Source organism: Pseudochelatococcus sp. B33 (assembly GCF_053570585.1).
Genome location: NZ_JBSEFH010000014.1, coordinates 1 through 56,918, shown reverse-complemented (window position 1 = coordinate 56,918; position 56,918 = coordinate 1). Strand labels below are relative to the sequence as shown.

Below are 56,918 nucleotides of genomic sequence, written 5' to 3'. Positions count from 1 at the left end.
GCCGCACCGAGCTTGCGGAAGGAGAAGGTCATGGTCGTGCCTTTCTGGCAGGGAGGACGGGAAATCGGTTCGGATGAATTCGGTTCAGACCGGGGTATTGCTCCACCGGCACAGCCGCCGCTGCAGGAGAACGATGCTGTAGTTGGCCAGAAGCCCCAGAGCCGCGAGCAGGAAGATGGCCGAGAACATCAGCGGGATCTGGAAGTTGAACTGGGCGTTCATCACCTGGAAGCCAAGGCCCTGGTTGGCGCCGATCATTTCGGAGGCGATCAGCATCAGCAGCGCCATCGTGGCCGACAGACGCAGGCCCACGAAGATGGACGGCAGCGCCCCGGGCAGCACGACCCGGCGGAACACCTGCAGGCGTGAGGCGCCGTAAACCCGCGCCATCTCGACGAGCTTGGGATCCACCTCCTTCACGCCGCCGATGGTGGACAGCAGCAGCGGGAAGATCGTGGCCCAGAAGATGACGAACACCTTGGACAGTTCCCCCAAGCCCAGCAGCAGGATGAACACCGGGTAGAGCGCCAGCGCCGAGGTCTGGCGGAAGAGCTGGAGAATGGGGTCCAGTGCCCGCTCCACCGCCCGGATCTGCCCCATGAACAGGCCGAGCGGAATGGCCACCGCCACGGCGGCGCCAAAGGCAAGCCCGGAGCGTTGCAGAGAGATGCCCAGATCCGCCAGCAACGAGCCCCGCGTCACGCCCTGCCAGAAGGAGGCGGCGATATCGTCCAGGGGCGGGAACACGGAGGGGTTAACCCAGCTCCGCGTGCTGGCCACCTGCCATAGCAGCAGGAAGCCCAGGAGCAGACCGTAGCGGGACAGGAAATGCCCGGCCCGCTCCAGGAAGGGCTGCAGCGGCTTCTGGCCGCCGGCCTCCTCGCGATCGAGGGCGGCGACGGTGCCGTTCACATCCTGAAGGCTCATCTCGTTCTCCTTCCGCTGCCGGCGCTCATTCCGCCGCCTGGACGACGGGGCGGCTCCAGCGGTTCTCCGGTTTGGGCAGGCCGAGATTCTCGCGCAGCGTCCGTCCCTCGTAGGCGGTGCGGAACAGGTTGCGCCGCTGCAGTTCCGGCACCACCAGATCGATGAAATCCTCGAGCGCGGTGGGCAGGTACGGCGGCAGGATGTTGAAGCCGTCGGCGGCCTCGTTCTCGAACCATTCCTGCAGCTCGTCGGCGGTCTGAAGGGCCGAGCCCACGAAGGTGTAATGGCCGCGCGCCGTCGCAATCCATGAATACAGTTCGCGGATGGTGAAGTTGTTGTCGTCGGCGATCCGGCGGATGAGCACCTGCCGGCTCTTGTTGCCCTCGGTTTCGGGAGCGGGTGGCAGGGGGCCGTCCAGCGGATAGTCGGACAAGTCCAGCGTGCCGCCGCTGAAGGTGTTCAGCAGCGCCACCCCGTCCTCCGGAACGATCAGATCGGTGAGGGCGCGGTATTTTTCGCGCGCCTCTTCCTCGGTCCGCCCGACGAAGGGGGCAAAGCCGGGCATGATGAGCACGTGGTCCGGATTGCGGCCGGCGGCCTTGGCGCGGCGCTTGATGTCGCAATAGAATTCCTGCGCGGATTCGAGCGTCTGGTGGGCGGTGAAGATCACCTCCGCCGTTTCCGCCGCGAGCTGGCGGCCCGCCTCGGACGAGCCCGCCTGCACGATCACCGGCTGTCCCTGGGGCGAGCGGGAGACGTTCAGCGGCCCCTGCACCCGGAAATGCCGGCCGTGATGGTTGATGGCGTGGACCTTGTCCCTGTCGAGGAAGCGGCCGGACGCCTTGTCGCGGATGAAGGCGCCGTCTTCCCAGCTATCCCACAGGGCCGTCACCACCTCCACGTATTCGCGCGCCCGCTCGTAGCGATCCGCATGGGAAGGCTGGCGGTCGAGGTTGAAGTTGCGGGCGGTGTCGTCACCCACCGTGGTCACCACATTCCAGCCGGCGCGGCCGCCGGAGATCAGGTCCAGCGAGGCGAACTTGCGGGCGGTGGTGTAGGGCTCCTCATAGGTCGTGGTGGCGGTGGCAATGAAGCCGAGATGGGTGGTGAGCGGCGCAAGCGCGGAAAACAGCGTCAGCGGCTCGAAGCCGGCTGCCTTGGCGTTGCCGCCTTCCTTGCCGCCGATCGCGACGGAAAGACCGTCGGCCAGGAAGTAGGCATCGAACAGGCCGCGCTCCGCAGTCTGGGCAAGCTGGCGGTGGAAGTCGAAGTTCACCGCCCCATCGGCCGGCTGGTCCGGATGGCGCCAGGAAGCGATATGCTGGCCGCCGCCGGGGAGGAAGGCTCCAAGTCTGATTTTGCGCGACATGTCAGGTCCTTATAACACCGCGTGCACTGGATCCCCGGACGGGGAAGCCGGGATCTACGGAGCGGGCCGGCACAGCCGGCGCTCCCGAGCTTCGGACGAGTGTTACAAAGCTGCTTCTCTTATGTCAATTAAATCTATGGACTAAATCTTAAATCGAGAAACGGCATTCCGAAAAATGATGTTAAATGATTGATATAAAAATAGTTATAGGCGATTTTGGCTGTACGGACGCCGGCGTGGCTGGTGCGCCTCTCGACGCGGGATCGCGAGGCCCGCAGCAAATGAGGCGTCAGCGCCGATATCGGCTAAGGACCAGGGCCGCGTTGACGCCTCCGAAGCCGAAAGCATTGGAGAGCACGTGCTCGACCGGAGCCCGCCGGGGCCCTCCCGCAATTAGGTCGAAGCCTTCCGCCTCCGGCATGGGGCTTTCGAGGTTGAGGCCGGGAGGCAGCGTCTGGTCCCGGAGCGCGAGGATCGAGAAAACCGCTTCGATGGCTCCAGCGGCGCCCAGCATGTGTCCTGTTGCGGACTTGGTGGAGCTGACCGGAACATTCCCGCCCCGAGGGCCGAAAACCTGTGTCAGCGCGGCGAGTTCAGCAGCATCGCCCACGGGCGTCGAGGTCGCATGGGCATTGACGTAACCGATTGCTTCCGGGGCCAGACCCGCCATGGCCAGGGCCATTCTCATCGCTCTGGCCGCCTCGCGCCCGTCGGGCCACCCGGCGGTGACATGATGCGCATCCGTCGTCGTGCCATAGCCCGCAATGACGGCCAGCGGTGTCGCCCCCCGCTTCTCGGCATGGCTCAGCCGTTCGATCACGAGCATGGCGGCACCCTCGGACAGGACGAAGCCGTCATGCGCCGTGTCGAAGGGACGGGAGGCTCGTGCCGGCGTGTCGTTGAAGCCGAAGGACAGGGCGCGAGCCGCCGTAAACCCGCCGATGGCGACCGGATCGACACAGGCTTCGGTCCCGCCGCAAAGCGCGATGTCCGCTTCGCCGGAGCGGATCAGCCGCATCGCGTCGCCGATCGCCTGGGCCGAGGCCGCGCAGGCGGTCACCGGCGCGCCGGAAGGGCCGTGGAACCCGTAGCGGATGGAGACCTGCCCGGTCGCGAGATTGGGAAGAAACGAGGGGACGACGAAGGGCGAGAGACGGCGGACGCCCGCGGTGCGGATGGTCTCGGCGGCGGCGGTGATCGCCGGGACGCCGCCGACGCCGGTTCCGATCACGGTTGCGGTGCGGCTTCCGTCTGCCGGGTTGCCCGGCCGCCAGCCGGCCTGCGCCAGTGCCTCGTCGCTCGCGGCCGTCGCGTAGTGGATGAAAAGGTCGCTCTTGCGCAGCTCTTGCGGCGACATGGCAGCTTCGGGATCGAAACCGGACGGATCATCGCGGCGGGAGGGCACGAGGCCCGCGATACGGCATTTCCAGCCTTCGGTCTCAAAGCGGGTGTTCCGTCCAATGCCGCTCTTGCCTGCCAGAAGGCGCTTCCAGCTTGCTTCGACGCCTGCTGCAAGCGGGGTGACCGCGCCCATGCCTGTCACGACGATCGGGTCCTGCATGCAAACCTCCAAATGTGAAGCCTTCAAGTGTAAAGCACCCAAGTGCATCTGCACTGTGCATATACACATTACAGGCGGCATACAAGCCCGGCGAGGCGGAGTTCACCCGTTGGCCAGGTGCCTGACGACGCGGAGATAGCTCTCCGTATCGTCCTCGGCGAGACCGGTAAGAAGCCCGGCTTGCGCTTTCTGCCACTCCTGCAGCAGGCGATCGAGCAACTGGTCTCCCGCCTCGGTGAGCTGGCAGAGCCTGACGTTGCCGCTCGAGCTCTCTCGGCGCACGAGACCTTTTCCCTCGAGCAGGTCGAGGCTTCTGGTCAGGCTGGTCCGGTCAAGCGAGACTCTCGCCGCGAGGTTGGCCACCGATTCCTTTGGATGGAAGCGGATCGCGGCGAGCAATGCGAATTGTTGAACAGTTACACCATAGGGTTTCAGCTTGGTGTCATAGCGCCGCAGGAGTGTCCGTGCGGCAGCCACCGTGTTCAGCACAAGGCATCGGGAAAGGGCGTCGGGCATGTTCATGGGCCGACCATGCGAGCGCTCTTCGCCGGGGTCAAGCGGAAGAGCGGGCGATCGGCCCCGGCTTCGAACGCGCGGTTCCCGCTGGCGCCCGACGTCGGCGAGTTGACCGGCGACCAGTTCGCCGAGATCCCGGCGCCGTCCGTCACGTGTTCGGCAGTGTGTCGGATCGCACAAGCCTGCCGCAGGGTTCCATGGCCGCGCGACTGGGGACGCCGGTGACGCGCGCAAGGCGCGCAATGGTGACCGCTGCGAGGCGCAGCGCTGGATATAATATGATAAGTAAGGATCAACCCACGCAGCGTGCGCAATCGCGGCACGGAGGCGACAATGGCTGAAGCAATATCCCGGCAGGCGCGAACCTATAGCGACTTCAAACGCCTTCTCGACTACGCGGCTTATGACGCGCTTCCCGACGATTGGCTGATCGGCGTGACCGACGTGGTCGATTCGACCGCTGCCATCAAACGGGGCGCGTATCAGGATGTCAATTTCGCGGGCGTATCGGTGGTTGCCGCCCTCGGCAATCTGCTCGGCAGCTACGACTTTCCGTTCACCTTCGCCGGCGATGGAGCGGCATTCGCCGTGCCGTGCCGGGCGCGCGCCGTGGCGACGTGCGCGCTGGAACAGGTCGTCGCATCGGCCAGCGCGGACCTCGACCTGGTCCTTCGCGGCGGACTGGTCCCGGTGCACGATATTCGCGCCAACGGGCACGATGTCAGAATCGCAAGATACGCTGTTTCGGACCATGCGGCCTATTCCATGTTCGCGGGTGGCGGGCTGAAATGGGCGGAGGCGGAACTGAAACGAGGGCGCTACGCGATCGTCCCGCCCCCCGATGCGTCGAAGCCGGACCTGACCGGGTTGTCATGCGAGTGGATGCCGATTCCCAATCGTCATGGCATTATTCTTTCCCTGCTGGTGGAGCCGCTGGAAGAGACGGTCAGCGCGATATTCACCGCCCTGGCGCGGCAGGTGCTCGCGGTGTTCGACGAGGACCTGCGGAGCGGCCATCCGCTGCCGACGACGGCGCCCGCGCCGAAAAGCCGGGACATACAGGTCGAGCCGGAGGAATGGCTTGAAATAGCCTCCCACTCCGACTTCCGGAAGTACGACGACGTTCTGCGGCTGACGCTCGACTGTACGGAAGAGCAGGCGAACATGGCCGAGGACATTCTGCGCGATGCGGCGGCGCGCGGCCATGTCAGATACGGCGCGCATCGCCAGACGCATGCCCTGATGACATGTTTGGTGCCGTCGGGCGATCCGAAGGCGCACCTGCATTTTCTGGACGGCGTGGACGGCGGATACGCGAGGGCAGCCGAGATGCTGAAAGCGGCGACACATCGTTGAACGGGACGAGCCTGCATCGCGCCCGCGGTCACACCGGCGGCCATGGTTCCCATTGACCATCCGCCGCTCTAGACTGACGGCCGATACTTGAGCCAGGGCCATCGAAAGATATCTTCATATGTCCAATCGGTATACGTCCGCCGCGCGGATCGAACAGACGGTCGATCCGCTTCGCAGCATACTTCTGTTCGGCGCGCCGCTTCTTGTGCTCGCGCTCGGGCACATGCTGTCCAACCTGTTGCGGACACTGCCGGCGATCGCCGCCGACGTGATCAGCGCCGATATCTCGGTTTCGCCGGAGACGCTGGCAATCCTGACCGGCGCCTATCACCTCGCGTTTGCCGCCGGACAGATTCCGGTCGGCATTGCGCTCGACCGCTATGGGGTGCGGCCCGTCGCGCTGACGCTCTTCGCCATCATCACTCTGGGCGCGACCCTTGCCGCTCTGGTCGGGGGCGCCGCCGGTTTCCTGATCGCGCAGATCATCCTGGGGCTTGGCTGCTGCGGCATGCTGCTTTGCCCGATGACGCTGGCAGCGAAGATGCTGCCGTCGACGCAGTTCGGACTGTGGTCCGGGTTGATTCAGGGCGTTGGCAACTCCGGCATGATCCTGTCGGCCAGTCCCATGGCCTGGCTCGTCGAGCAGCACGGCTGGCGCGCCGGATTCGGGACGTCTGCCGTGCTCGCCATCGTCATCGCCGTGCTGGTCCTGCTCTTCGTTCCGAACACGTTGTCGGATCGCACCGGCGAGAAACCCACGCTGCGGGCCGAGGTGCGCGAGGTCGTCCGCATCGGGCTGCTGCCCCGTCTGCGTGGGGTCATCATCCTCGCGTTCGTTTCGTTTGCCGCCGTGATCGCGATCCGCGGGCTCTGGGGCGGTCCCTGGCTGATGGAGGTCAAGCATCTCGGCCGCGTTGCCGTGGGCAATACGCTGATGCCGCTGACCCTGGCGCTGGTTGCCGGCCCGATGATCTACGGTATCCTCGATCGCCGCATCGGCCACCGCCGGGCGTTGATCGCCGCCGGCCACTGTATGGCTGGTCTTGCCCTGCTGCTCGTCGCCGCCGGCGGGCCTTCCGGCATTCTGTCCGCTTCCGTCGGGATCCCGGTGTTGCCGGCCGGCTACGACATGGCCGCATTCCTGGCATTTGGCGCCGCCATTGCGGTGCAGCCACTCCTTTTCGCGATGGGACGCGCCGCGGTTTCGCCCGACAATGCCGGCAAGGCGCTCGCGGCCGTCAACCTGTCCTTCTTCGGCGGCGCGGCCATCATTCAGGCTCTGACCAGCCCGATCGCGATGCTCTGGGGCCTGTCGGCCGTCATGATCTTCCTGGCCGCAACCCTGCTGGCCGCCACTGCCGCGTTTCTCGTTCTGACCAGAGGCGCGAAAGGATGAAGCCCTCGCGCCCATCGTCTATCGCGCCCATCGTCTATCGCGCGTTCCGGAGACAGCAGTGAACCATCTTTAGCTGGCCATCTTGGGCTGCTTCGGCTCCATGGTTTCAACGCGCAGCAGACCCGGGAAGAGCCTTACCCATAGCAATGCGACGGCCACCGTCCCCAGCCCGCCGATCACGACGGTGGGAACAGCCCCGAGCATCGCGGCAAACGTCCCGGCGCGGAATGCGCCGATCTCGTTGGAGGCTCCGAGAAACACGCCGTTGACGGCATTGACGCGCCCCCGCAGGCTGTCGGGCGTCCAGACCTGTAGCAGGGTGTGGCGGACATAGACGCTGACCATGTCGGCGCCGCCCGATACGACCAGCGCCGCAAAGGACAGGATCGGGTTCGTGGAAAACCCGAATACGGCGATGGCGGCGCCGAACACGGCGACCGACACCAGCATGATCTTGCCCACACTCCGGCGCAGCGGATGGGCGCTGAGGAGTATCGCGGTCGAGATCGAGCCTATCGCGGCGGCTCCATGCAGGACGCCGAGGCCAACCGGACCGACGTGGAGTATATCGCGGGCATAGACGGGCAGCAGCGCGGTGGCGCCGCCGAGCACCACCGCGAAAAGGTCGAGCGAAATCAGGCCGAGAAGCAGCCGTTCGCGCCCGATATGCACGAACCCGGCCAGCGCCTCCTGCCAGCCGCCCGAGACCGGCGCTCCCTGACGCGGCACCGGCGGAATCTTCAGAACCGAGAGACCCGCCAGCACGAAGAACGCAAACGACATGCTGTAGGCCAGCACGCCCGATATCGCATAAAGCGCACCGCCGATCATCGGCCCGGCGATAACGGCAAGCCGCACCGCGACCGAATTCAGCGCCACCGCCGGCCCCAGTTCGTTCTGCGGCACGAGATTGGGGATCAGGGCAAGCTGCGCGGGTCCGATGAACGCGCGGGTGGCCCCGAATATGACGAGGACGAGAAACATCGGCCAGGTGACGGACATGCCCGACAGCGCGAAGGCACAGAAGATCAGCGCGCACCCTGCCTGCGCAGCCGCGCACAGCAGCATGATCGCGCTGCGGCTATGGCGATCGGCCACCGAGCCTGCCGTCAGCACGAGCGGTATGTAGGGCAGGAACACGGCGAGCCCGGCCAGCCCCAGGTCCAGCGAGTTCCGCGAGATGTCATAGATCTGCCAGCCCACGGCGACGGTCTGTACCTGGATCGCCGCACCGCTGAACATACGCGAGAGCAGGAAATGTCGAAATCCGACGTGGCGGAGGACCGGAAACCTGCTCATCTCGCGTCTGCTTCTGACTGTTCAAGGCTGGATGCGGAACACCAAAAAAGTGGGGCCTCGCGCGCGGTCCCACTTCTCACACCTATGCATGGTCTGGACCAGATTCAGTGGTCCACAAGTTCGGGCTCTTCGTCGGGGTTGAGCCCCCTGTAGAGCGGGCGTTCCATAAACGCGCGCATCTTGCGGTATTCCGGCTCATAGGGCTTCCTGAACCGGTTGACGCGGCTGACCGGCTCGATCCCGGCACGCAGGCGCAGATCCACCATCATCTCGCAGGTCTTGAAGCCGAGCGCGAGCGCATCCAGCAGCGGAACGCCGTTGGCAGCGACCGACGCGTTCGTCGCGTTGGTGTACATGCTGGCTGCCAGCGTGGCGGTCAGGATGATGACCTCGGCGCCGTCCTCCTTCACGCAACGCTCGGCCATGGCATTGACCGTGTCCACCACTGTCTGCGGGGCCGTGATGTTCTCATAGAGCTTGCGGCCGGGAATGTTGAGCGCGCGCACCGACGCGAGCTTGTGACCATAACCGTATTGGCGCGCCACCGTCTCCATTCGGGGGATGGTGTAGTCCGTCGCCGTCACGATGGAGAACTTATGGCCCATGGTGCAGGCGATGTGGCCGGCGGCTTCGAGGGTGCCGCTCACCGGAATGTCGACCAGCTCACGCGCTTCGAGCAGGCCGGGGTCCGAACCGCAGGCGATAAGGACGCCGTCATACCCCTTTTCCTCCGCAGCCATGATGCGCTCGAGGGCGGCGGAAATCGCGTGATGGCGAAAGAACTCGTGATGGACGTGGGTAATGGGATAGTCACCCTCAAGGTTCTCGAAGTCCACCTCGGTATCCGGCCGCGCGATCTTCCGGCAATGCTCCAGTTCCCGCGATTTGCCCGCATAGGGCTTCACGATCAGTATTCTCAAGTCATTCTCCCCTTGTATAATAATATTAGATAGTCAACGAGCAAAGGCGTGACAGTTTTCAGGCGCCACTTGCAGATCAACCGGCGCGCCCTTGCCGAGCACGTCGCCGATCGATCCCTCGACCTTGATTTCCTGGCCCCCGGCTCCTTGGACGGTATAGTCGATAAACGAGCCCAGGAAGGCCGCGGTACGGACCTCCCCGGTAAAGGCGTTGTCTCCATGCAGCTTGCCGGGCGGGGCGATCGTGACCTGATCGGCGCGGAATGTCACGGCGCAGGCGCCGTCCTTTGTCGGACTTTGCTCCGAGCGCCATTTCGCCTTCAGCACCAATCCGCCCGGTCCCTCGATTTCGACCTGCCCGGGTTCGGGTATCGATCGGACATGGCCGGTGACGACGTTCGAGTAGTTGAGGAAGGTCGCCGTGAATTCCGTCCTCGGGTTCAGGAACACCTGCTTGGGCGATCCGGTCTGCTCGATGTCGCCGCGGTTCATGATGATCACGTCATCGGAAAGGGCGAGCGCCTCCTGCTGATCGTGTGTCACGAAAATGGCGGTAAAGCCGAGCTTTGCCTGCAGGAGCTGCAACTCGGTCCGCATCCTTTCACGCAGATTGGCATCGAGGTTCGAGAGCGGTTCGTCGAAGAGCACGATGCTCGGCTCGTGCACAAGGGCGCGCGCCAGGGCGACGCGCTGCTGCTGCCCGCCGCTCAGCGCCGCCGCCGGCCGCTTGGTCAGCTCGCCGAGCCCGACGAGTTCAAGGACGCGCTGCGTCCGCTGCTCGACCTCGGCCCTGGGCATGCCGCGGATGGCCAGAGGGAAGCCGACATTGCCGCCCACCGTCATGTGCGGCCAGATGGCGTAGGACTGGAACACCATGCCGATGTTGCGCTTTTCAGGCTCCACGAACCGGTTCGCCTCGTGATCGTACACAACCTCGTTGCCGATGACGATGCGGCCGCCCGTGGGCACTTCGAGCCCGGCGATGCAGCGCAGCGTCGTGGTCTTGCCGCAGCCGCTCGGACCAAGCAGCGTGACCGTCGTTCCTTTCCTGACCTTGAAGCTCACCTCGCGCACGGCGACCACCGAGCCGTAGGCCTTGGCCAGTCCTTCGACCCGCACCGGATAGTCGACCAGGTTCTGCGCAGCGTCCGTCGAGACGCCGCCTGCGGCCTGCTGATGGTTTGCGCCCCGGGCACGCCTGTCCCGCACGGGATCAAGCGTGGTGTCCTTGATAGACATTTCTGGTTCCTCCGAAATCAGATCCGGCTACGCCGATCTTCCCAAATGTTTGACAGGGTGCGAATGATGGCCACGCAACCGAGCAGGAACACCGTCTGCATGATGCCGAAGGCGCTCGACACCCCGTAGGCCTCGTAGTCCATGAGCCGGATCAGGGCGATGGAGAGCGTTTCCGTGCCATAGGTGAAGAGCATCATGGAGGCGCTCACCTCCCTGATGAATGCGACGAACATCAGCAGCCACGTGGCCACCATGCCCGGCGCGACGAGCGGAAGCATGATCTTGACCATCGCCTGGCGCCAGTTGGCACCGGACATGCGCGCCGACTCGTCGAGCTCCGTCGACACCGCAAGCACCTGGGACTCGAGGTTGCGGAATCCCGTCGGCAGGAAGTTCACGATGTAGGCGATCATGATGATCCATAGGGTGCCGTAAAGCGGTGACTGCAGATAGGCGATGAGGAAGCCCAGGCCCAGCACGATCCCCGGCACGGTGAGCGGAAGAAGCGTGAGCCAGACAACGCCCTCGCGCCCCGGCAGACGCGTCCGTCGCACGACCAGCGCCATGATCAGGCAGATGAACACGGATATCGTCGCCCCCACCGGCGCGATGAACATGCTGTTGAAGAAGCCGCGCTGCGCCGTCTCGTCGACGAAGAGCACGCGGTAGTAGTTCATCCAGGTAAACCGGCTGAAATCGATCGTGCCGGTCCACGCGTCGGCGAACGACACGATCAGCAGTGCAACGAAGGGGCCGAGCACCAGCAGGAGGTAGAGGCCGTTGAGGCCCACGGCGAACCAGCCGAGCATCCCGAGGTTGATGAGCCGCGGCTTGTAGCCCTTGCCCGTGACGGTGGTGAAATGCCGGCCTCTGAGGATCCGCATCTGCAGGATCGTCAGGATGACGACGAAGATGAAGAGCGCCGCGCTGAGGATGGCTGCCGTGCCGTAATCGGTGGGGTAGTCCGAAACATAGCGGTAGATGAGCGTCGAAAGCGTATGCACGCGGCCCGGAGTTCCCAGCAGCAGCGGCACGCCGAAGATGCCGGCGGCGGTCATGAACACCAGCATGCACGAAGAGGTGATGGCAGGGGCGGACAGCGGTATCGTGATGCGGAGCGCGGTCTGCAGAATGGAGGCCCCCGACGTGCGGGCGGCCTCCTCCAGCGAGGCGTCCATGCTCTTGAGGCTGCCGAGCGTGAAGAGATAGATGTAGGGCGTGTAGAAGATGCCCAGAACGAGGGCCACGCCCCAGATGCTGTAGATATTGAACACCGCTCCCCCCGTGATCGGGGCAAGGAGCGTATTGAGCATGCCGCTTCGAGGCGCCGCCACGACCTGCCAGCTCAGGGCGCCGACGACGCTGGAAAGATAGAACGGGATCATGTTCAGCGGCTCGAAGTACCGCTTGAACGGCATGTCCGTTCTTGCGTTGAGCCACGCGAGGCTCACGCCCAGGAACGCGGCCAGGACAACGGCCATGACGCTGATGGCGATGGTATTGTAGATCGCCCTGACGATGAGCGGAGACGTGAACACATTGCGCAGGTTCTCTACGTTCACTCCCGGCCCGTGAAAGAAGGCCTGCACCAAAACCGCGAGCAGCGGAAACACCACCGTGGCAGCCAGGCCGGCATAGATGATCGTCATCACCAGCATGCCCGACGCATGGTTCGGCGCCAGCCGGGAACGCGGTTTCGCGTATGTCATCGACGCTGTGCTCACAAATTCCTCCCTTGCCGTCCCCTCTGGCGGAACAACCGCAAGCAAAGGGCGCGCAAACGTTGGCGCGCCCTCTTGCGTTCCTATTCGCCGAGCCCTGTTCGGACGAACATGTCGCGGAACTTGGCCAGCGTTTCCAGCGAGCCGTCGACATCCCAGTCGAACTCCGCGACGGGTGTCTCTTCCCAACTGGTCAGCAGTTCGCGGTTGATCGATTCAATGCCCGGGCGGCCGTAGAACATCAGTACACCCGCATCCATGCGGATCTGCGCGCCGCGCGCGGAGGCCGCAAAGTCGATGAACAGTTTGGCGGTGTTCGGATTCTTCCCCTTCTTCATGATGACCGGCGCGAAGGGCAGCATGACGATGCCTTCCTTCGGATACATGACCTTGACGTCCACGTTGCGCTCCCAAAGTGTCTGGGCGTCCTTGGCGTGGCTCATGAGGCTGATCGGGTATTCACCCGAGCCGACCCAGTCGCGGCCCTGGGCCGAACCGCCGCGCAGCACCGGCTGCACCACTTTGGCGAGCTCGAAATACCACTCTTCGCCCATCGCCTTGAGCCAGCCGATGCCGGCGGGCGAGTTCGAGGTCGAGCCGGGGATGTTGGGAATGGACGCCAGGCCGCGAATGCGCGGATCGATCAGATCGGCGAGACTCTTGGGCTCGAAGTTCTCGACGCCGTGCTTGGCAAGCCCGGAGGGGCTGTAGATCGGCGTAAAGAAGTGGCCGTCGGAAACCCAATAACCTTCCTTCGACAGTCCTGCCTGCTTCGAGAGCGTGTATTCCGCGTGATATGGCGAATGATATTCGAGCAGTTCGCCGCGATTGAGCAGATCGGTATACCACGCCCACGCGACCGTCCAGATGATGTCCGGAACGTCGCGATTGGCGGACAGGAGCTGCTCCGTCTGCGTGACGATGAGGCCGGAATCCTGATAGGAATACTCTATCACGTGATCCTGCAGGCCGTAGTGTTTCTTGAAGCCCTCGATCAGTGCCTGACCGTGCTGGGGCTCGATGAAAAGGCCCAGCCATGACAGCCGGCCCTCTTTCTTGGCACCGTCGATCAACTGCTGCACCCGCTCGATTTCGGCGGGATCCTTCAGCTCGGCAATCGCCGGCGGCACGTTCTGCGCGAATACGCCTCCGGTCGATACGCCGAATATGCAAGCCGCTGCGAACAGCGACAATCGCCAACTCCTCATGAGTTCCTCCTCCCGTTGTGATTAGCTTCCAATTGCGCCTGTGCCGTTGTTCCACCGGCCTTCTGACGGCTTTGACGTTCGATATCTTGCTGCCGCAGGCACGCAGCCAACGCTGCGTTCATCGGGTCGCCTCTGTCGGGTCCAACCCTTTGCTTGCCCAAATGCCCAAGATTACTTTGTAAGGCGCACCTCCTTATGTCAACTATTTTGTCAACAATAATGGCGTCAATCGTCGTGCCCCTTTCGGAGCCAGACTATCTGGTCTCCACTTTGGCCGGTGCAATGATCTCGACATGCCGTTTTTCAATGAAACCCGACGAGATCTCGCGCCAAGTCTTCATGTGCGGCTGGTTGAAATGGGCGGCGAGCGCATCGTTATCGGCCCAACGCTCGACGAACTGCCAGCGTTCGGGGTCGCTCAGGGAGACGAACAGCTCATAGGATAGACATCCCGGCTCTGCCCGCGTTGCGGCGACGACATCGGCCGCGGGAGCGGCCAGCGCCGCCGCGCCGCCCGGTTTCAGATCAATACTGGCGATTACATACAGCATCCTGACGCTCCTCCTTGACGGACCGCGCAGCCGGTCCCCACAGGCCGATGGGCCAGCGCTCCCGCCAGCCCAGTCCTTCCATCGTCGTGTTCACCGGGCGATATTCGCATCCGATCCACCCCGCATATCCGAGCCGCGCAGTGGTCGCGGCCACGGCGGTCCAGTCGATGACGCCGCTGCCGGGCTCTCCCCGACCTGGCGCGTCCGAGATCTGAAGGTGAGCGACATCGGGAAAGACCGCGTCGAGGGTTTCCCCGACGTCGAGGCCGGACATGTGGCAGTGATAGACGTCGAACAGCAGCCCGACCGATTCCGGGCGTGCGGCGCGCATCCTGCATTCCAGCAGCAGGTCGTGCGCCGCCCGGTAGTCGGACAGGACATAGCCCGGCACGTCCGACCGGTTGATCGCCTCGATGAGGATCCGGATATTGTCCGGCGCAGCCTGATCCGCCGCCCAGGCGAGGCTCTCCGCCAGGCTTTCGAACGCCTTGTCCTGCGCATCGCCGGCAACACGCCCGCAAAGGATATGGATCTTCGGACAACCCGTCATCCGGGCATACCCGATGGCCTCCAGCACGGACCGGCGGTAGTCCTCCCGCCGGTCCGCGAGGCAGGCAAGCCCCGCCTCGCCCCCCTGCCGATCCCCGGACGGGGCGTTCAGGAGAACCAGGGAAACGTCGTGGTCCCGCAGTATCCGCCCGAGTTGCGCAGCCGGCACCTCATAGGGGTACTGCACCTCGACTGCTGAAAACCCCGCCCGGGCCGCCAACCCGACCCGCCCCTCGAGCGCAACCTCCGTGAACATTGTCGAGATGTTGGCGGCAAAAGCGGGACCATTGCTCATACGTGAGAGACCTCTCCCATTTTGGCGACTTCGTTGGCGATCATTTCGCCGATCGGCATGGCCGACGTCGCCGCCGGTGAGGGGGCGCTGCCCACATGGAGCGTCCGCGGCGACTTCAGGAACAGGAAGTCGTGAAGCAGCGTGCCGTCTGCGAGAACCGCCTGCGCCCTTATGCCCGACCGGTAGGGCAGCAGATCCGCCATCTGCAGCTCGGCGCAATATTTCCGGCATTCGCGCAGGTAGATGTGCTTGAAGAGCGAACTGGACATCTCGCCGATCGCGGATTTCCAGTGGTTCCTGGCCACCCGCCAGAAGCCGGGAAAGGTGACGAAGCTCCGGACATCGCCGGCGTTGAAGGAAAACCTGCCATACCCCTCGCGGGCGAACGAAAGAACGGCGTTCGGGCCGATGGTCAGTTCGCCGTCTATGGTGGGGGTCAGATGGATGCCGAGAAACGGCAGCGACGGATCGGGCACCGGATAGATGAGGTGATGCACCAGGTCTGCCTTTTCGGGCCGAACCTTGTAGTATTCGCCACGAAACGGAACGATCCGGAAGTCGACCTCTATCCCCGAAAGCTTGGCCAGCCTGTCGGCTTGCAGGCCGGCGCAGAGCACGAGCTGCTGCGCCACCCATCGGTCGTTTCCGCATCCCACCTCCACCCGGTCGGGCGTCTCGGCTATGGCGTCGACCTCGACGCCGAGAACGATCTCGACGCCGGCGGCGGCCAGAAGCTCTCCGAGCACCGCGCAAACCTGCGTGTAGTCGACAATGCCGCTGCCCGGCACCAGCAGGGCGGCCTTGCCGCGAATAGTGGGTTCGAGCGTGCTCAGTTCGCGACTGCTGATCCTCCTGACCGCGATCTCATTCTTGCCGGCGTTGACCTCGAGCGCATCGAGGCGCTCGACCTCGAGATCGTTGGTCGCGACCATGAGCTTGCCGCGCAGGTCGTAGGCGATGCCATGGGCGTCGCAGAATTCCCGCGTCACCTGCGCGCCGCGGCGGCACAGCGTCGCCTTCAGGCTTCCCGGCTTGTAGTAGATGCCGCTGTGAATGACCCCGCTATTGTGCCCGGACTGATGTTGTCCGAGCGCCTCTTCCTTTTCGAGCAAGACGATGCGGGCGTCGGGATGACGCTTCACCAGCTCGTAGGCCGTCGACAGGCCGACGATCCCCCCTCCGACAACGCAGAAATCATAGCTCATATTGCCTGGAACCTTTTTTGCGCCCAAAGAAGATGAGCTGCAGAGCCGTCCCTCTCGACCGTTTCATCCGACGGCCCGAAAGCACCCTTCTTCTTTCAGGATTTCGTGTGTCGCCAAAATTGTCAACAAATTTGTTGACGAATATATTGGTGTTGTGAAATGTTAGCGCATACTAGGCTGCAGCCAACCCGCAAGCTATCGCCAGCCCGAAGGAGAAGCCATGGCACTCTACTACGCACCATCCGGCGACAAAGCCCGGCCCGAGGAGATGGTGATCGCGGAACTGCAGCGCGACATCATGTTCGGCAGGTTGCGCCCGAGGGAGCGGCTGGTCGAGGCCGATCTCGCCGAGCGCTTCGGCGTCGGCCGCCATGTCATCCGGACAGCTTTCGATCAGCTGGTGCGTGACGGACTCGTGGAGCGCCGCGCCAACCGCGGGGTCATCGTCTACGACCGCAAGACCGAAGAGGTCGAGCAGCTCTACGAGATGCGCGAGATTCTCCAGCGCGCTGCCGCGGAGCGCGTGCCGCTGCCCGCCGCCCCCTCGCTGATCGAGAGGCTGAAGGAGATCAACGCCCAGTGCCGCGCTTATCTCGCCGACGGCGCCCTGACCGACGTGGCGGCCGCGAACGACAAGTTTCACAACACCATGTTCGAGGCCTGCGGGAACAAGTTTCTGGCCCAGAGCATCGAGGAATACTGGCTGAAGACAGCGGCCACCCACTGCTATGCCATCGGCGTTCCCAATCTGGCCCAGCAGTCGCTCGACGAGCATGACGGCATGATCGAAGCGCTCAAGTCGGATGATCGAAAGTTGCTGGTCAAGCTGTGCATCGATCACATGTATCCGGCGCTGAAAGCCTACAAGGCCGCCCACGGCGGCTGGGGCGCCTAAAGCAATTTCAGCAAAATCGGGAACCGGTTTTGCGTCCGGAATTGCGTAAAAACAAAGAGATATAGAGTATTTCCCCGTTTCAGCGAAAAGGAGAAATACTCCAGTCACCAACAGCCTCTGGAGCGCTTTACGATCAAATGGAATCATTTGATCGATAAGAATTCGCTCAAATGAGAGGGGCAAGAATTCACTTTGTCGGGAGGACGAGAATGGCGATCAAGAAAGTCGTCAAGGTTGCGGACGTCAGGCAGATCGATCGGGGAGGGGGCATCACCACCGTGCCGCTGATCACGGTGCACTCGACGCCGGGCGCCAAGATTACGACGGGCATGAGCACCTATCCGCAAGGCCAGGGCGCGCCGTTTCATGTCCATAATTGCGATGAGCAGGTCACGCTGCTCGAGGGCGTGGGCGAGGTGGAGATGGACGGCGTGATCACGCCGCTCGTACCCTACGATTCCACCTACATCACTGCCGGCGTGGTCCACGCCTTCCGCAACACCGGCTCCGAACCGATGCGCATCCTGTGGATCTACAACACGGATCGGGTCACCCGCACCTTTGCGGGCAGCGATGAGGAAGTCGAGCACCTGTCCGCCAGGGACCTGATGGGCTGAGGCCCGATGGCAGAAAAGAAACCCGCCATGCATACCCCCACAATACTGCTGACCGACCCGCTTGTGGCGTCGGTCATGGATCTGGTTCGATCGCAGGCGCGCATCATCGAATGCAGCGTGGGCGACGCGGCGGCGTTCCGATCCGCTGCGGCTGAAGCCGAGGCGATCATCGTGCGCTCGCCGTTGCCCGACGACATCTTCGACCATGCGCCGAACATGCTGGCCGCCGTCCGGCATGGCGCCGGGTTCGACATGATCCCGGTCGAGAACGCGACGCGCAACGGCGTGGCTGTCGCCAACGTGCCGGGCGCCAACAGTTCGGCCGTCGCCGAGCATGCCATCGCCCAGATGATACGCTTCAGCCGCCTGCTGCCCCTGCTCGAAGGCAAGGTCAGGGACCGGGCGTGGAACGAGGGGCGCCGGCTGGCCGCGGGCGCGCGCGAGATCGCCGGGCGGACGGTCGGCATCGTCGGCGTGGGTGCGGTCGGCACGGCGTTGGCGCGCATTTGCAGCCAGGCCTTCGGCATGAGCGTGCTCGGCTACCGGCGCAACCTCGCCGACATGCCCGCCTTCGTCGAAGGCGCTCCGCTCGAGGATCTGTTCGCCCGCAGCGATTTCGTCGTCCTGTGCTGCCCGCTCACCAGCGAAACGCGTGGCCTCGTCGACGCCGGCCTGCTGAACCGGATGCGTCCGGACGCGGTGCTGGTGAATGTCGCGCGCGGCGCCGTCGTCAACGAGGCCGACCTCATCGACGCGCTCACCGCCGGGCGCATAGCCGGAGCCGTGCTGGACGTCCTGGCCGACGAGCCGCCGGCGAATGACAATCCCCTGCTCGATCTGCCGAATGTGATGCTCACGCCTCACTCTTCCGGTGTTTCCGTTCAAAGTGCGGAACGCCTGGGAAGGGGCGCGTTTCATGAAGTCATGCGCATCCTGTCCGGGGAGAAACCCACGAACCTGGTCAACCCCGATTGCTGGCCGCAACTGGAGCGGCGGCGGCGGACGATACTGAACGCATAACCTAAATGTCAGTTGGAAAAGGGAGGAGAAGTGACATGACCGAGAGTCCCGCTGAAGTTGCCAAGCGTTTGGGCGGCGACCGTGGCTATACCTACCCCGAATGGGAGTTCCTTGCGGAGAAGGATCCTGAATTCCTCGATGCCTACAATCGCCTGTCGGGCCTCGGGCTCCTGCATGCGGGCGTTTCCCGTGACGACAAGGCCCTGCCGGCGAAATATCGCGAACTCGTCGCCATCGCGGCGATGATCGGTCAGGCGCGCATGTGGGGCGTCAAGCCGCACATGGAACGTGCCCTGCGCGAGGGCGCGACGGAAAAGGAAATCCTCGAGGCGCTCGAAGCCGCGCTCATCCCGGTCGGCTCGCCGCCGTTCCGTCAGGCCATTAATATCCTGATGCAGGTGACCGGCTGGAAGCCGGTATCGGAACGCACGGGCGAGAACACCGCCGCCGAGTAGCCCCTTCCACCGGGAGCGGCGTGGCAATGACGCAGCTCCCGGTCATCACTCCCAAAGCATATCCATAGTCACTAGCTGGCTCTAACCGCTGTCGAGGCGCACGTTCGACAGGCGCAGCCGGAGTGCGTCGACCGGCACATCGCCCGGTTTTCTCTCAGTCAGGCCGAGGACGTGCCGGCATGTAGGCGGCGAGGAAGACCCTGACGGCGCTCGCCACCGCGGCGTCGATCGTCTCCTGGGCCGGCATCGCCGCGCCGCCGAAGAGCAGCGCCTTGACGATGTTGCCCTGGCACAGGTTGAAGAACTGGAATGCGGCGGTCTCGCAATCGTCGATTTCGAGGCGACCCAACCGGGTCTGGTCGGCGAGCAGGTCGGCAAGACGCCTGCCGCCGGTGCACGGGCCGGTCTCGAAGAAAGCCTGGCCGATGCGCGGAAACTTTTCCGCCGCGCCGATCACCAGACGTATCAGCCGGATATGGTCCGGCTGCACCATCATGGTCATGAACGACGTGCCGATCCGGCGCAGCAGGCCCTCGACGTCGGCGTCCTTGGGATCGAACTCGAACAGCCGTTCCGCCGATTTGCTGCGGTCCGCCTTGACGAGCGCCTGGAAGAGCTCCTCCTTGCTGGCGAAATGAGCGTAGATCGTCGCCTTGGACACGCCGGCGGCGCGGGCGATCTCATCCATGCTGGAGCCGTCGAAGCCCCTGTCGAAAAATACACGTCGCGCGCCGTCGATGATATCGCGGCGTTTCCTCGACTCCGTCTCCGCCCGCCCGTCCGTCGCAGGGGGCTGATCAGCGGTGCTGCCCTCAAGTGTACTCATCGATGCCTCTCCGCCTCCGAATAAGGCGCCATGAAGGCCCTGTCAAAATATTTGACTAAACCGTTCAGTTTGATATTGTCGCCATGATCGTAAAACTGAACGGTTTAGTCAAGCCCACTTTGAAGAGAACGAACAGATGGTCCAGGCAGGCAATGCACACGCGCAGCCGCAAGGGGGCAAGGTGACGTCCCTGCGCGGAAAACCACAGGTCGAGGCCGTTCCGGATTCGGTTTCGGACGCGGTTTCGCCCGAACCCCCGCCTCCAAGGCGCGGTCGGCGGCGGCTTATCGTGTTCGGCGTTCTGGCGGCGCTGCTCGCCGCCGGCGCGTGGTACGGTAACGAGTGGTGGCATGTCGGGCGTTTCCAGGTTTCGACCGACGACGCCTATGTCGGTGCCGATACCTCCGTGCTCGCCGCCAAGGTCGGCGGGTATGTCGTCGGCGTGGATGTCGCCACCAACCAGTGGGTGAAGGCGGGGGAGGTGATCGCGCGCATCGACGACGGCGATTACGGCCTCGCGCTGCGTGCGGCGCAGGACAAGATGGCCACGCAAGAGGCGGCGCTCGGCCGCTTCGATGAGCAGATCAGGGCCGGGCAGGCCGAAGTCGATCGGGCGCAGGCGCAGCTCGTCGCGGCGAAGGCGGAACTGACCCGCGCCAGCGTCGAGTTCGACCGCCAGAGTCAGCTCGCGCGCTCCGACTACACCAGCCGCGCGGCGCTCGACAATGCGCGCGCCGCGCGTGACAAGGCGCAGGCGAATGTGGACGAGGCGACCGCCGCGATCGCGTCGGCGCAGGCCGCCATCGCGGTGCTCGAGGCGCAGCGCAACGAGGCTGCCCGCCTGCTCGATGAGTATCGTACCGCGCGCGACCGGGCGCAGCGCGATCTCGACTTTACCGTGGTGCGCGCGCCGTTCGATGGCGTCGTCGGCAACCGGGCGGTGCAGGTGGGCCAGCTCGTGCAGCCCGGCAACCGCCTCGTGGCGCTGGTGCCGCTCGATGCCGTCTATGTCGACGCGAACTTCAAGGAAACCCAGCTCGGCCGCATCCAGCCGGGCCAGAAGGTGCGCATCGTGGTCGACGCCTATCCGGAGGAGGATTTCGAAGGCACGGTGCAGAGCATTGCCCCCGCTTCCGGCTCCGTGTTCAGCCTGCTGCCGCCCGAGAACGCCACCGGCAATTTCACCAAGATCGTGCAGCGCATTCCCGTGCGCGTCGCGCTCGACCCGGCGGCGACGGAGAAGCACGAACTGCGTCCCGGCATGTCGGTCACCGCGGTGGTCGATACCCGGACCGGCGGTCACTCGTGACGACCGGGGAGGGGGTCGTGTCCGACGCTGCGGCGAATCCGGCCAAAGCAGCAACGGCCCCGACGGACGGAAGGCGGATGCTCGCCTTCCTCTGCATGGTGGTTGGCATGTTCATGGCGATCCTGGACATCCAGATCGTCTCGGCTTCGCTCGCCGAAATCCAGGCGGGGCTTGCCGCCTCCGCGGACGAGATCTCATGGGTGCAGACCTCCTATCTCATCGCCGAGGTGGTGATGATCCCGCTGTCGGGCTTCCTGTCGCGGGCGCTGTCCACCCGCTGGCTGTTCGTCTCCTCGGCCGCGGGCTTCACCTTCATGAGCTTCATGTGCGCGACCGCGACCTCGATCGACCAGATGATCGTCTACCGCGCGCTGCAGGGCTTTCTCGGCGGCGGCATGATCCCGACCGTCTTCGCCTCCGCCTACGCCGTGTTCCCGCGCGAGAGGCAGCATATCGTCGCGCCGATGATCGGCCTCGTCGCCACGCTCGCGCCGACCATCGGGCCGACGGTCGGCGGCTATCTCACCGATCTTTTCTCCTGGCACTGGCTGTTCCTGGTGAACATCGTGCCCGGCATCTTTGTCATCGTCGCCACGGCCACGCTGGTCGATTTCGACGAGCCGGATTTCGCGCTGCTCAACCGCTTCGACTGGTGGGGGCTCCTGTTCATGGCGAGTTTCCTCGGCAGTCTGGAGTTCGTGCTGGAGGAAGGGCCGACCAACGACTGGTTCGCGGACGAGGCGATCGTCCTCTTCACCATCGTCTGCGTGGTGTCGTCCATCGCCTTCTTCACGCGGGCGCTGAGGGTGGCGGAACCGGTCGTCGACCTGCGGGCGTTTCTCAACCGCAACTTCGCCACCGGTTCGGCCTTCAGCTTCGTGATGGGCATCGGGCTCTACGGCCTGACCTATCTCTACCCGCTCTATCTCAGCCGCGTGCGCGGTTATTCGGCGCTCATGATCGGCGAGACCATGTTCGTCACCGGTATCGCCATGTTCCTCTCGGCGCCGATCGTCGGCCGGCTGACGACGAAGGTCGATCCGCGCGTGCTGATCGGGATCGGCTTCGCCGGTTTCGCGCTTGGCACCTGGCAGGTGACGGGCCTCACCAAGGACTGGGATTTCTGGGAACTGCTGGTGCCGCAAGTCCTGCGCGGCACGTCGCTGATGCTGGCGATGGTGCCGATCAACAATCTCTCGCTCGGCACGCTGCCGGTCGCCCAGCTCAAGAACGCCTCCGGCCTGTTCAATCTGACGCGCAACCTCGGCGGGGCGGTCGGGCTTGCGCTCATCAACACGGTGCTGAACAACCGGTGGGATCTGCACCTCGTCCGCCTGCACGAGCATGTGCAATGGGCGAACGCCGCCGCCGTCGAGCGGCTCGACAGCATGACCGCGGCCTTTGCCGCGCTCGGTTCGAACGCCGGCTCCGCGGCCCTGCAGCAGATGGCCGGTCTGGTGCGCCGGGAAGCGCTGGTGATGGCTTTCGCGGATGTGTTCTTCCTGCTCACCATCCTGTTTCTCTCCCTCGTGCTCGCCGCGCCGCTGATGCGCCGGCCGGCGCATCCGCCTTCCGGCGGCGGGGGGCATTGAGGCGGGGCGCTCCCGTCTGCCGTCAACGACGGCGCTTCGCGTGCCGCCGCTTATGGACGGTGAATTTATGGGCGAAGAACCGGTGCTTCATCGCTTCGGCAGCCATGAGATAGGCCAGCGTGATCGCGATCAGGCCGAAGACGATGGGCGCGGGCAGCGGCACGAAGCCGAACCAGTCCGCGCCGGGCAGATAGGGGATCGCGACGGCGAGCATCCCCACCATGAGCGTCAGCCATGACAGCAGGGCGCTCGGGCGGCTTTTCCAGAACGGCTTGCGGGTGCGCACGATCATCACGACGGCAAGCTCGGTGATCAGCGATTCGACGAACCATCCGGTCTGGAAGACCTGCTCGGTCGCCCCGGCGACGAGGATGAGAAAGGCGAAGGTGACGAAGTCGAACACGGAGCTGACGAGGCCGAAGGCCACCATGAAGCGGCGCACGTAGCCGATGTCCCAACGGCGCGGCCTGCGGGTCTGCTCGGGATCGACGTTGTCCGTGGCGATCGCCAGCGACGGCACGTCCGACAGAAAGTTGTTGAGCAGGATTTGCGGCGCCAGCAGCGGCAGGAACGGCAGGCCGAGCGAGGCGAAGGCCATGGATATCATGTTGCCGAAATTGGCGCTCGTCGTGGTGGCGATGTATTTCATCGTGTTGGCGAAGGTGGCGCGGCCGTCGTCCACGCCGCGCAGCACCACGCCGAGGTCGCGCTTGAGCAGGATCATGTCCGCCGCCTCGCGCGCCACGTCCGCCGCGCTGTCGACGGAGATGCCGATGTCCGCCTCGTGCAGCGCGGGCGCGTCGTTGATGCCATCGCCCAGATAGCCGACGACATGGCCGCGCCGGCGCAGGGCGGCGATGATGCGCTCCTTCTGGTTGGGATCGATCTCGGCGAAGACGTCGGTCCGGGCCGCGCGGGCGAGCAGTGCTTCCCTGGTGAGCTTGGCGAGTTCGTCCCCGGTCAGGATATTGTGGCGGGGCAGGCCGATGGTCTTGGCCAGATACGTTGCGACGTAGCGGTTGTCTCCGGAGATCATCTTCACCCGGACGCCGCGCGCCGCGAGCGCCTTCAGCGTCTCGGCCATGCCGGGTTTGGGCGGATCGAGGAAGAGCAGGAAGCCGGCAAAAGTGAGGTCCGCCTCGTCCTCGCGGGTATAGGCATCCCGGCGCGGGAAGCGACGCACGGCAAGGCCCAGCACGCGAAATCCCTGCATGCTCCAGCCGCGCACCCTGTCGTCGATGGCCTTGGCCGCGTCCACGCCGAGCGGTCGGGCCACGGTCCCGTCGAGCACCGACGAGCAGGCGTCGACCACGTTCTGCACCGCGCCCTTGCAGATCAGCAGGTCGTCGCTTTCCCCCTCCCGCCTGACGACGACCGACAGCCGCTTGCGGATGAAGTCATAGGGGATTTCGTCGGCCTTGGCATAGCGCGCGAGGTCGTCTCCGGGATCCCGGCCCGCCGCGATGGCCTCGTCGAGCGGGTTCGCCATGCCGGTCTGCAGCGTCGCGTTGAGGAGTGCCCACAGCCGCACCTGTTCTGATGCCGTGCCTTGCGGATCGGTGCAGGCGTCGAGGCGGATGACGCCTTCCGTCAGCGTGCCGGTCTTGTCGGTGCACAACAGGTCCATGCTGCCCAGGTTCTCGATCGCCTCGAGGCGGCGCACGATGACGCCGCCCGCCGCCATGGTGCGCGCGCCGCGCGCCAGCGTGACGCTGATGATCGCCGGCAGCAGCTCCGGCGTCAGGCCCACCGCCAGGGCGAGCGAGAACAGCAGCGAATCGACCGCCGGCCGCTCAAGCAGCAGATTGGCGAAGAAGACGAGGATCACGATGACCAGCATGACCTCGGTCATGAGGTAGCCGAAGCGGCGGATGCCGCGGGCGAACCCCGTCTCCGGCCTGCTGCGCGCGATCGTGGCCGCGATGGCGGCGAACTCGGTGCGTTCGCCCGTGTGCACGGCAAGCATCGTGGCGGTGCCGCTGCGCACCGACGTGCCTGTGAAGACGACATTGCCGCGCTGGCCGAGCGGAGCGTCCGGGGAAGAGATACCCGGCGCCTTCACCACCGGGAAGGTCTCGCCGGTGAGCGCCGCTTCGCTGACGTTGAAGTCGCGCGCCTCCAGAAGCACGCCGTCTGCCGGGATCAGATTTCCCGCCGACAGCCTGACCACGTCGCCCGGCACGATCTCCTCGACGGCGACGGCTGTTTCCCTGCCGTCGCGCAGCACGGCGGCCTTGCGCGCGATGCGCGCCGTCAGCGCCTCCATGGCCCGCGACGCGCCGTATTCCTGCGTGAAGGACAGCATGCAGCTCGCCAGCACGATGAAGGCGATGATGGCCGCCTCGCTGCCTTCGCCGACGAAGGCCGAGACGACGGCGGCGAAGATGAGGATGAGGACCAGCGGACTGCGGAACTGCCGCGCGAAGGCGACGGCGGCGGAGTAACGGCCCTTGCGGCCGATTGCGTTCGCGCCGGCGGAGCGCAGCCGCGCCGCAGCCTCCGCCGAGGACAGGCCGTCCCGCGCCGGACCGAGCGCCTCCACGAGCTCTCCGGCCGGCTTCGCCCAGTAGGCGTCGCTGCCGGCGGCAGAATCCGGGGCCAGGGTGCGCTCCATGCATTTCTCCAGCTCAGGCGACCCGGCCCGACACGGATAGCGGGAAACGAGATCAGGTTATCGCGTTGCTCGCCGCAGTGCACGCGCCGTGCGGTCCCGGCCGCTCAACCCTTCGCAACGACGCCGTGGTGGACCTGGAACAGATTGTCGGGATCGTAGGCGGCCTTTGCCTTTTGCAGGCGGCGATGGTTGCCGCCCCAGAAGGCTTCTTGCCAGTCCGCCTCGAAGTAGTCGGCCTCGGCGACGTATGATCCTTCTGCCGGCACGCGGGCCTTCAACGCCTCCATGGCGGCGCGGACCCGCCCGGCCTGCCGGCGGGCGAGCCCGACGTCGGGCTCGAAGCCGGGAACGCCGGGATAGGCGGGCCTGCCTTCCGCGCCGCAGATGGCGAGGGCGAAACTGTCGGCCACGGCGGGGTTGGTGGCCGTTTCCCCGCGCACGCGCTCGCGGACAGCCTCGGGCGCGCCCGCAAGGCCCTTGTTGGTGTGAAGCGTGATGTTCCAATGCCGCGACGCCTCGAACAGGCCGGCGGCGAGCGTTCCCCGTGATGCCGGTTCGAGCGAGGCAGCCGGCACCCACGCGGATGCGTAGGCGTGCAGGATCTGCCCGGATTCCTCCCTGTTGCCGGCCCAGTAGATCCGGTCCCCGTCGGCGCCGGGCTGCTCGTCCGTCAGCACGACACCCGGCAGCGTCTTCAGGAAATCCGGATCCCAGAACTGCCGCCCGTCGAGAACGATGACCGTCGGGTCGGCAAGCTCATAGTCGTCCGGACGGTCGCGCAGCCAGGCCCAGAAGGGCGCCCACAGCTTGTCGGCCTGCTCCTGGCTCAGGCCCTGGCAGAGCATCGATATCCTGAGCCCGTTGTTCGGCCGGAAGCCGATCTGCTCGCCCCAATGCGGGTTGTGGAGAGCTTCGGCGTAGAACTGCAGCATCCGCGCGATCAGGATGCGATAGGCCTCGTCCGACCGCGCGGAAACCTCGGCGAACACGGCGCCGATCGTCGCCGGCATGTCATGGGTCCGCAGGGTCACGCGCGTGACGACGCCGAAGGTTCCACCGCCGCCGCCCTTGAGCGCGAAGAAAAGCTCGGGATCCTGCACGGCGTTGACGGTGCGTATGGCGCCGTCCGCGGTCACGACTTCCGCCTCGATGAGACCGACGGCCGCCGTGCCGAAGGCCTTGGAGAGGCTGCCGAAGCCGCCGCTCTGGATCAGGCCGGCGACGCCGACGGTCAGGCAGCCGCCACCCTGGACATAGCGGCCGGCCGCGGCGCAGACCTTTTGATAGACCTCTCCCCATATCGCCCCGGCTCCGACGGACACGGCCGGCACCGGTGCCCCGTCGCTGCCCGCCGGCGTGAACGCGTCGTGCACGTCGATGGCGTTCATCCGGCGGGTCCAGATCAGCAGCGCGTCCGCCGCATTGGAGCCGCCCGTATAGCTGTGGCCGCCACCCTTCACGACGAGGCGGATCCTGTGGTCACGCGCGAACCGGATCGCGGCGGCGATGTCGGCTGCTGAAGCGGCTTCCAGCACCCTGTCGCTCGGCCCGTTGAACCAGGCGTCGACCCATCCCAGCGTCTGGGTGAGGGCCGGGTTGTCGCCGAGAAAATAGGGGTTTCGGGCCGATGCGAAGAAGGCCGCGCAGTCCTCGCCGCCGGTGCCGGCAAGGCAGCGCTGCAACGGCCATTCCACCCTGGCAAGCCGGCCTTCCACCCGGCTTGCCAGCGCCGCCCAGTCCGGCTCGCGGCCGCCTGCCGGCAACGGCAGAAGGCCGGTGGCGAGTCCCGCCCCGGACAAAAGCAGATCGCGTCTGTTCATTGCCATGCCGGTTCGCTGCCGTGTCATCCGCTCAGGCTCCGGGACAGGAGCGGCCGCAAGGACCGCCGGCCGAAAGCGATGTCTTCGAGCGATATTAGAGCATGTTGTCTTTTCACGGAAACGACAACATGCTCTAACTTTTTGATTTTGAGCGAATTCTTATCGTTCAAATGATTCCGTTTGAATGGAAAGCGCTCTAACCGGCCATGCCGGGTGCTGCATTCATGAAATCGGCAGGATCGGGGGCCTTCGTGCCGCCGGGCGCGTCACAAAGCGCTCACTCCAGACGTCATGTACACGTAGGACAGAATTGTCTGATGCCACGGCTGCGCGCCGTGCGAACGAAGGAGACGACTGATGAGCAAGAGCGCCCTTTTCATCCGGCACACCACCAAGCCGGGCAAGCGCGACGAGGTACGGCGCATTTGGGAAAAATATGCCCGCGACTACGTCGCCGGCAGCGACCGGCAACCCGCCTACTACTACTGCTATGACGACGGCGATCCCGATACGATCGTCGTCTTCCAGCTTCATGCCGGCCGCGACAGCGGCGACGACTTCACCCGGCAACCCTGGTTTGCCGATTACCAGCGCGAGACGGCAGCCCTTCTGGCCGGGCCGTCGGAGTTCCGGGCCGCAACGCCGCAGTGGGTGAAGGGCTCTGCGGCCTGACCCCCCGGCACAGCGCGGCAGGCCGCCGACATGGCGCGCGGCCTGCTGCAGCGGCGGGCAAGCGGCCGCCGGGTCGTGCCCGGAGCCGGTCGGCCTACTTGTAAAAACCCTCGCGAAGATTGAGGCCGTGCTCGAGCCATACCTTCATGGCGCAGAGCATCCCCGTCCAGCCTTCGCAATTGCCGTAAGAGGCGGCGAGCCCTTCCGGCGTCTCGGACCAGCCGTATTCGGAAATACGGACCAGCGTGCGGCCGTCGTCGAGCGGCTCGAAGGTGATGGTCACGGTGGTCTCGCGCGCCCCGGAAGCGTCCGGCGCGGCGGCGTTCTCGGCGGTGTCCCAACGAAGGACGATGCGCCTGTCCTGCTCCACCTCGATCACACGGACCGGGAAGGCGCCGGGAAAGTCGTGGAAATCCCAGGTCACGACCGCGCCGCTCTCAAGGCGCCCCCTGGCCCCACCCGTCGTGAAGAATTGGGAGAGATGGTCCGGATTGACAACCGCCTCGAAGACCTCGCTGACAGGCTTGGAAATCCGACCGCCGACTGTGAATTTCAGTTCCATGCGTGCCTCCTCCTGTTGATGGGAGACACATTATGTTATAGAAATATAACATGTCAACGCACGATAAGACAGACGACAAGGACGATGCGCTGTTCAAGGCGCTGGGGCACCGTGCGCGGCGGCGCATCCTCGATGCGTTGAAATCCGGCTCGCGCACGACGGGCATGCTGTGCGACCTGATGCCGGAGTTCGACCGATGCACGGTCATGCAGCACTTGAAGGTTCTCGAAGATGCGGAACTGGTCGTGGTCGAGCGGCGCGGACGGGAGCGATGGAACCACCTCGACGCTCTTCCGATCCACGCGATCCACGAACGCTGGATCGGCCCTTATGCCGCCTACGCCGCATCCATGCTCAGCCGGCTCAAACAGGCAAGCGAGCAAGGGGAAAGTACAGGTACGCCCGCCGCGACAGCGACGGACGAGACGGAAGGCTGAAGAAGCCCGACCCGCGCCGGTCTGCCCAGCTTTGCGGGTCAGCCGTTCCGGTCGTGGCCGTCTTCCGTGCCGACGTGATGACCGGGCTGGAACGCCACCCGGACCGTGGTGACGGGGCCGAGATCGTTCCAGGTGGTGCGGTGCAGGATCAGCAAGGCCTGCCCCTGCCGCGTCTGCAGCAGTCGCGCATCGCGCCGGTTGGCGTTTTCGGCCGAGAAGGTCAGCTCGGCCCGAAGATAGGGGGCATTGCGCACCAGCCATTCGTTGGCATTCAGATGGCGGAAATCGGCCTGCTCCAGCCCCGGCGCCGCCCTGGGATTGATCCAGCGGTCCTCGAGCTGGAAGGGCTGTCCATCGCCGTAGTGCACGGCCCGCAGGTGAATGAGGATCTCGCCCTCGGCAAGGCCGAGCCGGGCCGCGACCTCTGCCGGGAGCGGGCTGCGCCGTTGCGCCACCACGCGATGGCTGTAGGTCATGCCGGCCTGCTCGATCTGCTCGCGCACGATGGGGATCGAGAACGTCGCCTTGCGCACCGGATTGACCGCCACCCGCGTGCCCGCGCGACGCCTGCGGTCCAGCAGGCCCTCGTCCGCCAGCAATTGCAGCGCCTTGTTGACGGTGGCCCGTGCCGCGTCGAACTCGACGGCGAGATCCGCCTCGTCCGGGATTCTGTCGCCCTGGCTCCATTCCCGTTCGATGATGCGGCGCCGCACTTCATTGGCGATGCTTTGCGCCTTGGGCACGCTCACGCCGGGTTGCTTGTCGGTCACATCTGCTCCTTCACTCTGCCGATCGCGGCCAGATAGTCGGCGACGATCCGGTCGCGATCCACGTGGCGTCCATCGCGAACGACATGACGCCCCGCCGCCCAGACGTCGCGCACAAGCCCGTCGCCGCCCGCGAAGATCAGGCTGTCCAGCATCTCGTCGCCTGTGCGCGCGAACATCACCGGATTGTCGAGCGACACGGCGCAGAGATCCGCCCAGAGCCCTTCACGGATCGCGCCGGTTTCGCGGCCGGCCGCCGACGCGCCGCCGTCGAGCCCCGCCTCGTAGATCACCCGTCCGGTGGAGCGTTCCGGCTCGGCCAGGATGGCGCGGGCCGTGTCGCGCAGCCGCTGGCTGTATTCGAGCGTGCGCAGTTCCTCGATGAGCGAGATACGGATATTGCTGTCCGAGCCGAAACCCAGACGTCCACCCGCATCCCTCCAGACCGTGCCGTTGAAGATGCCGTCGCCGAGGCTCGATTCGGTGATCGGGCAAAGTCCTGCGACCGCGCCCGTCGCGGCAAGACGCCGGGTTTCGTCCGCGGTCATGTGGGTGAGATGGATCAGCGTCCAGCGCCGGTCGGGGGCGTGGTTGTCCAGGAGCCACTCGACCGGCCGGCGGCCATAGGCGGCGCTGATTTCCTCGACCTCGGGGATCTGCTCGGCCAGATGCATGTGCAGCGGGCGGGCGGGGCGCAGGCCCTCGCACAGCGCCAGGGCCTCGGGCGAGACGGCGCGCAGCGAATGGGGTGCGACGCCGATGCCGGCATCGGCGGGCAGGGCGCGCAGCGCCGCCTCGGCGCCGTCGAGGAGGCGGCCGAACTCCTCTGGCGTGGTGCCGAAACGGTTCTGGCCGGGGCCGAGGGGGCGGCGGTCCACGCCGCCGAACTGGTAATGCACCGGCAGCAGGGTGAGGCCGATGCCGGTCTTCGCCGCCGCCGCCGCGATCCGTTCGGACATCTCGGCGATATTGTCGTAAGGCGCGCCGCCGGGGCGGTGATGCAGATAGTGGAATTCGACATTGGTGGCGTAGCCCGCCTCCAGCATCTCCATCTGCACGAGCGCCGCGATGGCCTCGACGTCGTCGGGCGTCAGGTGATCGAGGAAGCGGTACATGATCTGCCGCCATGTCCAGAACGTGTCACGCGGATGGGGGCCGCGCGCCTCCGACAGGCCGGCCATGGCGCGCTGGAAGGCATGGGAATGAAGGTTCGTCATGGCGGGCAACAGCAGGGCGACCCGCCGGCCCTCGGGTGCGGCCCCGGCCTCGACGCGTGCGATTCGGCCATCAGAATCTATCTCGATGCCTACATTTTCTGCCCAACCTTTCGGCAGCAGCGCGTGTTCTGCCCAAAGTGCCGTCATTCTCGTCCCCTTGTTGCCCATCGTGGCATCCGCTGAAGCAAATTGAGACATAGCACGTAAATAAGTTTAGACATATATAAAAAATTATGTTTAGACTTATATCGCAGCAAGATTGATCCAGAAGGTGCGCCGGATGCAGGTTTTCAGCAATGCCAGAGTTGCGGCCATGGATGACGCGTCGACGGGTTACGGTCTGCTTGATCACGCCTCGGTCGTGACCGCGGATGGCCGGATCGCCTGGGTCGGTGCCGAGGCGGATCGTCCGGCCATCCATGGCGACGCTTCCGTCCACGATCTCGGGGGGCGGCTGGTGACGCCCGGCCTGATCGACTGCCACACCCATATCGTCTTCGGCGGCGACCGCGCCCGCGAGTTCGAGATGCGGCTGGAGGGCGCGAGCTATGAGGAGCTCGCGCGCGCCGGCGGCGGCATCCTTTCCAGCGTGCGCAGCACGCGCGAGGCGGATGAGGATGCGCTGCTGGCCTCGGCCCTGCGGCGCGTGGACACGCTGCTTTCCGAAGGGGTGACGACGCTGGAGATCAAGTCCGGCTATGGGCTCGATGTCGACAACGAGCTGAAAATGCTGCGTGTTGCGCGCCGGATCGGCGAGGTCCGCAAGGTGACGGTCCGGACCACGTGGCTGGCCGCCCATGCCGTGGCGCCGGAATACGCGGGCGACCGCCAGGGCTATATCCGCGATGTCGTGATCGCCGGGATGGAGCGCGGGCATGCCGAGGGGCTGATCGACGCAGTGGACGGCTTCTGCGAGGGGATCGCCTTTTCGCGCGAGGAAATGGCAGCGGTCTTCGACCACGCCGCCAGGCTCGGCCTGCCGGTCAAGCTGCATGCCGAGCAGCTTTCCGATCTCGGCGGCGCCGCGATGGCGGCGCGGCGCGGCGCGCTGTCGGCGGATCACCTCGAATATCTGGGCCGCGACGGCATCGAGGCCATGGCCGCATCTGGCACCGTCGCCGTGCTGCTGCCCGGCGCGTTCTACACGCTGCGCGAGACGCAATATCCGCCCGTGCAGGCGCTCCGCGAGGCGGGGGTGGCGATGGCGCTGGCGACCGATTGCAATCCCGGCACCTCGCCGCTGACCTCGCTCCTGCTCACCATGAACATGGGCGCGACGTTCTTTCGCCTGACCCCCGCCGAATGCCTGACGGCCGTCACCCGCCACGCGGCCGGGGCGCTGGGCCTGTCGGATCGCGGCCGCATCGCGCCCGGCCTGCGCGCCGATCTGGCCGTCTGGGACGTCGCGCATCCGGCCGAACTGACCTATCGCATCGGCTTCAACCCCCTGCATGCCCGCATCGTCGGAGGCGAACTTGTCTGAACTGGTCCTCACCCCCGGCGAAACCACGCTCGCCCAGTTGGAGCGGATCTGGCGCAACGGTCTTGCCGTCCGTCTGGCCGACGGCGCGCGTCCCGGCATCGCCGCTTCGGCCGCCCGCATCGAGGCCGCTGCCAATGGCGAGACGCCGGTCTATGGTGTGAACACGGGTTTCGGCAAGCTCGCCTCGATCAAGATCAGGGCCGAGGACACGGCGACCCTGCAGCGCAACCTGATCCTGTCGCATTGCTGCGGCGTGGGTGAGCCGGTCGAGCGGGAGACCGTGCGCCTGATCATGGCGCTGAAGCTGCTGTCGCTGGGGCGCGGCGCTTCGGGCGTGCGCCCCCGTGTCGTTGCGCTGATCGAGGCGATGCTGGCGAACGACGTTCTGCCGGTGATCCCGTCGCAAGGATCGGTCGGCGCCTCGGGCGATCTCGCGCCGCTCGCGCATATGGCGGCCGCCATGCTGGGCGAGGGCCGGGCGACCTGTCGGGGCCGCGAGATGTCGGGCGCCGAGGCGCTCTCCGCCGCCGGTCTCGAGCCCGTCGTCCTGGCCGCGAAGGAGGGGCTCGCGCTGATCAACGGCACGCAGGTTTCCACTGCCTTTGCCCTGGCGGGCCTGTTCGAGGCTTTCGCCTCGGCGCGGGCGGCGCTGGTGACGTCGTCGCTGTCGACCGATGCGATCATGGGATCGACCGCGCCCTTCTTCGAGGAGATCCACGCCCTGCGCGGCCATCGCGGCCAGATCCTCGCGGCCCGCGTGATCCGCGGCCTGATGGAAGGATCCGAAATCCGCGAAAGCCACCGCGAGGGCGATGCCCGCGTGCAGGACCCGTACTGCATCCGCTGTCAGCCGCAGGTGACCGGGGCCTGTATCGACCTGCTCTGGCAGGCCGCGCGCACGCTGGAGATCGAGGCGAACGCCGCGACCGACAACCCGCTGGTGCTGAGCGAAACCGGCCTGATCGTCTCGGGCGGCAACTTCCATGCCGAGCCGGTCGCCTTCGCCGCCGACCAGATTGCACTCGCGGTCGCCGAGGTCGGCGCCATCGCGCAGCGCCGCGTCGCGCTGATGGTGGACCCGGCGCTGAACCACGACCTGCCGCCGTTCCTGACGCCGGACCCGGGCTTGAACAGCGGCCTGATGATCGCGGAAGTGACCAGCGCCGCGCTGATGAGCGAAAACAAGCACCTCGCCACACCCTGCTCGACCGACTCGACGCCGACCTCGGCGAACCAGGAGGATCACGTCAGCATGGCCGCCCACGGCGCCCGCCGCCTGAAGCGCATGAACGCGAACCTGGCGCAGATCCTCGGCATCGAGGCGCTCTGCGCCGCCGCGGGCGTGGAGTTCCGCGCGCCGCTGAAGACCTCGGCCGCCCTGCAGCCGGTGATCGCGAAGCTGCGCGAGACCATCCCCGCGCTGGGGCAGGACCGCTATCTCGCCACCGATCTTGCCGAAGCCGCGCGGCTGGTGCGCGAGGGCGTGCTGACCGGCGCGGTACCCGCCAACCTGATCGAAGAGGTGCGCGCATGAACCCCGTCCACGTCGTCCCGGGCGACAGTCCGGTCATTCTCGGCCTGCCGCATACCGGCACCGGCCTGCCCGACGATATCCGCGCGAAGCTGAACCCCCGCGGCCGGCTGCTTGCCGATACCGACTGGCATATCGAGCGGCTCTACGACGGTCTCCTGCCCGGTGCGACCACGGTGCGGGCGACGTTTCACCGCTATGTCATCGACGCGAACCGCGGTCCGGACGACGCGAGCCTCTATCCCGGCCAGAACACCACTGGCCTCGTCCCCGTGACCGATTTCGACGGCGAGCCGATCTGGACCGAGGAACCGGCCGCCGAGGCCATCGCCGACCGCAGGCTGCGCTTCCACGCGCCCTATCACGCCGCGCTCGCCGCCGAGATCGAGCGGGTGCGCGCGAGGCACGGCGTGGCGATCCTCTACGACTGCCACTCGATCCGCAGCCATGCCCCGTTCCTCTTCGAGGGCACGCTGCCGGACTTCAACATCGGCACCAACCTCGGCGCGACCTGCGATCCTCGCATCGAGGCCGCCGTGCGCGAGGAGGCCGCGGCGACGGGCCGCACGTGGGTCGTCAACGGCCGTTTCAAGGGCGGCTGGACCACGCGCCACTACGGCCGGCCGGGGGAGGGCGTTCACGCGATCCAGATGGAACTGGCGCAATCGACGCATCTCGCGACCGAGGCCCCGCCCTTCGCCTATGACGAAGCGAAGGCCGACGCGCTGCGCGTGACGCTGCAGGCGATTCTCGTGCGCCTCGCCGCTCTGGCGCCGGAGATCCGGGCATGAGCGGCCCGCTTGCCGGCATCAGGGTGCTCGATCTCTCCCGCGTGCTGGCGGGGCCCTACTGCACCGCGCTGCTCGCCGATCTCGGGGCGGACATCATCAAGCTGGAGCCGCCTTCGGGTGACGATTATCGCCATGTCGGGCCGTTCCGGAACGGGGAAAGCGCACTGTTCACGCTGAACAACCGCGGCAAGAAGAGCCTCGCGCTGGATCTGAAGAAGCCGGAGGATCTGGCGATCGCGCGGGCCATCGCCGCCCGGGTCGATGTCGTGGTCGAGAACTTCCGTCCCGGCGTCGCGGCCCGCCTCGGACTGGGGGCGGAGGCGCTGCGCACGGCCAATCCGCGGCTGATCTATTGTTCGATCTCGGGCTTCGGCCAGCAGGGGCCGTTCAGGGATCTGCCCGCCTACGACCTCGTCGTGCAGGCCATGTCCGGGCTGATGGCCGCGACCGGCGAGGAGGGCGGCGCGCCGCTCAAGACCGGGGAGAGCATGGCCGATCTGGTCGCCGGGCTGTTCGGGAGCTGGTCGATCATGGCCGCCCTCGTGCAGCGCAACGCCACGGGGAACGGCGCCACGCTCGACGTCGCCATGTATGACGCGCTGTTCTCCATGCTCACCACCAGTCACGCCCAGCATCTTTTCGCGGGCGAGCTTCCGCAGCGGGTCGGGAACCGCCATCCCCTGTCCACGCCCTTCGGCTGCTTTGCGACGAGCGACGGGCAGGTGGTGATCGCGGTGCTGAACGCCCGGCAGTTCGCGGCGCTGGCGCATCTGATCGGCGCGCCCGAGGCGGCCGACGATCCGCGTTTCGCCAGCGATTCGAGCCGCACCGCGCACGAACCCGCGCTGAAGGCGCTGATCGAGAGCTGGTCGTCCGGCCTGACGACCGAAGACGCCGTCGCCGCGCTCTCGGCCGCCGGCCTGCCGACCGCGCCGATCTGGGACATCGCCCAGGCGGCTTCGAACGAACACGCGGACGTGCGCGGGCTCGTCAGCCATCTGCCGCATCGGGTGCTGGGCCGGGCGCCCGCAATCGGCCAGCCGGTGCGCTTCGACGGCGAGAAGCCCGTGGCCGCGCATTCGGCCCCGGCGCTCGGCGGCGATCTCGATGACGTGCTGCGGGAATTTGGACTGGAGACGACCGTATGAACGACGACTGGACCATGCTGTCCGAGGAGGAGCAGCTGTTCTGCGAGGTATTGACCCGCCTCTGCGCCGAACGGATCGCCCCCCGGGCCGCGGAAACCGACGAGACGTCGGCCTTCGTCCATGACCAGCTCGGGCGGCTGGGCGAGGCAGGGATGATGGGTGCGAACCTGCCCGAGGCATACGGCGGCAGCGGGATTTCCGCCCCGGCGCTTCTGCGGGCGGTGGCGATCGTCGCGGGTGCCTGCGGCTCGACCGCCTCGGCGCTGACGGCGCATTATCTCGCGACCGACTCGATCCTGCTGGGCGGCACCGAGGCGCAGAAGCGGGAATGGCTGCCGCGCGCCGCAACCGGCGAGGCGCTCGGCGCCTTCGCCCTGACCGAGCCGACCGCGGGCTCCGATCCCGCCGACATGAAGACCCGCGCGCGCCGCACCGATACGGGCTGGCACGTCACGGGCACGAAATGCTTCATCTCGAACGGCGGCGTGGCGGATTTCATCGTGCTCTACTCCGTCACCGACCCGCAGCAGGCGCATCGCGGCATCTCGGCCTTCATCCTGCCGAAGGGCACGCCGGGGCTTGAGGCTGGTCCGGCCGAAAGGACCATGGGGCTGAGGGGAGGCCATGTCTTTACGCTGAATATCGACTGCAACCTTGCGGAGGACGCGCTGCTCGGCGAGGAGGGCAGGGGCTTCCGCACCGCGATGCAGGTGCTGGACAACGGCCGGATCGAGGTTGCCGCCCAATGTCTCGGCATGGCCGAGGCGGCGATGGCCGCCGCCATCGCCTATGCCAGGGAGCGCGTGATCGGCGGCGAGCCCCTGAGCGGCCGGCAGGGCATCCGCTGGATGATCGCCGATATGGGCGTGGCCTATCGATCCGCGTTGCTGCTGGCGCAGGATGCGGCGCGGCAGCGGGAGGCAGCCCATGCCCGGGGAGGGCGGTTCTCGCTCGCCTCGGCCATGGCGAAGCTGGCGGCGTCCGAAGCGGCGGGCAGGATCGCCGACACCGCGCTGCAGCTGCACGGCGGCTACGGCTATACCCGCGACTTTCCCATCGAGAGGATCAACCGCGATCTGCGCATCATGCGGATCTACGAAGGATCCAGCGAAATCCAGCGCAACATCATTTCCGGCAACATGCTGGCCTGATCATCGGAGCGAGACATGGATAACCCCCGCCACAATACCCGTGACGTCTTCCCGCCGACCGGCCCCGAGATCACCGCGAAAAGCTGGCTGACCGAAGCGCCGATGCGGATGCTGATGAACAACCTGCACCCCGACGTGGCCGAGAATCCGCATGAGCTCGTCGTCTACGGCGGCATCGGCCGCGCCGCGCGGACGTGGAAGGATTTCGACCTGATCGTCGACAGCCTGAAGAAGCTGGAAGGGGACGAGACGCTGCTGGTGCAGTCGGGCAAGCCCGTGGGCGTGTTCCGCACCCACAAGGACGCGCCGCGCGTGCTGATCGCGAACTCGAACCTCGTGCCGCATTGGGCCACCTGGGACCACTTCAACGAGCTCGATAGGAGGGGTCTGGCGATGTATGGCCAGATGACCGCGGGCTCGTGGATCTACATCGGGTCGCAGGGCATCGTGCAGGGCACCTACGAGACGTTCGTCGAGGCGGGCCGCCAGCACTACGGCGGCGATCTGAAGGGCAGATGGATCCTGACCGCCGGGCTCGGCGGCATGGGCGGCGCCCAGCCGCTGGCGGCGGTGATGGCCGGCGCCTGCTGCCTTGCCGTCGAATGCGACGAGACCCGCGCCGATTTCCGCCTGCGCACCCGCTATGCCGATGAAAAGACCCACAGCCTGGACGAGGCGCTGGCGATGATCGACCGCTGGACCGAGGCGGGCGAGGCGAAATCCGTGGCGCTGATCGGCAACGCCGCCGACGTCTTCCCGGAACTCGTCAGGCGCGGCGTGCGGCCGGACATCGTGACCGACCAGACCTCGGCCCATGACCCGGTGCATGGCTATCTGCCCACCGGCTGGACCGTCGCCCAATGGCGCGAGCGTCAGGAACCCGACCCGAAAGGCGTCGAGAAAGCCGCCCGCGCCTCGATGAGGGTGCAGGTCGAGGCCATGGTCGCCTTCCACGGCATGGGCATTCCGACCGTCGACTACGGCAACAACATCCGCCAGATGGCGCTGGAGGAGGGGTTCGAGAACGCCTTCGCCTTCCCCGGCTTCGTGCCCGCCTATATCCGTCCGCTCTTCTGCCGCGGCATCGGCCCCTTCCGCTGGGCGGCGCTGTCGGGCGATCCGGAGGATATCTACAGGACCGACCGGAAGGTGAAGGAGCTGATCGACGATCCGCATCTGCACACCTGGCTCGACATGGCGAGGGAGCGCATCAGCTTCCAGGGCCTGCCCGCCCGGATCTGCTGGGTCGGCCTCGGCCTGCGCCACAAGCTGGGCCTCGCGTTCAACGAGATGGTGCGGAGCGGCGAACTGAAGGCGCCGGTCGTGATCGGCCGCGACCATCTCGACTCGGGTTCGGTCGCCTCGCCCAACCGCGAGACCGAGGCGATGCGGGATGGCTCCGACGCCGTTTCCGACTGGCCCCTGCTGAACGCGCTGCTGAATACCGCCTCGGGTGCGACATGGGTGTCGCTGCACCATGGCGGCGGCGTCGGGATGGGCTTTTCGCAGCATTCCGGCATGGTCATCTGCTGCGACGGCAGCAGCGACGCCGATGCACGCCTCGCCCGGGTGCTGTGGAACGACCCCGCCACCGGGGTGATGCGTCATGCCGATGCAGGCTATCAGATCGCCATCGATTGCGCGCGTGAGCACAATCTGAACCTGCCGGGCATTCTTTGACTTCTTCACGCGTCGCTGATTATCTGCGGCGCGTGTCGAAATGTACAATAACGAAACAACGAAATCAGTCCAGTAAGGAGAACGACATGACTATCTTCAGAGTTATCAAGTCCGCCGTGTTCGGTATGGCCGTATTCGGGCTGGCCGGGCCTGCCCTGGCCGACCAGTTGGCGGATATCCGGGCGGCGGGCAGGATCGTCACCGCGACCGACATGCACTATGCGCCCTTCGACATGCTGGTGAACGGCGAATATCAGGGCATGACCAAGGACCTGTTCGACGAGGTCAGCAAGGAGATCGGAGCCGAGCCGTTCTATCAGGACATTCCGTGGACGGCCGAACTGCCGGGCCTCGAAGTCAAGAAATTCGACATCGTGATCGCCCCCGTGACCATTACGCCCGAGCGGCTCGAGCGCTACACCTTCACGCTGCCGATCGCGGATGCGACCGTCTCGCTGGTCAAGTCGGCGAGAAACGAAGAGCTGCAGAAGCCCGAGGATATCAAGGGCAAGGTCGTCGGCGTTCAGCAGGGGACGGCGCAGTTCCGCCAGCTCGAGGCCTATGGCAAGGAGCTCGGCGGCATCACAGTCAAGGAATACGGCACGACCGACGAGGCGTATGCCGATCTCGCCGCCGGCCGTCTCGATGCGGTCGCGGGCTCGCTGCCGAACCTGACCTATCTGGTGAAGAACCGCCCGGAGACCTTCGCGCTGTTCGAGCCTGCCTCGTTCGGCCAGCCGACTTACTTCGCCTGGGTTCTGCGCAAGGAGGCGGACAGCGAGAGCTTTGCCTAGGCCATCAACGACGCATTGCTGAAGATGACCGATGACGGCCGCGTCAAGGCGATTCAGGAAAAGTGGCTCGGCGGCTATACCGAACTGCCCCGCGAGGTTCCGACGAACTGAGCTGCCTGCTGCGGGCGGGCCTTGTCCCGCCCGTGTTCTCCGGACCCAGGCGAGGAGCGCATGTTCTCGATTCCGGTCTTCATCGAAAGTTTCGCGCCGCTGTTCTGGGCGGCGCGCTATACGCTGCTGATTTCGGTGCTGGGCATCGCGCTCGGGCTGGTGATCGGGACGCTGATCTGCGCGGCCCGGCTGTCGCCTTACCACTGGCTGCGCCGCTCCGCCGTACTCTGGGTCAGCTTCCTGCGCGGCGTGCCGCTGCTGGTGCAACTGCTGGTGTTCTACTACACGCTGCCGATGATCGGGCTCCACGTGCCCGCGCTGGCTGCCGCGGTCATTACGGTCGGCATCTGCGCCAGCGCCTATATCTCGGAAATCTGGCGCGGTGCGATCGCCGCCCTGCCGAAGGGGCAGGCCGAGGCCGCCGTCGCCATCGGCATGACCCCGCGCGATGTCTGGACCCGGGTGATCCTGCCGCAGGCGGTCACCCTGTCGCTGCCCGCCCTCATCAACGAACTGATCCTGCTGGTGAAGGCATCGTCGCTGGTTTCGGTCGTCGGCATCCTCGAGATCACCCGCGCCAGTCAGGCGCAGGCCGCGACCACTTTTCGTCCGCTTGAGGTCTATATCGCGGCGGCCTGCATCTATCTGCTGATCAACCTGTGTCTTGCGGCACTGGGGCGCTACCTCGAACACAGGACGGCCGTCTGATGGATTGGAGCATCCTGCAACAATACGGGCCCGCGCTGCTGAGGGGGTTCGGCAACACGATCCTGTGCTGGCTTCTGGGCACGATCTTCGGCATGGCGCTGGGCCTCGTGATCGCGCTCCTGCTGCGCTACGGCCCGCGCTGGCTGGGCTGGGTCATCCAGGCCTATATCGAGATCATCCGCGGCACGCCCTTCCTCGTGCAGCTGTTCGTGCTCTATTACGGCGGCCCGCTTGTCGGCCTGCGGCTCGACGCGCTGCCGGCCGGGCTCCTGGGCCTGACCATCTACGGCAGCCCCTATTTCGCCGAGATTTTCCGCTCGGGCTTCCGTGGCGTGCCGCTCGGCCAGATCGAGGCCGCCCGCGCCATCGGCATGACCGAGCTTGCCATCGTGCGCCGCATCCTGCTGCCGCTCGGCCTCGTCTCGTCGCTGCCGGCGCTGGTCAATTTCTCGATCATCCTGACCAAGGAAACGGTGATCCTGTCGATCATCACGGTGCCGGAGCTGATGTATCAGGTCCAGCGCATGTCCACCGAGACTTTCCGCTACGTTGAAGCCAATCTGGTGCTTGCGCTGTTTTTCTGGGCGCTGGTCGAGGCCATCTCGCGCGTCGGCCGCAGGCTTGAGACGCACATCACGAAACATCTGATTGAAAGGGCGTAAGATGCTTGCCGCGTCATCCGTCGAGATTCGCCAGGTCAACAAGCACTACGGCCATTTCCATGCGCTGAAGGATGTCGATCTGACGATCCAGCCGGGCAAGGTGACGTGCCTGATCGGGCCTTCGGGCTCCGGCAAGTCCACGCTGCTGCGGTGCATCAACTTCCTTGAGGAATACGAGTCGGGCGAGATCCGCATCGACGGCCAGCTCATCGGCTACGATGCGCCGGGCAAGAAGATGTCAGGCCGCAGGCTGCGCGAGATGCGGCGCTCGATCGGCATGGTGTTCCAGCAGTTCAATCTGTGGCCGCACATGACCGCCATGGAGAACGTGGCCGAGGGGCTGATCCGTGTGCGCGGCATGTCGAAATCCGTCGCCTACCAGCGCGCCGCCGACGCGCTGACGAAGGTGGGGCTCGCCGACAGGATGGCGAACCATCCCGCGCGCCTCTCGGGCGGTCAGCAGCAGCGCGTGGCGATTGCCCGCGCCATCGCCATGGAACCCCGGCTGATGTTGTTCGATGAGCCGACCTCGGCCCTCGACCCCGAGCTGGTGGGCGAGGTGCTGAACGTCATGAAGACGCTCGCCAGCGAGGGCATGACCATGGTGGTAGTGACCCACGAGATGGGCTTTGCCGCCCATGTCGCCGATCGGGTGGCTTTCATGGAGAAGGGCGAACTGGTCGGCGTGGATGTCCCCGACCGCATCCTGCATCAGCCCGAGGATGCGCGGATCCAGTCCTTCCTGCGCACCTATCACGAGCGCAACAATTTCTGACCGTCGGCCCGGATCGACCCGAAACGCGATGCCGGTTTTCGGATAGGCCGCGACAGGGACGTGCGGCTATGCTAAAGTTGTAAGATAAACGACGTTGATAAGCTGACGTCATTTTAATATCCGTCAATTGTTTATATGCGTCAATTGTTTACGCATCAGAATATGCATCCAAGGTCTTTAGTGCGGCTTTCGTCGGATCGATGGCGGTCTGTGGGGCTGATGGTGCTTGCGCCGAAGAACCCCCTTGCGCCGTCGGAAGGAGCGGGCAATGGGTTTCAGCCTGTATACGTTTGGAGGCGTGCGACTCAAACGTCCCGACGCGAGCGAAGCTGAAGTTCCCACCCGCCGCGCGAGGGCGCTGCTGCTGTTCCTGGTCATGCATCGCAACAGGGCCGTCCATCGCGAAGTCATCTGCGCAACGCTCTGGCCCGATGCCAGCGAAGCCTCGGCTCGCTCCCAACTGCGCAAGGCGCTGTGGCGGATCCGCGTTGCCGCCGGGCCGGACGAGGCGCAGATCCCGCTGATCGTGAACGAATACCAGATCGGGCTCGACCCCAGGCGGCTGCAGGTCGATGCCTGGGATTTCACCGATATGCTGGGCGATCTGGAGCTCAAGGGCGACGGCAGCCTGACCGATGGCGATGCGCGCAGGCTCTTGCGTGCGCTGGAAATCAGCCAGGGGCTGTTCGGCCAGGGGATATTCGACGACTGGCTTCTCGCCGAACAGGAAAGCCAGGCCGAGGCGCGCATCATCGTCATGGAACGCCTGATCGCCTACCACCGTGTCCAGGGCAATCTGAACCAGGCGATAAGCTGGGCGCAGAAGGTGCTGAAGATGGATCCGCTGCGCGAGCATCTTCACGCCTCGATCATCGAATGCCGTCAGGCGATGGGCGACAGGGCCCTGGCGATCAGGCAGTTTCGCGAATGCGCCGAGGTCCTGAAGCGCGAAGTCGGCGTCGCCCCCTCGGCCCAGGTCCGCGCGCTCTACGAACGGCTCGTGCGCGAAGTCTGACCATTTCCCCATCCCCATTTATCCGCGTTCAGGAGGAACGGCATGTCGTGCCGCTCGGCGGGATCTGCCGCGCGCCGGCCGCCGGAACGGCGTTGCATGCTGGAACGCTGGCAGAACGCGTGCGGAGCGCGGACGGACCGGTCGCGGATGGGCAACGGTGCGGATCGGGCGCGTTTGCGGTGCGGAAGCGGCGGCGCGACAGAACGCGCCGGACAGGAAGACGGAACGCTGGCAGGACCGGCTTCCGCTAGGCTCGACGAGCAAGTTTTCGGAAGGCCGATGTCCTCATGCCGTTTCAGCTCGTCGACGATTTCGATGTGGTCGCCCCCTGGCAGGCGTTGACCCCGGCTGCGGCGCCGTCCGCCGAGATCGCCCTTGCGACGGTCGACGAGGCGCATCCGCTTGCCGTAAGCCAGGGCGCGCTGAGCGCCACTTTCTCCGGCGCGGCGGCGGGCCACCGGATACGGCGCGCATTCGGCCCGCTCGATCTCGGCGCCTTCGACCGGCTGACTTTCTGGTTCCGCCCGGATAGCCCGCTGCGCGGGTTGGCCGAGGACCCGTTCCAGGTGCGGCTGCGTCTGGGTTCGGCGGCGTTGCCGCTCGATGACGGCGCGAATCTGTGGGGCCGGTATGTGGCGGGGGGGAACGGCCGGGGCTGGAATTTCATGGTCGTCAGCCTGTCCGATCTGCCGCCCGCCATTGCCGCCCAGGCAGGCGAGATCGAGTTCCAGCTTGCCGCGACCGACGGCACCGCCCACCACGTCACCTTCGACGCCATGGAGCTGGCGCGCCCGGCGCTGGCGCAGGACGTCGATGCCGCGCTTCTGGCGCGGCTCGACAACGTGCTGGCGATCGGCGGCAATCCGGTGCCCGCGCGGCTCAGCCCCGAGATCGCGCCGCGTCCCTATATCGCCATCACCCAATTTGGAGCCAGGCGCGCCCGTGCCCGTGATCCGCAGGGTTTTCGGCGCGAGGAGCGCGACGACGAGGGCGTGCTGCAATGGCCCGCGCCAAGGGCGTGGGACCTGTCCTATCGCTTCGAGCCGGCGGCGGACAGCCGCGCCGAGCAGGCGGCGATCCTCGATTTTCTTGCCGAGCGGCTGGATTCGGACTGGCTGCCCGTCGGCAACCGCGCCTTCCGCCTGGAAAAGGACGAGGAGCCGGACGAGGACGACAAGGACCTGCCGTTGCCCCCTCTGCGCTATGTGGTGTCGGCGTGGGCGGAATCCGGCGTGCCGTCGCGTGCAATCCCGGTCAGCACCACCCGCGTGAGTTTAGACCAGCGGAGCCAGGAGGCCTGAGATGAAAGACTACCCCTGCCTATACCGCAACATTTCCGGCCGCCCGCTGGAGCTTCACGGCGGCGCGGCGGTCCGCATCCTCGCGCCGGACGAGATCATCGTCGCCGAGGCTCCGGATGCCGAGCTTCTGGCGCTGGAGCGGAAAGGCGCGCTCAGCCGACACGCGCCGCCGTCCCCGCCGCCGGCGCCCCCGCCCAGCCCGTCCGCCTCCACGCGGAAAACCAAAGCTGCCCCCCGGCATGCCGCCAGAGCCACTACCCATAAGGGAGACAAGGCATGAACTACAATATCGGCCTCAATGTCATCGAAGTGAACGGATCGGGCGCGCCGGCCATCGCAGGGGCGGCGACTTCGGTTGCGGCCTTCAACGTCCTCACCCGGCGCGGCATCCCCAACCAGGCGGCGCGCATCACCTCGATGGCCGATTTTGTGCAGCGTTTCGGTGGCCACTTCGCCGGCGGCTATGGCGCCTATCTGGTGCAGGGCTTCTTCGACAACGGCGGCGCCGTCGCTTATGTGAACCGGGTGGCGGGGGCCGGGACGACGGTGGCGTCGCTCCAGTTGGCGGATTCGGCTGCCAGTCCCACCCTTCGGATCGAGGCCGGTTATCGCGGCACCGCCGATCCCGGCTCCTGGGGGCGCGACATCTACGTCAGGACGACGCGCCGCTCGATCACCACCGGGGTCAGGCTGTCCGAGACGGCACCGGCGACCATCACCTCGGCCGCCCTTCCGGCGGCGACCGATCTCGTCGCGGCGGGCTTTCCCCCTCTCATTGTGACCATCGACAATGCCCCGACGCCCACGCAGATCGATTTCGCGGCCGGGCAATTCGCCGATCCCACCGCCGCGACGCGGGAGGAAATCGTCGCCGCGATCAATGCCGGAACGGACGATCTAGTCGCGTCGCTGACGGCGGCGGACGAATTGCAGCTGACGTCGACGGGGAACATCGCCCTGGTGCAGGGCGGTTTCACCCGGCTCGAGGTCGCGGCCAACGCCGACCTTGGCTTCGCCGCGGCGACGGCGGGCGATGCCACGACATCGGCCCTGGGCGCCACGGGTGCGACCCTGGCCGACGTGTCCAGGCTGAAGGTCGGCGATGCGGTCGAATTCAGCGACGGCGCCACGACCGAGCAGGTCAAGCTGATGTCGGTCAACCTGACGACCCGGGCGGTGTCGTGGTCTCCCGCCCTTGCCGCCCCCGGCGCCTATACCACGACCGACCTGCGGATCGCGACGCTGGAGTTCGACATTGAGATCTATCAGGGCGGCACCCAGCCCGAGGATCAGGTCGAGGTTCGCGAGGGCCTGTCGATGGAAAGCGACGTGGCGAACTACGCCGTCGCAGTGCTGAACGATCCGCTGACCGGATCGACCTTCGTCCGGGGCATCGACGAGAACTCGGCGACGGGTGTCGGGGAGGACCGCCCGGCCGACCTGCCGCTCGCCCTGGCGCTGAGCACCGGCGGGGTCGACAGTGCGCCGACCGCGCCCGACTTCATCGGTGACGCCGCCGCCGGCACGGGCTTTTACGCCTTCGATGCCTTTCAGGTGCAGATCGTCACCAGCGAGCGCACCGATGCGGCCATCGCCCAGGCCGGGATCACCTATTGCGAGGGCCGCGACGACGCCATGTACGTCGGCGCCGTGCCGGAGAACGCGATCGCGGGCGGCTCGGCCATCGCTTACGGCCAGGCGCTGATGGGGATGAAGCGGTACGGCGCGCTCTACGGTCCGTGGATCGTGGTGTCCGACCCTCTCGGCGTCGGCGACAATCCGTTGAAGACCATCCCGCCGACCGGGCACGTCATGGGCGTCTACGCCCGGATCGAGAGCACGCGCGGCATCTGGAAGGCGCCGGCCGGGGACGAGGCGCAGGTTCGCGGCGCCATCGACGTCACCACCCGGTTTTCGGACGTGGACCACACCGCGCTGGTCAAGGAAGGCGCGATCAACGGCATCCGTCCCATGCCGCGCGCGGGCATCGTCATCGACGCCTCGCGCACGCTGTCCACCGACAGCCGCTGGTTGTTCGTCAACGTGCGGCTGCTGTTCAACTTCGTGAAGTCCTCGCTGCGCGAGGGGCTGCGCTGGGTGCGGCAGGAGCCGAACAAGGACCGGCTGTGGAGCCTCATCAAATACGATTCGGTCATCCCCTTCCTGACGCAGCTCTGGCAGCAGGGCGCCTTCGGCACCGGCAAGCCTTCCGAGGTCTTCACCGTCATCTGTGACGCCTCGAACAATCCGCCTGCCCAGGTCCAGCTGGGCTTTCTGAACGTGGACATCACCTTCTACCCCTCGGTTCCGGCCGAGACCATCGTCGTCCGCGTCGGCCAGCAGCCGGGCGGTTCCAGCGCATCCGAAGCATGAGAGGAGCAAGCCAATGCCCGACGTAGGCGGCATCATCGAAGGCTACAAATCGACGGAATATGTCCTGATCGTCGATGCACAGGAAAGCCCCGGCGTCACCAAGATCTCGGGCCTTTCCGAAGGCTCCTACGACATGATCGAGCAGCCCGACGGCGGATCGACCCAGATCTACAAGATCTCGTCGACGAAGGTCAAGTTCGAAACCTTGGTCATCGAGCGGCGGATGGACGGCTCGCAATATGACAAGATGTTCCACGACTGGTGGAAGGAGACTTTCAATTTCGCCGACAAGCTCGGTCAGGGCTCGCGCGTGCGCAAGAACTTCCGCATCGAAAAGCGGGACAACGGAGTGGTCGTGCTGACCTTCCTGATTAAAGACGGATGGATCAAGTCTTCCAAGTTCAGCGATCTGGAGGCGGGATCCACCAACTTCTTCACGCAAACGATCGAGATCGAGCACGAAGGGCTTGAGCGGATCGACGCAACAGGAGGGGGCGCATAATGAACGCACCGATACGCGAAGCGGAATTCGTCCTGCCCATCGGCTTCGAGGGAACGGACGGCGTGGTCAGGCGCCGGGGCGCCGTGCGCAAGATGACCGGGCGCGAGGAGGCGATCCTCGCCGAAAAGTCCAACCAGGGCAACGGCGGCAAGCTGGTGACCGAACTGATCCATTCCTGCGTGACGCAGTTCGAGGGCAGCCAGTCGCTGACCAAGCAGGACGTGGCGAACTGGTATTCGGCCGACCGCAACTACGTGCTGATCCGCCTGCGGGCCTTCACGTTCGGCCCCGAACTGCCGGCGACCTACACCTGCACGTCCTGCGGCGAGAAGCTCGAAGTCGTGGAGAATCTCGACGAGCTTCCGGTCAAGGTCCTTGGCGAGAACGAGGAACTGGCGGAGGTCGTGGTCGAGCTGCAGGACGGCTATTGGGACAAGGACCAATGCCACACGTCGATGTCGCTGACCTTGCCCAAGGGCATCGACGAGACCGTCGTGGCGCCGCTCATCCGCAAGAATCCGTCGAACGGCAAGAACGCGCTGCTGGCCCGCTGCCTCACCCGGCTCGGCGACATGCCCAAGCACCGGCTGGAGCAGCTCGGCTCGCGCATCTTCCAGGAGCTGACGCTGACCGACCGGCGGCTGATCGACCGGGCGCTGAACCAGGCGGCGCCGGGGATCGACCTGTCCCGCGACTGCATCTGCCCGAGTTGCGGCAGCAACATCCGCACCAGTCTGGACATGACCCATTTTTTGTCGCCGGACTGAGCGCTGAGGCGCTGCGCCAGGAAATCTTCTTCCTAGCCTATCACCTGCACTGGTCGCATGGCGAGATCATGGACATGGCGAGCCCGGAAAGACGGGTCTTCGTCAAGCTTCTCGCCGAGCAGATCGAACGCGAGAACGCCCAGATCAAGGCGGCGCGGAACGGATAGGTTCTGCGCCGAGATGGAGAAGACATGCCCATCGCCCTGTTTCCCGAACTGTCGAAGGCACTGACCCAGACGGCCGGGCGGCTGGCGGCGTGGGAGCGGCTGGTGCCGCTCGAGGAGCAGCTTCTGCGCCGCGCGCGAGGTGCGTTCCTCGTCAGGTGGTTCGGGCCGCTGGTGCCCGAGCGGCGGCTCAATCTCTACATCGCCATCGACAATATCGACGCGCTCAGGGCGCGGCTGGAGCAGGCCCAGGCCTCCATGCCGGGACCGGCGGCCGAAATGAGCCTGCTGCGGCCGCTCGCCACCTATTCGGGCGTGCTGCTGGGCTCGGTCTTTTCGGTGACGGGCGGCTTCATCGCCGGATACATGGTGCTGGAGTTTCTGGAATTGCTCGGCACCGCCTGGTACGAGGAAGTCCCCAAGGTCCTGATCGGCCTGATCGGCGGCCCGCTGATGGGCGCGCTCGGCCCGGGGCTGTCGCTGTTCCTCGGTCTGCCGGTGCTGGTGGGCTTCGCCGTGGCGAGCGCCATGAACGCCGACCAGACGACGCGCGCCGTCCATGACCTGCTGGGCGATCTGGCGGCGATGCTCGACGCCTTCTTCCGCTTCTGGGACCAGCTGACCGGGCCTGTCGACGAAATCCGTAATCCGGTGCTGCGTGGCCTCGTCCTGCTCATGAACCGGATCGCGCATCTTTTCGCGCAGGTCCTCGGGTTCGTCTCGATCGTGGTGGTCAAGTTCCTGCCGCTGATCCCGTCGCTGGTGAACCAGTGGCGCGCGATCAAGGCGCTCGGCCTTGAGACGATCGAGGTCGCGAAGGAGGCCGCCGAGGGCATCAAGGACGCGCTGCTCGCTCCCTTCCGCGGCGGGTCGATCAGAGGCGCGATCCTCGGGCTGTTCACGGCCCTCATGGCTCTGCCCGGCAAGATCGTGGACAGCGTGAACCTTCTGATCGAGAGCATGAAGGTCGAGCTTGGCGCGGCGCTCGATACGCTGAACACCCGGATCTCGACCTACATCGACGGGCTCTCCGAGCGCATCGTCGACGCGTTCAAGGCGACGCCCCTGGGGCAGCTGATTCAGATGATCACGGATTTCATGGCGCTGATGCCCGCGATCACATCGGCCTTTTCCGGGCTCGGGGCGGGGACCTCCCCATCGGGCGGCGGGCCGAGCAAGGCGGCCCAGATCGAGGAAAGCCTGCGCAGCTTCTGGACGATGTTCGGCTTTGCCGTGGCGGATGAGATCGGCGAGGCCCTGCCGGGCGAGAGGGCAGGCGAGAAGATCGGCCCCCAGACGGCTCTCGCCATCGCCGACGTGATCGGCGCGGCGCGGCGTCTGTCGCTGCCGGATCTTCCCGATCTCGAGGTCCCGGACCTTCCCGGCGTGCCCGTGCTTCCCGATGTGGAGACCCTGCGGGCGCAGATCGGCACTCCCGCGCATCGCGACCTGGGCAGTGACGCGGCCGAAATGCTGCGCGCGGCGCGCGAGGCCGAGGGCGCAAGACGCCTTCCCGCCGCCATGATGCGCCGGCCACGTTCGGCCTTCGCCGACCTCCTGCGCGAGAACGCGGCGCCGACCGCGCCCTCGCCGCGGCAGCTTGCCCTGCGCGACGCGATCTACGCGGCGGTCGGACGTGTGCTTCCCGCCGCGTTTCGGATCTATGCCCCGGAACTGCGCGACATCTTCGACAGTATCGACCGCGAGATCTACCAGGTCGAGCCGACCGCCGGGCCGCTTCCCGAGCATCCGCAGCTCGTGCTGCCCGACTCCGGCCGCTTGCAGCCGGTGGTGGAGGTGTTGGCGATCCATGCGCCGCAGGGCGCCTATGCGCCCGACCTGCGCGCCTTCCGCGATATGGTGACGGCCGCGATGCTCGCCGAAACCTATCGCGTATCCGACGTTCCGACGGGAGGGTGACATGCCGATCATCCTGCTCTGGAACACGATCGCCCTGCCGCAGGCACCAACCCTCAAGCGGATACTGGGCGACATGAACTACGCCTCGGCGGCGCTGCAGAAGGGGCTGTCGCGCCGCCTCTCGGATGCCGAGAAGGCCGAGATGCTGACACGCGCCTATCCCGTCTTCCGCTTCACGGACGAGGCGGTCTCGGCCTATGTCACCCGCGCGCAGGCGGGGGCGGCGCTGTCCGTGCCGTCGCCGGGCTGGGGGGCGCGGTTGGCGGGGCTCGGCCCGGCCTGGAACCTGCCCGGCCAGATCGCCGGCCGCGTGCACGAGGCGACGCTGCTCCCCCGCCTTGCCGCCATCCTCCATGAGATCACCGGCACGGTGCGCGGCTCGGTGGCGCGCTTTCGCGAGCCCTCGGCGCGCATGTTCGAGGAGGGCGCGGTCTCGGCCGTCGACATCTTCGGCATGGGGGCGCTTGCCTTCCGTGCGATCGGAGCCGGCAGGGCGGGCATCTACGTGCGGATGAAGCCCGTCGCCCGGGCGATCATGGGGCCGGACACCTCCGCCATGTCGGCGGCGGCGGGCGCCGCCCCCTTGTCCGATCTGCCGCTCGACATGCGCCTTGACGAATGGACGCGCGACATCGCCGGGGCCCTGATCCTGCTTCCGGCCGTCAGCGCACTGGCGATGATCCTGGGTCCCGACGTCATCCAGTGGCTGCGGCACGAGACCATCAGCGAGCTCGCCGGCATCGAATCCGCCGTCTTCGACATCCGCAGCCGCTTTCTTGCCGGCCTGTCCCATGCCGTGACCACCTTCAGCGAGGCGGGCATCGCCTTCCTCATCGTCGCGAGAGACTATGCCATCTCCCATCTGGACCACTGGGTCCGATTTTCCAGCGCCTATCTGTTCGGGCTTCACGGCGGACTGACGGCCTTCGTCGGCCAGTTGTCGACCTTCTGGGAGGGGGTGCGCAACCTGATCGCCGCACTGATCGGCTTCGGCAATCAGATCATCGCGATCGATCTCACCGAACTGATCCACCGGGCGCTGGTCGCGATCCAGCATCTGTGCGATTTCATGATCCATTTCGCCTACAACAAGGACGAGAAGCCCGCGCGCTATGTCGCGCCGGGCTCGTTTCCGGTCACGGTCGAGCAATTGCTGCTGGGCGAGGGCAACGGCCAGCGTGCCCGCGACGAGCTGGCGCGCGGCATGACGCGGATGCGCGCGCTTCTGGCGGGATCGATCAAGCTCAACCTTGCCGGCGCCATCGGCGGCATCATCAAGGACTTCAACTTCGCCGGCCTGATTGCCGGGCTCGACCTGCTGGGTTCGCGCCTGAACCGTGAGGTGCGGGAGCTGGGGGAGCAGCCGGTCCTGCGCTATACGGAGGACAGCGAGCCCGATCTCGCGGCGCTCGTTGTCCGTCCGGCGCGCGAAGGCCTGTCGCAGATCGTCGACGATCTGGGCAACCGGTTGAACACCGAACTGCAGGCCACGGCCAACGGCATGGTCACCATGCTGGACAATGCCGCCGGCGAATTCGACCTCGCGGGCGCGAGCGCGGCGCGCTCCAGCCTGCATCGCGTCTATCGCCAGCTGGCCGAAGGCACGGATGCCTTTGCCGCGCGCGCCTTCCCGCCGGAGACGCGCGGCCCGTCGGCCCTCGCGCCTGTGGCCGAAGCCTTCGCCATGGGCGTCGCTGGGGCCTTCCGTACGATGGAGGCGGCGCTCGGCGGTTTCCTCGGCTTCGTCATGGCGCAGTGGCGCTCTCATCTGGAGCGCAACGTGGACACCCCGGTCGAGGTCAACGCGACCTCGCCGCGCATCCTGCTGGAGCGGGCGAGGCTCGGCCGCGTCCACATGCCGGAAATGGTGATCCGGCTCCGGGCCGCGGAGCTTGATCAGGCCACCGCGCGCAGGATCGCGGCGCAATTCGCAAGCGAGGTGCGTTCGGCCTACGCCCGGGGCGAGGATCGCCTGTCTTCCTGGCGCACCGCCGCCAGCAGCCCGGCTCCGGGCGGGTAGGGAGGGCGCGATGGATCCGGACAGCATGGTCATCGGCGCTCTCGGGGTGCTGCTCACCGAAGTCAGGGTCGCGCGGCGCGCGCTGGAGGAGGTCGAGCGCGCCTCGTCCCGCTACATGGGGATCGAGTTCAGCAAGGCCTTCGCCGAAGGGGCGAGCTTCGGCGCCCCGCCGATGTACCAAGGCGCGCTGCGCGTCCACGTCATCAACATCAACGACCTCGCGCCCGGAAACTCCATCGCGGATCTGCTGATGGGGCTTCTGGGCGGGGTCGGCCATCTCGTCGGCGGGATCATCGGCGGGGCGATCGGCGGCACGGTCGCGGCCTGGGGCCTGCCGATGATGATCCGCGACCTGCGCCGCACGGTCGGCGACATCCGCGAGATCATCCGGATGCTGGGGATCACCGCGCCGCAGAACCAGCCGTCCGCCGAAGAGGCCAATCCCGTGACCCAGGCCGAGACCGGCGAGACGCTGCTGACCACGGTGGATGGCATCCAGGGGCTCGTCCGGGGGCTGACGGCACTGTTCACCACCGCCTCGGAAGGACCCGGTGCGGGCGATCGGGCCGGGCGGATCGCGCCGGAGGTGCTGACGCCGGAGGGCCAGAAGTGGATGGAGATCCTGAGCGGGGTCAACCGGCTGCTGGAACGGGCCATGCATCTCGTGGACGGGCTGATCCTGCTGATCCCGAGCCTCGTCGGCGCGATCGCGCTGCTGGTCACGAGCCTGCCCGAGATCCGGCGCGAGCTGCTGCTGACCTTCCAGTTCATCCTGCGCAACATCCTCGTGCTGCGCGGGGTGGTGCTGACCACGATCTTCGAGATCATGGCCACGGCGGCGCGGCTGACGGCGTCCATCGTCGGCATCATCGGCACGGTGCTTGAGGGCATTCTCGGGTCCATCGTCAGCGTCATTTCCTCGATCCTCGACAACGCCTTCGCCGCGCTCGAGGTGATGACCGGCGCGCTGACCGCCATCGTCAAGGCGCTGCTGCAATGGCTGGTGAACGGCGTCTTCAACACCCTGCGCGAGATCGGCAACCTGTCGGTCTTCCGCACCATCGACCATCTCGTGCGGATGCTGCCGGGGCTCATCGAGCCGATCTTCATGATCACCGTCGCGGTCATGTCCGATTCCGCCCAGCGCCTGCCGGAGGACCTCACCCAAAGGCTCAACACCGCCTTCGACGCCGGTTTCGCCGGCATGTCCGCCGGCGTGAGGGGGACCCTGCCGGGCGCTGTCGCGGGGACGGGCGCGGCGCCCACGACCGAGCAGATCATCGGCGATTTCCCCAAGATCGACGACATTCTCGACCCGCTTCACGACGCGCTGTCCGCCGGCATAGCGACGACGGGGGCCGAGATCACCACCGCCACGCGCGATGCCTTCGACACGGTGAACGGTGCGCTGACCGGGCTCGGCGGGCGCTTCGACGCCGCCATCGCGCACGAAGGCGATCTGTCGCGCCGCGTGCTGGAAGGACACAGGGCGACCATCACCGCCAATGCCGATGCGCTGGCGAGCGCCATCGCCGCGCCGCTCGCCGCCGAAAGCCCCGCGACGGGGCTCGAGGACATCGCCAGCGCCTACCAGACCTGGCTGACCTCGGAAGGCACGATCGCGGCCATTTTCGACCGGGCGGTGCAGCATCTGACGCGCCGTCCGGAAGCGGGCGAGCCGCCCCCCGGCGCGCTCGACCTGATGCGCGGCGCCTATGACCGGCCGCATGCCTCGGTCGAGATCGAGAGGGTCGAGATCGTGCTCGACCCGCCCGAGACGCCCTACCTGACGCCCATTCCGCTCGCGCCCGAGCCGCCGATGTCGGACGAGGATATCTGGACGGCATGGCATCGCCACGCAATCGAACTCGACGAACGCGGGATCCGCGTCGACGACCCCCGCGCCCTGATATCGTGAAGGAGACTGGACATGACCCTGGCCCGTGGAATTCTTGCCAATATCTACCAGATCCCGCCGCTGATCTTCCGCTTCCAGTACAACCCGACGCTGCTGCAGGAGCGCAAGCGCTACAAGTGGCAGCAATCGAACGCGACCGGGCAATGGATCTTCGACCAGGCCGCCGCCGCCTCGGGTGCCTTCGACACGCTGAAGGGGATCTACGAGGACCTGAAGGAGTTCGGACCCCTGCTGACCGCGACCAAGCCCTACGAGGCGCTGGAGGGCGAACCGCGCAAGTTCACGCTGGAATTCAAGCTGGACGCGCTGGAGCCGGGCCCGCGTGAATCCGGCAGCCATTTCGGCGGCTCGATCGAGCCCGACCTCGCGGTGCTGCGGTCGTTCATGTACCCGTCGTGGGACGCGCTCGACATCCTGTCGACGCTGGCCAACGGGATCTTCACGCGCGAATGGAACCTGCCCTGCTGGAACGCGCCGCCCATGGTGACGCTGGTCTACGGACCTCTGTCCTATGACTGCATCATGGAGGACCTGGACATCAAGATCACGGAATTCCAGGGCGATCTGTCGCCCGCCAGGGCCGAGGTCAAGGTGTCGCTGGCCGAGCAGACCCATTCGACGACGCCGTTTTCCGACTTCGTGATCCGCAAGCTCGCGGCGGGCCGCGCGCTCGGCCGGCCCGATATCGGACGCGATTTCGCAGCCGCCACGCCGCTGGGCGTGCCGATCTACACCAGCCTTGAAAACGTGTTCTAGCAGGAGGAGATCATGCCGGTTTCGACCCGTTCGCGCTATTTCGTCCTGCCGGCGGAAAACGGCCCGTCCGCAGCCGACGGGGATGCGCCCGTCACCTACCTGCCGATGCGGCCCGAGCCGCCCGCGACCTCGACCCAGACGCGGCTCCTGCTGACCGGGGACGACAGCCTCGAAAGCCTGGCGCACCGCTATTACGGGCGTTCGGACGCGTGGTGGTTCATCGCCGACGCCAACCCGCTGGTCTTTCCGCTCGACTGGCGGCCGGGGCAGAGCGTGACCCTGCCGCAGGGCACGGGCCTCGGGCGCGTGCTGAGGACGCGGAGGTTCTGACATGCCGTCCGACAGCAACGTGTACCTCAAGGTCAGGCTCGGCGCGCAGAAGCCGTTCGCCGACATCGCGCCGCAGGTCATCTCGGTCGATGTCGAGGATCTGGACCGGGGCACCGACAAGGCGACCGTGGTCGTGTCCGATCAGGCCCAGGTCAATGGCGAGGTCATCCGCGAGGGCATGGAAGTGCGCATCGAAATGGGCTGGGAGAGCGAACACGCGCTGCTGTTCATGGGCGTCATCAAGCGCACCGAAGCCGTCGCGCCCTCTGCCGGCAGCACGACCGGCCGGCTGCGGTTCATCGCCTACGATTTCTCGGACAGGCTGCAGGTGATGCCTCCCAACGAGCAGCGCCAGCACGTCGGCACGCTCGATCAGATCCTGACCGCGATCGCGCAACGGGCGCAGATCCCCGTCGCGGATGTGGTGATCGACCCGATGCCGCAGTGGAGCGAGGACCGGAAACTCGAGCAGTTCAACCGCACGGACTGGCAGATGATCCAGGATCTCGCCGAGCGCTACCGTGCCCGCGCCTTCGTCGAGGTCAACGCGGACGCGTCCGACAGTCCCGAGGAACTGGCCGAGGGCGGGGCGTCGCGGCTCTATTTCATATCCGAAACCGCGCTGCTGGCGCAGCCGAAACTCGGCACGCTGAACTATTGCCGGGGCTATTCCTCGCTGATCGAGTTCCGGACCCAGCGCATCGGATCGGGGGCGGCGCCTTCGGCCAGCGTGGTGACGATGAACCCGGAAACCGGCGCGGTCGTGCAGGAGGCCGGCGCCCCGCATGCCCCCGAGCCCCCCGCCGCGCTCGGCGCGAACCAGGTCGAGGGGCTAGAGGCCGCGGTCGGCGCTGGACGCGCCGCCGGAGCAGCGGCGGCGGTCGATTTCGCCAATGCCCAGCCCGTCACGCCGGAGGCCATGCGCCCCGTGACCGAGCGGGCGGGCGTGCCCTCGGACCCGGCGCTGGCGCGCGGCCTCGTGGAACGCGACAAGACCCGCATCCGCGGCCTTTTCGGCACGGGCCTCGCGATGGGCACGGTCTTCCTGCGCGCCAAGGGGTCGGTCGAGATCACCGGTCTCGCCAACGGCGCCTCGGGCATCTGGTACGTGCGCAAGGTCAACCACCTGTACGAACGCGAGGACACGGCGCGCACGCGCAACTGGTTCACCGGGATGCGGGAGGTCGTCGACACGCGTCTGACCTACCGCACCCGCTTTGAAGCGACATGCTGAGGAAGGGAGCCGAAGATGGTTGCCATGTTGGATATGGGCCGCCAGGGAACGAGGTTCTACGGCAAGTACAGCGGCACCGTCGACGCCGCCTCGGAGCCGGACGCGCGCGGGCTCATCAAGGTTAGGGTGCCGTCGATCTTCGGCGTCGGGGGCGCGGTGTGGGCGCGGCCCTGCCTGCCCTACGGCCATTTCTACCTGCCGCCGCCGGGCACGCACGTCTGGGTCGAATTCGAGGCCGGCAATCCGGAATACCCGATCTGGGTCGGCGTCTGGTATCCCGAGGGCAGCGCCCCTCCCGAGACGCAGGAGACACCGCAGACCGAGCGTGTGATCCAAACCCCCTTCGGCCATACGCTGCACATCTCCGACAAGGACGGCGAGGAAAAGATCACCCTGCGCCACGGCGCCAACGCCTTTCTGGCGCTTGCCGATGACGGTTCGGTCATCCTGTCGAACAACAAGGGCGCGAATCTGTTCCTCGACGCGGACGGCACGGCCGCGACGCTGCAGAGCGAATCCGGCCACCTGATCACCATGAGCGAGGACTCGATCCTCATCGCCGGCAAGGACGGCGCCTCGGTCGAGATCAAGGGCGACACGGTCAACGTGCTGGCGCCCAAGGTGAACATCTCGGGCACCTCCGTGGCGCTCGGCGCCGGGGCGGCGGAGCCGACGGTCATGGGCAATCAGTTCAAGATTCTCTGGACGCTGCTGCAGGGCCACGTCCACCCGACGGCGATGGGGCCAAGCGGCCCGGCGCCGACGCTGGCGGTTCCGCTGCTCGACGGCGTGCATCTGTCCAGCGCGGTGGTGGTGAAATGAAAGGGCAGGGCCATGACCTCACGTTGCAGTTTCCCGCCGCTGCCGCA

Annotated in this window: 52 protein-coding genes (1 of these 52 running past the window's edge); 33 read left to right on the top strand and 19 right to left on the bottom strand. The window is 66.3% G+C overall.

The window, feature by feature from the left end; all coding sequences use genetic code 11:
• The 5 genes from ACUSIJ_RS16525 to ACUSIJ_RS16505 form a co-directional block, all read right to left on the bottom strand.
• A protein-coding gene (locus tag ACUSIJ_RS16525; protein ID WP_449309513.1) for an ABC transporter substrate-binding protein crosses the window boundary here: on the bottom strand, window positions 1-32 show its beginning. It extends 991 nt beyond the left edge of the window; the window shows 32 of its 1,023 coding nt (coding positions 1-32); its start codon is at window positions 30-32; the stop codon falls past the left edge of the window.
• A gap of 52 nt (window positions 33-84) precedes the next feature.
• Window positions 85-927 (bottom strand): ABC transporter permease, encoded by an 843-nt coding sequence (locus tag ACUSIJ_RS16520; RefSeq protein WP_449309512.1) that lies wholly within the window; start codon window positions 925-927, stop codon window positions 85-87.
• A 25-nt stretch (window positions 928-952) separates the two neighbouring features.
• Window positions 953-2,296, bottom strand: a complete 1,344-nt coding sequence (locus ACUSIJ_RS16515; protein WP_449309511.1) for an LLM class flavin-dependent oxidoreductase — start codon at window positions 2,294-2,296, stop codon at window positions 953-955.
• 289 nt (window positions 2,297-2,585) lie between these two features.
• Window positions 2,586-3,857, bottom strand: a complete 1,272-nt coding sequence (gene fabF / locus ACUSIJ_RS16510; protein WP_449309510.1) for a beta-ketoacyl-ACP synthase II — start codon at window positions 3,855-3,857, stop codon at window positions 2,586-2,588.
• Window positions 3,858-3,959: 102 nt separating this feature from the next.
• Window positions 3,960-4,379 (bottom strand): MarR family winged helix-turn-helix transcriptional regulator, encoded by a 420-nt coding sequence (locus ACUSIJ_RS16505; RefSeq protein ID WP_449309509.1) that lies wholly within the window; start codon window positions 4,377-4,379, stop codon window positions 3,960-3,962.
• A 327-nt stretch (window positions 4,380-4,706) separates the two neighbouring features.
• Here ACUSIJ_RS16505 and ACUSIJ_RS16500 point away from each other — a divergent pair, with 327 nt between their 5' ends.
• On the top strand, window positions 4,707-5,729 hold the full coding sequence (locus ACUSIJ_RS16500; RefSeq protein ID WP_449309508.1) for a DUF3095 family protein: 1,023 nt from the start codon (window positions 4,707-4,709) through the stop codon (window positions 5,727-5,729).
• 118 nt (window positions 5,730-5,847) lie between these two features.
• Entirely contained in the window at window positions 5,848-7,125 is a 1,278-nt protein-coding gene (locus ACUSIJ_RS16495) for an MFS transporter (protein ID WP_449309507.1), read from the top strand.
• Window positions 7,126-7,194: 69 nt separating this feature from the next.
• Here ACUSIJ_RS16495 and ACUSIJ_RS16490 read toward each other — a convergent pair whose 3' ends face one another.
• The 8 genes from ACUSIJ_RS16490 to lhgO form a co-directional block, all read right to left on the bottom strand.
• A complete protein-coding gene (locus ACUSIJ_RS16490) occupies window positions 7,195-8,424 on the bottom strand; it encodes an MFS transporter (protein ID WP_449309506.1) in 1,230 nt (409 codons plus the stop codon).
• Between the two features lie 104 nt (window positions 8,425-8,528).
• A complete protein-coding gene (locus ACUSIJ_RS16485) occupies window positions 8,529-9,344 on the bottom strand; it encodes an aspartate/glutamate racemase family protein (RefSeq protein WP_449309505.1) in 816 nt (271 codons plus the stop codon).
• A 33-nt stretch (window positions 9,345-9,377) separates the two neighbouring features.
• Entirely contained in the window at window positions 9,378-10,583 is a 1,206-nt protein-coding gene (locus ACUSIJ_RS16480; protein WP_449309504.1) for an ABC transporter ATP-binding protein, read from the bottom strand.
• Window positions 10,584-10,600: 17 nt separating this feature from the next.
• Window positions 10,601-12,292 (bottom strand): ABC transporter permease, encoded by a 1,692-nt coding sequence (locus ACUSIJ_RS16475; RefSeq protein WP_449309503.1) that lies wholly within the window; start codon window positions 12,290-12,292, stop codon window positions 10,601-10,603.
• Between the two features lie 95 nt (window positions 12,293-12,387).
• Window positions 12,388-13,497 carry an ABC transporter substrate-binding protein gene (locus tag ACUSIJ_RS16470; protein ID WP_449309502.1) on the bottom strand — a complete coding sequence of 370 codons (1,110 nt, stop codon included), beginning with the start codon at window positions 13,495-13,497 and terminating at the stop codon, window positions 12,388-12,390.
• Between the two features lie 269 nt (window positions 13,498-13,766).
• Complete coding sequence (locus tag ACUSIJ_RS16465) at window positions 13,767-14,063, bottom strand: putative quinol monooxygenase (RefSeq protein ID WP_449309501.1); 297 nt, start codon at window positions 14,061-14,063, stop codon at window positions 13,767-13,769.
• Window positions 14,038-14,907, bottom strand: coding sequence for a hydroxypyruvate isomerase family protein (locus tag ACUSIJ_RS16460; protein WP_449309500.1), 870 nt, complete (start codon window positions 14,905-14,907; stop codon window positions 14,038-14,040). The genes ACUSIJ_RS16465 and ACUSIJ_RS16460 overlap by 26 nt, the downstream gene beginning before the upstream one ends.
• Window positions 14,904-16,112 (bottom strand): L-2-hydroxyglutarate oxidase, encoded by a 1,209-nt coding sequence (gene lhgO, locus ACUSIJ_RS16455; RefSeq protein ID WP_449309499.1) that lies wholly within the window; start codon window positions 16,110-16,112, stop codon window positions 14,904-14,906. Before lhgO ends, ACUSIJ_RS16460 begins: the two co-directional genes overlap by 4 nt.
• Before the next feature lie 220 nt (window positions 16,113-16,332).
• On the opposite strand from lhgO, the gene ACUSIJ_RS16450 reads away from it, so the two are divergent.
• The 4 genes from ACUSIJ_RS16450 to ACUSIJ_RS16435 all read left to right on the top strand — a co-directional run bounded on the left by ACUSIJ_RS16450 (window position 16,333) and on the right by ACUSIJ_RS16435 (window position 19,099).
• A complete protein-coding gene (locus ACUSIJ_RS16450; RefSeq protein ID WP_449309498.1) occupies window positions 16,333-17,007 on the top strand; it encodes a GntR family transcriptional regulator in 675 nt (224 codons plus the stop codon).
• 209 nt (window positions 17,008-17,216) lie between these two features.
• The gene (locus ACUSIJ_RS16445; RefSeq protein ID WP_449309497.1) at window positions 17,217-17,624 is read left to right on the top strand and encodes a cupin domain-containing protein; all 408 of its coding nucleotides are present in this window, start codon (window positions 17,217-17,219) and stop codon (window positions 17,622-17,624) included.
• Window positions 17,625-17,651: 27 nt separating this feature from the next.
• Window positions 17,652-18,644 (top strand): NAD(P)-dependent oxidoreductase, encoded by a 993-nt coding sequence (locus ACUSIJ_RS16440; RefSeq protein WP_449309496.1) that lies wholly within the window; start codon window positions 17,652-17,654, stop codon window positions 18,642-18,644.
• A gap of 35 nt (window positions 18,645-18,679) precedes the next feature.
• The gene (locus ACUSIJ_RS16435; RefSeq protein WP_449309495.1) at window positions 18,680-19,099 is read left to right on the top strand and encodes a carboxymuconolactone decarboxylase family protein; all 420 of its coding nucleotides are present in this window, start codon (window positions 18,680-18,682) and stop codon (window positions 19,097-19,099) included.
• A gap of 154 nt (window positions 19,100-19,253) precedes the next feature.
• Here ACUSIJ_RS16435 and ACUSIJ_RS16430 read toward each other — a convergent pair whose 3' ends face one another.
• On the bottom strand, window positions 19,254-19,925 hold the full coding sequence (locus ACUSIJ_RS16430) for a TetR/AcrR family transcriptional regulator (RefSeq protein WP_449309494.1): 672 nt from the start codon (window positions 19,923-19,925) through the stop codon (window positions 19,254-19,256).
• Window positions 19,926-20,061: 136 nt separating this feature from the next.
• On the opposite strand from ACUSIJ_RS16430, the gene ACUSIJ_RS16425 reads away from it, so the two are divergent.
• Window positions 20,062-21,234: an HlyD family secretion protein gene (locus ACUSIJ_RS16425; RefSeq protein WP_449309493.1), complete on the top strand. Its 1,173-nt coding sequence runs from the start codon at window positions 20,062-20,064 to the stop codon at window positions 21,232-21,234.
• Between the two features lie 77 nt (window positions 21,235-21,311).
• Complete coding sequence (locus ACUSIJ_RS16420; RefSeq protein ID WP_449309621.1) at window positions 21,312-22,826, top strand: DHA2 family efflux MFS transporter permease subunit; 1,515 nt, start codon at window positions 21,312-21,314, stop codon at window positions 22,824-22,826.
• Window positions 22,827-22,848: 22 nt separating this feature from the next.
• Here ACUSIJ_RS16420 and mgtA read toward each other — a convergent pair whose 3' ends face one another.
• Window positions 22,849-25,440, bottom strand: a complete 2,592-nt coding sequence (gene mgtA, locus ACUSIJ_RS16415) for a magnesium-translocating P-type ATPase (protein ID WP_449309492.1) — start codon at window positions 25,438-25,440, stop codon at window positions 22,849-22,851.
• 104 nt (window positions 25,441-25,544) lie between these two features.
• The gene (locus ACUSIJ_RS16410) at window positions 25,545-27,287 is read right to left on the bottom strand and encodes an FAD-dependent oxidoreductase (protein ID WP_449309491.1); all 1,743 of its coding nucleotides are present in this window, start codon (window positions 27,285-27,287) and stop codon (window positions 25,545-25,547) included.
• A 330-nt stretch (window positions 27,288-27,617) separates the two neighbouring features.
• On the opposite strand from ACUSIJ_RS16410, the gene ACUSIJ_RS16405 reads away from it, so the two are divergent.
• On the top strand, window positions 27,618-27,932 hold the full coding sequence (locus ACUSIJ_RS16405; RefSeq protein ID WP_449309490.1) for a putative quinol monooxygenase: 315 nt from the start codon (window positions 27,618-27,620) through the stop codon (window positions 27,930-27,932).
• Between the two features lie 94 nt (window positions 27,933-28,026).
• Here the strand turns inward: ACUSIJ_RS16405 and ACUSIJ_RS16400 are convergent, their stop codons facing one another.
• Window positions 28,027-28,494, bottom strand: coding sequence for an SRPBCC family protein (locus tag ACUSIJ_RS16400; protein ID WP_449309489.1), 468 nt, complete (start codon window positions 28,492-28,494; stop codon window positions 28,027-28,029).
• Between the two features lie 50 nt (window positions 28,495-28,544).
• Here ACUSIJ_RS16400 and ACUSIJ_RS16395 point away from each other — a divergent pair, with 50 nt between their 5' ends.
• Complete coding sequence (locus ACUSIJ_RS16395; protein WP_449309488.1) at window positions 28,545-28,931, top strand: ArsR/SmtB family transcription factor; 387 nt, start codon at window positions 28,545-28,547, stop codon at window positions 28,929-28,931.
• A 38-nt stretch (window positions 28,932-28,969) separates the two neighbouring features.
• On the opposite strand, the gene ACUSIJ_RS16390 is transcribed toward ACUSIJ_RS16395, so the two are convergent.
• Together ACUSIJ_RS16390 and ACUSIJ_RS16385 are read right to left on the bottom strand one after the other, a co-directional pair.
• Window positions 28,970-29,701 (bottom strand): GntR family transcriptional regulator, encoded by a 732-nt coding sequence (locus tag ACUSIJ_RS16390; RefSeq protein WP_449309487.1) that lies wholly within the window; start codon window positions 29,699-29,701, stop codon window positions 28,970-28,972.
• Window positions 29,698-31,062: a formimidoylglutamate deiminase gene (locus ACUSIJ_RS16385; protein WP_449309486.1), complete on the bottom strand. Its 1,365-nt coding sequence runs from the start codon at window positions 31,060-31,062 to the stop codon at window positions 29,698-29,700. Before ACUSIJ_RS16385 ends, ACUSIJ_RS16390 begins: the two co-directional genes overlap by 4 nt.
• 166 nt (window positions 31,063-31,228) lie before the next feature.
• Between ACUSIJ_RS16385 and hutI the strand changes: the two genes are divergently transcribed.
• The 23 genes from hutI (at window position 31,229) to ACUSIJ_RS16270 (ending at window position 56,871) form a co-directional block, all read left to right on the top strand.
• The gene (gene hutI / locus ACUSIJ_RS16380; RefSeq protein ID WP_449309485.1) at window positions 31,229-32,398 is read left to right on the top strand and encodes an imidazolonepropionase; all 1,170 of its coding nucleotides are present in this window, start codon (window positions 31,229-31,231) and stop codon (window positions 32,396-32,398) included.
• Entirely contained in the window at window positions 32,391-33,932 is a 1,542-nt protein-coding gene (gene hutH, locus ACUSIJ_RS16375; protein ID WP_449309484.1) for a histidine ammonia-lyase, read from the top strand. Before hutI ends, hutH begins: the two co-directional genes overlap by 8 nt.
• Window positions 33,929-34,720, top strand: a complete 792-nt coding sequence (gene hutG / locus ACUSIJ_RS16370; RefSeq protein WP_449309483.1) for an N-formylglutamate deformylase — start codon at window positions 33,929-33,931, stop codon at window positions 34,718-34,720. The genes hutH and hutG overlap by 4 nt, the downstream gene beginning before the upstream one ends.
• Complete coding sequence (locus ACUSIJ_RS16365; RefSeq protein ID WP_449309482.1) at window positions 34,717-35,868, top strand: CaiB/BaiF CoA transferase family protein; 1,152 nt, start codon at window positions 34,717-34,719, stop codon at window positions 35,866-35,868. Before hutG ends, ACUSIJ_RS16365 begins: the two co-directional genes overlap by 4 nt.
• Window positions 35,865-37,019, top strand: a complete 1,155-nt coding sequence (locus ACUSIJ_RS16360) for an acyl-CoA dehydrogenase family protein (protein WP_449309481.1) — start codon at window positions 35,865-35,867, stop codon at window positions 37,017-37,019. The genes ACUSIJ_RS16365 and ACUSIJ_RS16360 overlap by 4 nt, the downstream gene beginning before the upstream one ends.
• 15 nt (window positions 37,020-37,034) lie before the next feature.
• Window positions 37,035-38,699 carry a urocanate hydratase gene (gene hutU, locus ACUSIJ_RS16355; protein ID WP_449309480.1) on the top strand — a complete coding sequence of 555 codons (1,665 nt, stop codon included), beginning with the start codon at window positions 37,035-37,037 and terminating at the stop codon, window positions 38,697-38,699.
• Window positions 38,700-38,785: 86 nt separating this feature from the next.
• Window positions 38,786-39,493, top strand: coding sequence for a transporter substrate-binding domain-containing protein (locus ACUSIJ_RS16350; protein ID WP_449309479.1), 708 nt, complete (start codon window positions 38,786-38,788; stop codon window positions 39,491-39,493).
• Window positions 39,494-39,664: 171 nt separating this feature from the next.
• Window positions 39,665-40,312, top strand: coding sequence for an amino acid ABC transporter permease (locus ACUSIJ_RS16345; protein WP_449309478.1), 648 nt, complete (start codon window positions 39,665-39,667; stop codon window positions 40,310-40,312).
• The gene (locus ACUSIJ_RS16340; RefSeq protein ID WP_449309477.1) at window positions 40,312-40,974 is read left to right on the top strand and encodes an amino acid ABC transporter permease; all 663 of its coding nucleotides are present in this window, start codon (window positions 40,312-40,314) and stop codon (window positions 40,972-40,974) included. Before ACUSIJ_RS16345 ends, ACUSIJ_RS16340 begins: the two co-directional genes overlap by 1 nt.
• Window position 40,975: 1 nt before the next feature.
• A complete protein-coding gene (locus ACUSIJ_RS16335; protein WP_449309620.1) occupies window positions 40,976-41,749 on the top strand; it encodes an amino acid ABC transporter ATP-binding protein in 774 nt (257 codons plus the stop codon).
• Window positions 41,750-42,017: 268 nt separating this feature from the next.
• Window positions 42,018-42,764 (top strand): AfsR/SARP family transcriptional regulator, encoded by a 747-nt coding sequence (locus tag ACUSIJ_RS16330; protein ID WP_449309476.1) that lies wholly within the window; start codon window positions 42,018-42,020, stop codon window positions 42,762-42,764.
• A 287-nt stretch (window positions 42,765-43,051) separates the two neighbouring features.
• Window positions 43,052-44,065 carry a hypothetical protein gene (locus ACUSIJ_RS16325; protein WP_449309475.1) on the top strand — a complete coding sequence of 338 codons (1,014 nt, stop codon included), beginning with the start codon at window positions 43,052-43,054 and terminating at the stop codon, window positions 44,063-44,065.
• Window position 44,066: 1 nt separating this feature from the next.
• The gene (locus ACUSIJ_RS16320) at window positions 44,067-44,345 is read left to right on the top strand and encodes a hypothetical protein (protein ID WP_449309474.1); all 279 of its coding nucleotides are present in this window, start codon (window positions 44,067-44,069) and stop codon (window positions 44,343-44,345) included.
• Entirely contained in the window at window positions 44,342-46,438 is a 2,097-nt protein-coding gene (locus tag ACUSIJ_RS16315; protein WP_449309473.1) for a phage tail sheath subtilisin-like domain-containing protein, read from the top strand. The genes ACUSIJ_RS16320 and ACUSIJ_RS16315 overlap by 4 nt, the downstream gene beginning before the upstream one ends.
• A gap of 13 nt (window positions 46,439-46,451) precedes the next feature.
• A complete protein-coding gene (locus tag ACUSIJ_RS16310) occupies window positions 46,452-46,940 on the top strand; it encodes a phage tail protein (protein WP_449309472.1) in 489 nt (162 codons plus the stop codon).
• Entirely contained in the window at window positions 46,940-47,707 is a 768-nt protein-coding gene (locus tag ACUSIJ_RS16305; protein ID WP_449309471.1) for a T4 family baseplate hub assembly chaperone, read from the top strand. Before ACUSIJ_RS16310 ends, ACUSIJ_RS16305 begins: the two co-directional genes overlap by 1 nt.
• 191 nt (window positions 47,708-47,898) lie before the next feature.
• Complete coding sequence (locus tag ACUSIJ_RS16300; RefSeq protein WP_449309470.1) at window positions 47,899-49,791, top strand: hypothetical protein; 1,893 nt, start codon at window positions 47,899-47,901, stop codon at window positions 49,789-49,791.
• A 1-nt stretch (window position 49,792) separates the two neighbouring features.
• The gene (locus ACUSIJ_RS16295; RefSeq protein ID WP_449309469.1) at window positions 49,793-51,811 is read left to right on the top strand and encodes a hypothetical protein; all 2,019 of its coding nucleotides are present in this window, start codon (window positions 49,793-49,795) and stop codon (window positions 51,809-51,811) included.
• Between the two features lie 10 nt (window positions 51,812-51,821).
• Window positions 51,822-53,729 carry a hypothetical protein gene (locus ACUSIJ_RS16290; protein WP_449309468.1) on the top strand — a complete coding sequence of 636 codons (1,908 nt, stop codon included), beginning with the start codon at window positions 51,822-51,824 and terminating at the stop codon, window positions 53,727-53,729.
• A 12-nt stretch (window positions 53,730-53,741) separates the two neighbouring features.
• Window positions 53,742-54,485, top strand: a complete 744-nt coding sequence (locus ACUSIJ_RS16285) for a hypothetical protein (RefSeq protein ID WP_449309467.1) — start codon at window positions 53,742-53,744, stop codon at window positions 54,483-54,485.
• 12 nt (window positions 54,486-54,497) lie between these two features.
• Window positions 54,498-54,815 (top strand): hypothetical protein, encoded by a 318-nt coding sequence (locus ACUSIJ_RS16280; protein WP_449309466.1) that lies wholly within the window; start codon window positions 54,498-54,500, stop codon window positions 54,813-54,815.
• A 1-nt stretch (window position 54,816) separates the two neighbouring features.
• Window positions 54,817-56,049, top strand: a complete 1,233-nt coding sequence (locus ACUSIJ_RS16275; RefSeq protein ID WP_449309465.1) for a hypothetical protein — start codon at window positions 54,817-54,819, stop codon at window positions 56,047-56,049.
• Window positions 56,050-56,064: 15 nt separating this feature from the next.
• Entirely contained in the window at window positions 56,065-56,871 is an 807-nt protein-coding gene (locus ACUSIJ_RS16270) for a phage baseplate assembly protein V (protein ID WP_449309464.1), read from the top strand.
• The last annotated feature ends 47 nt before the right edge of the window (window positions 56,872-56,918 follow it).

Bases quoted from the DNA above. Each gene is read 5' to 3' on its own strand.
- ACUSIJ_RS16495 (WP_449309507.1), top strand. From the start codon at position 5,848: ATGTCCAATCGGTATACGTCCGCCGCGCGGATCGAACAGACGGTCGAT.
- ACUSIJ_RS16520 (WP_449309512.1), bottom strand. From the start codon at position 927: ATGAGCCTTCAGGATGTGAACGGCACCGTCGCCGCCCTCGATCGCGAG.
- ACUSIJ_RS16295 (WP_449309469.1), top strand. From the start codon at position 49,793: ATGCCGATCATCCTGCTCTGGAACACGATCGCCCTGCCGCAGGCACCA.
- ACUSIJ_RS16450 (WP_449309498.1), top strand. From the start codon at position 16,333: ATGGCACTCTACTACGCACCATCCGGCGACAAAGCCCGGCCCGAGGAG.
- ACUSIJ_RS16425 (WP_449309493.1), top strand. From the start codon at position 20,062: ATGGTCCAGGCAGGCAATGCACACGCGCAGCCGCAAGGGGGCAAGGTG.
- ACUSIJ_RS16325 (WP_449309475.1), top strand. From the start codon at position 43,052: ATGCCGTTTCAGCTCGTCGACGATTTCGATGTGGTCGCCCCCTGGCAG.
- ACUSIJ_RS16515 (WP_449309511.1), bottom strand. From the start codon at position 2,296: ATGTCGCGCAAAATCAGACTTGGAGCCTTCCTCCCCGGCGGCGGCCAG.
- ACUSIJ_RS16330 (WP_449309476.1), top strand. From the start codon at position 42,018: ATGGGTTTCAGCCTGTATACGTTTGGAGGCGTGCGACTCAAACGTCCC.
- hutU (WP_449309480.1), top strand. From the start codon at position 37,035: ATGGATAACCCCCGCCACAATACCCGTGACGTCTTCCCGCCGACCGGC.
- ACUSIJ_RS16285 (WP_449309467.1), top strand. From the start codon at position 53,742: ATGACCCTGGCCCGTGGAATTCTTGCCAATATCTACCAGATCCCGCCG.
- ACUSIJ_RS16430 (WP_449309494.1), bottom strand. From the start codon at position 19,925: ATGAGTACACTTGAGGGCAGCACCGCTGATCAGCCCCCTGCGACGGAC.
- ACUSIJ_RS16360 (WP_449309481.1), top strand. From the start codon at position 35,865: ATGAACGACGACTGGACCATGCTGTCCGAGGAGGAGCAGCTGTTCTGC.
- ACUSIJ_RS16340 (WP_449309477.1), top strand. From the start codon at position 40,312: ATGGATTGGAGCATCCTGCAACAATACGGGCCCGCGCTGCTGAGGGGG.
- ACUSIJ_RS16310 (WP_449309472.1), top strand. From the start codon at position 46,452: ATGCCCGACGTAGGCGGCATCATCGAAGGCTACAAATCGACGGAATAT.
- ACUSIJ_RS16490 (WP_449309506.1), bottom strand. From the start codon at position 8,424: ATGAGCAGGTTTCCGGTCCTCCGCCACGTCGGATTTCGACATTTCCTG.
- ACUSIJ_RS16465 (WP_449309501.1), bottom strand. From the start codon at position 14,063: ATGCTGTATGTAATCGCCAGTATTGATCTGAAACCGGGCGGCGCGGCG.
- ACUSIJ_RS16350 (WP_449309479.1), top strand. From the start codon at position 38,786: ATGACTATCTTCAGAGTTATCAAGTCCGCCGTGTTCGGTATGGCCGTA.
- ACUSIJ_RS16315 (WP_449309473.1), top strand. From the start codon at position 44,342: ATGAACTACAATATCGGCCTCAATGTCATCGAAGTGAACGGATCGGGC.
- ACUSIJ_RS16385 (WP_449309486.1), bottom strand. From the start codon at position 31,062: ATGACGGCACTTTGGGCAGAACACGCGCTGCTGCCGAAAGGTTGGGCA.
- ACUSIJ_RS16290 (WP_449309468.1), top strand. From the start codon at position 51,822: ATGGATCCGGACAGCATGGTCATCGGCGCTCTCGGGGTGCTGCTCACC.
- ACUSIJ_RS16305 (WP_449309471.1), top strand. From the start codon at position 46,940: ATGAACGCACCGATACGCGAAGCGGAATTCGTCCTGCCCATCGGCTTC.
- ACUSIJ_RS16445 (WP_449309497.1), top strand. From the start codon at position 17,217: ATGGCGATCAAGAAAGTCGTCAAGGTTGCGGACGTCAGGCAGATCGAT.
- ACUSIJ_RS16275 (WP_449309465.1), top strand. From the start codon at position 54,817: ATGCCGTCCGACAGCAACGTGTACCTCAAGGTCAGGCTCGGCGCGCAG.
- ACUSIJ_RS16320 (WP_449309474.1), top strand. From the start codon at position 44,067: ATGAAAGACTACCCCTGCCTATACCGCAACATTTCCGGCCGCCCGCTG.
- fabF (WP_449309510.1), bottom strand. From the start codon at position 3,857: ATGCAGGACCCGATCGTCGTGACAGGCATGGGCGCGGTCACCCCGCTT.
- ACUSIJ_RS16435 (WP_449309495.1), top strand. From the start codon at position 18,680: ATGACCGAGAGTCCCGCTGAAGTTGCCAAGCGTTTGGGCGGCGACCGT.
- ACUSIJ_RS16395 (WP_449309488.1), top strand. From the start codon at position 28,545: ATGTCAACGCACGATAAGACAGACGACAAGGACGATGCGCTGTTCAAG.
- lhgO (WP_449309499.1), bottom strand. From the start codon at position 16,112: ATGAGCTATGATTTCTGCGTTGTCGGAGGGGGGATCGTCGGCCTGTCG.
- ACUSIJ_RS16270 (WP_449309464.1), top strand. From the start codon at position 56,065: ATGGTTGCCATGTTGGATATGGGCCGCCAGGGAACGAGGTTCTACGGC.
- ACUSIJ_RS16480 (WP_449309504.1), bottom strand. From the start codon at position 10,583: ATGTCTATCAAGGACACCACGCTTGATCCCGTGCGGGACAGGCGTGCC.
- ACUSIJ_RS16335 (WP_449309620.1), top strand. From the start codon at position 40,976: ATGCTTGCCGCGTCATCCGTCGAGATTCGCCAGGTCAACAAGCACTAC.
- ACUSIJ_RS16345 (WP_449309478.1), top strand. From the start codon at position 39,665: ATGTTCTCGATTCCGGTCTTCATCGAAAGTTTCGCGCCGCTGTTCTGG.
- ACUSIJ_RS16475 (WP_449309503.1), bottom strand. From the start codon at position 12,292: ATGACATACGCGAAACCGCGTTCCCGGCTGGCGCCGAACCATGCGTCG.
- hutG (WP_449309483.1), top strand. From the start codon at position 33,929: ATGAACCCCGTCCACGTCGTCCCGGGCGACAGTCCGGTCATTCTCGGC.
- ACUSIJ_RS16420 (WP_449309621.1), top strand. From the start codon at position 21,312: ATGCTCGCCTTCCTCTGCATGGTGGTTGGCATGTTCATGGCGATCCTG.
- ACUSIJ_RS16500 (WP_449309508.1), top strand. From the start codon at position 4,707: ATGGCTGAAGCAATATCCCGGCAGGCGCGAACCTATAGCGACTTCAAA.
- ACUSIJ_RS16400 (WP_449309489.1), bottom strand. From the start codon at position 28,494: ATGGAACTGAAATTCACAGTCGGCGGTCGGATTTCCAAGCCTGTCAGC.
- ACUSIJ_RS16460 (WP_449309500.1), bottom strand. From the start codon at position 14,907: ATGAGCAATGGTCCCGCTTTTGCCGCCAACATCTCGACAATGTTCACG.
- ACUSIJ_RS16365 (WP_449309482.1), top strand. From the start codon at position 34,717: ATGAGCGGCCCGCTTGCCGGCATCAGGGTGCTCGATCTCTCCCGCGTG.
- hutI (WP_449309485.1), top strand. From the start codon at position 31,229: ATGGATGACGCGTCGACGGGTTACGGTCTGCTTGATCACGCCTCGGTC.
- ACUSIJ_RS16300 (WP_449309470.1), top strand. From the start codon at position 47,899: ATGCCCATCGCCCTGTTTCCCGAACTGTCGAAGGCACTGACCCAGACG.
- mgtA (WP_449309492.1), bottom strand. From the start codon at position 25,440: ATGGAGCGCACCCTGGCCCCGGATTCTGCCGCCGGCAGCGACGCCTAC.
- ACUSIJ_RS16405 (WP_449309490.1), top strand. From the start codon at position 27,618: ATGAGCAAGAGCGCCCTTTTCATCCGGCACACCACCAAGCCGGGCAAG.
- ACUSIJ_RS16505 (WP_449309509.1), bottom strand. From the start codon at position 4,379: ATGAACATGCCCGACGCCCTTTCCCGATGCCTTGTGCTGAACACGGTG.
- ACUSIJ_RS16410 (WP_449309491.1), bottom strand. From the start codon at position 27,287: ATGACACGGCAGCGAACCGGCATGGCAATGAACAGACGCGATCTGCTT.
- ACUSIJ_RS16280 (WP_449309466.1), top strand. From the start codon at position 54,498: ATGCCGGTTTCGACCCGTTCGCGCTATTTCGTCCTGCCGGCGGAAAAC.
- ACUSIJ_RS16440 (WP_449309496.1), top strand. From the start codon at position 17,652: ATGCATACCCCCACAATACTGCTGACCGACCCGCTTGTGGCGTCGGTC.